This is a genomic window from Streptomyces sp. NPDC059851, from assembly GCF_042732005.1.
Lineage (GTDB): Bacteria > Actinomycetota > Actinomycetes > Streptomycetales > Streptomycetaceae > Streptomyces.
Genome location: NZ_JBHWJJ010000065.1, coordinates 1 through 41492, shown reverse-complemented (window position 1 = coordinate 41492; position 41492 = coordinate 1). Strand labels below are relative to the sequence as shown.

Here is a 41492-nt window from a genome sequence, read left to right as displayed (position 1 = left end):
GCCGCCCCGGGCCCCACCCCCCCACCCCACACCCCCCGAGACCCCCGAAGCCCCCGCTCAGGCCACCGCCGGCGCGTAGGCGTAGGGATCGCTTCGCAGCCCCCGCGCCACCACGACCACCGTGAAGGCGCCCGCCGCACCCTCCGGAAGCGGTGCCGTCAGTGTCTCCGGACCCGCCTCGTAGCGCGTCGGCAGGACCTCCCCGTCCACCTCCACCCGCGCGTCGGCGCCGAAGCCCCCGCCCCGGACGACCGCGGCCCCGCCCGCGACCGACACCCCGGTGACCACCGGGTTCGGCCTGGTGGCCAGCTTGTTCACCAGGTAGGCGCCGGCCGGCGCCCCCGTGAGCGCCCAGATCTGCCCGGGCAGGTCCGGCAGCCCGCTGCTCACGTCCGAGAGGAAGAACAGCACGACGTACAGCATCGTGACCACGCTGAGCGCGACGTACTGGAGGTCGATGAGGTCGGTGCGGCCGCTGTCGTTGGCGATCAGCTCCCGCAGCGGCCGCCGCCCGGATCCCGTCGGCCGGGCTGCCGGCTTGGCGAGGGTGCCGTTCTCCAGCCGGATCCCGACGACCGCCTTGGCCGCGACCAGAGCCACGTAGGGGCCGCCGAGCAGCGGCAGGTAGACGGTGGTCAGGGAGGACAGCGGGCCGGGCTCGCCGGTGAAGTAGCGGGTGCCGCCGCCTTGGGTGAGCCCGTAGGCGAGGACCGTCAGCAGGAGCCAGACGAGGATGACCGTCCAGGCGAGTGCGAGGGCGGTCGAGGTGGAGAGGCGGCCGTCGCGGCCGGTGATGAGGGCGGGGCGGCGGCGGAGCCGCCAGCCGACCGGTCCGGCGACGGCGGCCAGTAAGGCCAGTGCGAACAGTGCGGAAGCCATCTCGTCCCCCCGAGCGGTGATGCGGATCTCCGGTCCCAGAGGTGTACTCCGCCAACAGGGTGCATGACAAGCGCGGGCGGGTCCTACCCCTCCCGCTGCTCCGGCAGCACCGGGAACCGTCGCGGCGCAGCCAGCAGCAGTACCAGCAGTGCCGCCGCGGCCGCGGCGGCCGCGCCGAGGAAGACGTGGTCGACGGCGGCGGCCACGGCCTCCCGCAGCCGGTCGGCGGCGGCCTGCGGCAGCAGTTCCGGCCGGGCGAGGGCTTCGGACACCTCGTCGAGGCCGCCCGGCATCCCCCGCATGCCCGGGACGGCATCCGCACCGGCGAGCCGGGCGCCGAGCGTGGCGTTGGCGACGGCCCCGAACAGGGCGGCTCCGAGGCTCTGTCCGACCTGGCGGCAGAAGAGGACGGAGGCGGTGGTGGTGCCGCGCTCCGCCCAGTCCACGGTGGACTGGACGCCGATGATCAGCGGCAGCTGGAAGAGGCCGAGGGCGCCGCCGAGCAGCAGCAGGACCAGCGTGGGCTGCCAGGGCCGGCCGGGCTGGGGGAGCAGGGTGAAGGACAGGAGGACGGCGGCGGCGAGCGCGATGCCGAGGGCGGCGGTGTCACGGAAGCCGATGCGCCGGTAGACGTGCTGGCTGAGGGCGGCGGACAGCGGCCAGCTGAGCGTCATGGCGGACAGGACGAGCCCGGCGCTGACGGGGTCGAGGCCGAGGACCGCCTGTGCGTACGTCGGCACGAACACCATGGGGGCGACCATCAGGAGGCCGAGTGCGCCCAGGGCGAGGTTGACGGCGGCGATGGTGCGCCGGCGCCACACCCAGCCGGGCAGGATCGGTGCGGCGGCCCGGCGTTCGATGGCGACGACGGCGGCGGCGAGGGCGGCGCCGGCTGCCAGCAGGCCGAGCGACGGGGCGGAGAGCCAGGGCCAGGCGACGCCGCCCTGGACGAGGACGAAGAGGAGGACCGCCCCGCAGGCGAAGACGGCGAGGGCGCCCGCCCAGTCGACGGGGCCGCGGCGGCCGGGGGACCGTACGGGTTCGACGAGGTGGCGGTGGATCAGCCAGAGGGCGAGGGCGGCCGGCGGGAGGGTGGCGAGGAAGATCCACCGCCAGTCGGCGTGGGCGGCGAGGAGCCCGCCGAGGGCGGGGCCGACGAGGGCGGAGGCGGCCCATACGGAGGACATCCGGGCCTGGATCTTGGGGCGGTCCCGCAGCGGGTAGAGGTCGGCGGCCAGGGTCTGGACGGTGCTCTGGAGGGCCCCGCCGCCCAGGCCTTGGACGATGCGGAACGCGATGAGTGCGGCCATGTTCCAGGCGAGGGTGCACAGCAGGGATCCGGCGAGGAACACGGCGATGCCGAAGAGGAGGACGGGTTTGCGGCCGAGGGTGTCGGAGAGGCGGCCGTAGACGGGGAGGGTGACGGTGACGGCGAGGAGGTAGCCGGCGAAGAGCCAGGAGAAGACGGAGAAGCCGCCGAGGTCGCCGACGATCTGGGGGACGGCGGTGGCGACGACGGAGCTTTCGAGGGCGACGAGGGCCATGCTGAGCATCAGGGCGGCGACGACGGCGGTGCGCGGTCGCCCCCGGTCCGCGGTGCCCGCCTTGCCCGCCGCATCCGTGGCGCCCGTGCTCTTCGCGCCGTCCGTGCCGCCTGCTGCGCCGCCTACCGTGCCCGCGCCGCCCGCGTCCTGCGCGGTGTCCGTGGCGGCCGGGCCGGTGTGGGCGCAGGACCCGTCGGTGGGTATGCCGTCGCCGCTGTCCTCCCGGGCCTTCCCGGGATGCTCTCCGGTGCTCTCCTCCGTACCCACCAAGATCCTTTCACTGTGCACGTACCTGCCGGAAACACCTTCTCACCGGGGTGCGGCCGGGCGGTATCCCTCACCCGGCCTCCATCGAGGGGCGCAGTTCCCCTAGGGGTTGCTCCCCACGGGGAGCCCGGGGGCCGTTCGTTCCGGCGGAGGAGGACCGCTGTTCCGCGGTGTCCTTAACTGATGCATACGAGCGGGGGTGGGGTTAACCCCCCGGTGGATACGGCGAGCGGCACCAGGGCGCCGGACCCCCTCCGCGGCACACACTTCGAACCGGCGGCCCGCGCGCAGCCGCACACCCACACCCACACCCGCACGAACGAGGGGAATCACCGTGACAACGGCCATCACCAAGACCAGGCACGGGGGAAGCGGAGGCCACGCAGCCGTCGCTGCCCGGGCGCGTCGGGTCGTCAAGGCCTACGGTTCCGGCGAGACGCGCGTGGTGGCCCTCGACGCCGTGGACGTGGACATCGCGCGCGGGCAGTTCACTGCGATCATGGGCCCGTCGGGGTCCGGCAAGTCCACGCTGATGCACTGCCTCGCCGGCCTCGACACGGTGACGAGCGGGCAGATCTTCCTGGACGACACCGAGATCACCGGCCTGAAGGACAAGAAGCTCACCCAGCTGCGCCGGGACCGGATCGGGTTCATCTTCCAGGCGTTCAACCTGCTGCCGACGTTGAACGCCCTGGAGAACATCACGCTGCCCATGGACATAGCCGGGCGCAAGCCCGACCAGGAGTGGCTGCACCGCGTGGTGGAAACGGTCGGGTTGGCGGGCCGGCTGAAGCACCGTCCGACCCAGCTGTCCGGCGGCCAGCAGCAGCGCGTGGCGGTCGCCCGTGCCCTCGCGGCCCGCCCCCAGATCATCTTCGGCGACGAGCCGACCGGGAACTTGGACTCCCGGGCGGGCGCCGAGGTCCTCGGCTTCCTGCGCCGTTCGGTGGACGAGCTGGGCCAGACGATCGTCATGGTCACGCACGACCCGGTGGCCGCCTCGTACGCGGACCGGGTCGTCTTCCTCGCCGACGGCCGGATCGTGGACGAGATGCACGCTCCCACCGCTGACCAGGTCCTGGACCGGATGAAGGACTTCGACGCCCGGGGGCGGACGTCGTGACCGTCCTGAAGACCTCGCTGCGCAACTTCCTCGCTCACAAGGGGCGGATGGCGCTGTCGGCGGTCGCCGTGCTGCTCTCCGTCGCCTTCGTCTGCGGCACCCTGGTGTTCACCGACACCATGAACACCACCTTCGACAAGCTGTTCTCCAGCACCGCCGCCGACGTCACCGTCGGCGCCCGCGAACCGGAGAAGGGCGGCGGGTCCGAGGGCGACGAGGGGATCCCGGCCAACGGCCGCCCACAGTCCATTCCCGCGGACACGGTCGAGAAGGTCACCCGCGTCGAGGGCGTCCGGTCCGCGCAGGGTGTCGTCGTGTCCGTGGCCGTGACCGTCGTGGACGCCGACAACAAGAACATCGGCCCCACCTCCGGCGCCCCGACGGTCGCCGCGAGCTGGAACGACAACGAGCTGAAGGCGATGGAGGTGACCTCCGGTCACCCGCCGCGCGGTCCGACCGAGGTGATGGTCGACGCCGACACCGCCGAGAAGCACGGGCTGAAGCTCGGCGACGAGCTGCGCGCCATCACCGTCACCGGCGACTTCCGGGCGCGGATCAGCGGCATCGCCACCTTCAAGGCGACCAACCCCGGCGCGACCGTCGTCTACTACGACACCGCCACCGCCCAGCGTGAACTCCTCGGCCGCACCGACCGGTTCACCAACGTCTACGTGACCGCCGGGGACGGCGTCAGCGACGACCGGCTCAAGGCGAACCTGTCCGCCGCCCTCGGCGCGGACACCTTCAAGCTGCAGACCGCCAAGGAGGCCGCCGACGCCGGCCGCAAGGACGTGGGCGCCTTCCTCGACATCATGAAGTACGTGATGCTGGGCTTCGCGGCCGTCGCGTTCCTCGTCGGCATCTTCCTCATCTTCAACACCTTCTCGATGCTGGTCGCCCAGCGCACCCGCGAGATCGGCCTGATGCGTGCCGTCGGTGCCGGCCGGGAGCAGGTCAACCGGTCGGTCCTGTTCGAGGCCCTGCTGCTGGGCGTCGTCGGTTCCCTCCTCGGCGTCGGGGCGGGCGTGGGCCTGGCCGTCGGGTTGATGGAGATCATGGGCGGCGTGGGCATGAAGCTGTCCACCGACGACCTGACCGTCCTGTGGACGACCCCGGTCATCGGCCTCGTCCTCGGCGTCGTCGTCACCGTCGTCTCCGCCTACGTCCCGGCCCGCCGTGCGGGGAAGGTCTCCCCGATGGCCGCCCTGCGCGAGGCGGGCACCCCCGGCGACGTCAAGGCCGGCGCCGTACGCGCCGTGATCGGACTGGTCCTCACCGGCCTCGGCGTGGGCGGGCTGCTCCTCGCCGCGGGTGCCGACGAGGCCGCCGCCGGCTCGCTGTGGCTGGCCGCCGGCGTCGTCCTCACCCTCATCGGCTTCATCGTGATCGGCCCGCTGCTCGCGGGAGGCGTGGTGCGGGTGCTGTCCGGGGCGGTGCTGAAGCCCTTCGGATCCGTGGGCCGGCTCGCCGAGCGCAACGCGCTGCGCAACCCGCGCCGTACGGGCGCCACCGCCGCCGCGCTGATGATCGGCCTGGCGCTGGTCGCCTGCCTGTCCGTGGTCGGCTCGTCGATGGTGGCCTCCGCCACCGAGGAGCTCGACAAGTCGGTCGGCGCCGACTACATCGTCCAGTCGCAGAACGGCCAGCCCCTGGTCCCGCAGGCGGAGAAGGCGATGCGCGGCAGCGCGGGCCTGGACCACGTCACCGCCTACCGGGGGGTCGGCGCCAAGGTGACCGCCCCGGACGGCTCCACCGTCGAGGAGAGCATCAGCGTCACCGACCCGTCGTACGCGGACGACGTCCGCCGCAAGATGAAGGCGGGGCGGCACGCGGACGCGTACGGGCCGGGCGTGATGTCGGTCGGCTCCCTGTACGCGGAGGAGCACGGGGTCGAGGTGGGTGACGAGCTGACGGTCGCCTTCACCGGGGGCTCCACCGCGAAGCTGAAGGTCGCCGCCGTCACCGACGACGACGGCAACCTCGACAAGGGGGTCATGTACATCGCCACGGCCACCGTCGAGGCGTACGTGCCGGCCGAGCAGATGCCCCGCCCGTTCATGCTGCTGGCCAAGGCCGTCGACGGACAGGAGGCCACGGCCTACACGGCCCTCAAGGACAGCATGGCCGCGTACCCGCAGTACAAGGTCCTCAACCAGACCGACTACAAGCAGGTCCTCAAGGACCAGGTCGGCACCCTGCTGAACATGGTGTACGGGCTGCTGGCCCTCGCGATCATCGTCGCGGTGCTCGGTGTCGTGAACACCCTGGCCCTCTCGGTGGTCGAGCGGACCCGCGAGATCGGCCTGATGCGCGCCATCGGCCTCTCCCGCCGCCAGCTGCGCCGCATGATCCGCTTGGAGTCGGTGGTCATCGCCCTCTTCGGGGCGCTGCTGGGCCTGGGCCTGGGCATGGGCTGGGGGATCGCCGCGCAGAAGCTGCTCGCCCTCCAGGGCCTGCGGGTGCTGGAGGTCCCGTGGCCGACGATCATCGGGGTCTTCGTCGGATCGGCCTTCGTGGGCCTGTTCGCCGCGCTGGTCCCGGCCTTCCGGGCGGGGCGGATGAACGTACTGAACGCGATCGCCAGCGAGTAGGGCCGGGCCCGGGCGCACGGGCGGTCGTCACGGGGGTGCGCAGGCCCCGGCAACCCGAAAGGGTGGCCGGGGCCTGCGCCGTGCCCCGCCCGCCGGGAGGATCCCGGGAGCCCGCGGGCCGGGACTTCGGGAGGCCGGCCCGCGCCGTCCGCCGTCCGCCGTCCGTTGCCGTTGCGGGAGGTCCGGGCGGGGCGGCGGGCGTAGGGTGGGAACCCCCGGCCCGCACGCGTGTCGGGCCCTTCGCGTTGCCCCTCAACCGGACGGAAAGCCTCCTTCATGAGCCTGCACGGACTGCTCGACGCCGTCACCAGGGACCCCGCCATCGCCGAGGCGGTCACCGCGGCCGGGGACGGCAACCGCATGCACGTGGACCTCGTCGGCCCGCCCGCCGCCCGGCCCTTCGCGATCGCCGCGCTGGCCGCGCGTACCGGCCGGACCGTGCTCGCGGTCACCGCCACCGGGCGGGAAGCCGAGGACCTGGCCGCCGCGCTGAGGTCGTTCCTGCCGCCCGAGGAAGTGGCGGAGTTCCCGTCCTGGGAAACGCTGCCCCACGAGCGGCTCTCCCCGCGCAGCGACACCGTGGGCCGGCGCCTGGCCGTGCTGCGCCGGCTGGTGCACCCGAGCAAGGACGACCCGGCGGCCGGGCCGGTGTCTGTCGTGGTCGCGCCGATCCGCTCCGTGCTCCAGCCGCAGGTCAAGGGACTCGCCGACCTGGTGCCCGTCAGTCTGCGGCAGGGCGGGAGCGCCGACCTCGGCGAGGTCACCGAAGCCCTCGCGGCAGCCGCGTACGCCCGTGTCGAGCTGGTGGAGAAGCGCGGCGAGTTCGCCGTCCGCGGCGGCATCCTCGACGTGTTCCCGCCCACCGAGGAGCACCCGCTCCGCATCGAGTTCTGGGGCGACGAGGTCGAGGAGATCCGCTACTTCAAGGTCGCCGACCAGCGGTCCCTGGAGGTCGCCGAGCACGGCCTGTGGGCCCCGCCCTGCCGCGAGCTGCTGCTGACCGAGGAGGTGCGCGAGCGCGCCGCCGCCCTCGCCGAGGACCACCCCGAGCTGGGCGAACTCCTGAACAAGATCGCCGAGGGGATCGCCGTGGAGGGCATGGAGTCCCTCGCCCCCGTCCTCGTCGACGAGATGGAGCTGCTCGTCGACGTCCTGCCCGCCGGGTCCATGGCCGTGGTGTGCGACCCGGAGCGGGTGCGGACCCGGGCCGCCGACCTGGTCGCCACCAGCCAGGAGTTCCTCATGGCGTCCTGGGCGGCCACCGCCGGCGGCGGCGACGCCCCCATCGACGTCGGCGCGGCCTCGCTGCGCGGGATCGCGGACGTCCGCGACCGGGCCCGCGAGCTCGGCATGATGTGGTGGTCGGTCTCCCCGTTCGCCGCCGACGCCGACGAAGTCGCCGCCGACACGCTGAAGCTGGGCATGCACGCTCCCGAGACCTACCGCGGGGACACCGCCCGGGCCCTCGCCGACACCAAGGCCTGGCTCGCCGACGGCTGGCGCACCGTGTACCTCACCGAGGGCCACGGCCCGGCCGCCCGCACCGTCGAGGTCCTCGGCGGGGAGGGCCTCCCGGCCCGACTGGAGGCCGACCTCGCCGCCCTGGAACCGCACCTCGTCCACGTGGCCTGCGGCTCGCTGGCCACCGGCTTCGTCGACCCGGCGCTGCGCCTGGCCGTCCTCACCGAGACCGACCTGACCGGCCAGCGGACCGCCACCAAGGACCTGGGCCGGATGCCGACCCGGCGCCGCAAGTCCATCGACCCCCTGACCCTGGAGGTCGGCGACTACATCGTCCACGAGCAGCACGGCGTGGGCCGCTACCTGGAGATGGTGCAGCGCACCGTGCAGGGCGCCACCCGCGAGTACCTCCTCGTCGAGTACGCCCCCGCCAAGCGCGGCCAGCCCGGCGACCGCCTGTACATCCCCACCGACCAGCTGGAGCAGGTCACCAAGTACGTCGGCGGCGAGGCCCCCACCCTGCACCGGCTCGGCGGCGCCGACTGGACCAAGACCAAGGCGCGCGCCAAGAAGGCGGTCAAGGAGATCGCCGCCGACCTGATCAAGCTGTACAGCGCGCGGATGGCGGCCCCCGGCCACACCTTCGGCGCGGACACCCCCTGGCAGCGGGAGCTGGAGGACGCCTTCCCGTACGCGGAGACCCCGGACCAGTTGACCACCATCGCCGAGGTGAAGGAGGACATGGAGAAGTCCGTCCCCATGGACCGACTGATCTGCGGCGACGTCGGCTACGGGAAGACCGAGATCGCGGTGCGGGCGGCGTTCAAGGCCGTCCAGGACGGCAAGCAGGTCGCCGTCCTCGTCCCGACGACGCTGCTGGTGCAGCAGCACTACGGGACCTTCTCCGAGCGCTACAGCCAGTTCCCGGTCAACGTGAAGGCGCTGTCCCGGTTCCAGAGCGACACCGAGGCCAAGGCCACCCTGGAAGGCCTGAAGGAGGGCGCGGTGGACGTGGTCATCGGCACCCACCGCCTCTTCTCGCAGGAGACGAAGTTCAAGGACCTGGGCCTGGTCATCGTCGACGAGGAGCAGCGCTTCGGCGTCGAGCACAAGGAGCAGCTGAAGAAGCTGCGGGCCAACGTGGACGTGCTGACGATGTCCGCGACGCCGATCCCGCGCACCCTGGAGATGGCGGTGACCGGCATCCGCGAGATGTCGACGATCACCACCCCGCCGGAGGAGCGGCACCCGGTGCTCACCTTCGTCGGCCCGTACGAGGAGAAGCAGATCGGCGCGGCGATCCGGCGCGAGCTGCTGCGCGAGGGCCAGGTCTTCTACATCCACAACCGGGTGGAGTCGATCGACCGGGCCGCGGCCCGGCTGCGCGAGATCGTGCCCGAGGCGCGGATCGCGACCGCCCACGGCCAGATGTCCGAACAGGCCCTGGAGCAGGTCGTGGTGGACTTCTGGGAGAAGAAGTTCGACGTGCTCGTCTCGACGACGATCGTCGAGTCCGGCATCGACATCTCCAACGCCAACACCCTGATCGTCGAGCGGGGCGACACCTTCGGCCTCTCCCAACTGCACCAGCTCCGCGGCCGCGTCGGCCGTGGCCGCGAGCGCGGGTACGCGTACTTCCTGTACCCGCCGGAGCGGCCGCTGACCGAGACGGCGCACGAGCGGCTCGCGACGATCGCCCAGCACACCGAGATGGGCGCGGGCATGTACGTGGCGATGAAGGACCTGGAGATCCGCGGCGCCGGAAACCTGCTCGGCGGCGAGCAGTCCGGCCACATCGCGGGCGTCGGGTTCGACCTGTACATCCGGATGGTCGGTGAGGCCGTGGCCGACTACCGGGCCGCCGTCGAGGGGCAGGCGGAGGAGGAGCCGCCGCTGGAGGTCAAGATCGAGCTGCCGGTCGACGCACACGTCCCGCACGACTACGCACCCGGCGAGCGGCTGCGCCTGCAGGCCTACCGGTCGATCGCGTCGGCCAACTCGGAGGAGGACATCAAGGCCGTCCGCGAGGAACTCACCGACCGCTACGGCAAGCTGCCCGAGCCGGTGGAGAACCTGCTGCTGGTCGCCGGGCTGCGGATGCTGGCGCGGGCCTGCGGGGTCGGGGACATCACCCTCCAGGGCGGCAACATCCGCTTCTCGCCGGTGGAGCTGCGCGAATCGCAGGAGCTCCGCCTCAAGCGCCTCTACCCGGGCACGGTCGTCAAGGCGGCCGCCTCGCAGGTGCTGGTGCCGCGGCCGAAGACCGCGCGGGTGGGCGGCAAGCCGCTGGTCGGCCGGGAGCTGCTGGCCTGGACGGGCGAGTTCCTCACCACGGTCCTCGGCTCGTGAGCTCGTGAGCTCGTGAGCAGGTGAGGGCCCGGCCGGGGACGGTTGCTTCCGGTTGGGCCACCGCCTGCTTCGCGGCGTCGGCGGACCCGGTCCTCGAAGCCCGCGCCGGGAGCGCGGGGGTTCCGGGCGCCGCCGCGGGGGTGCGTGCGGCAAGCCTGCAACGGTTGCGCGTATCCCCTCGATGGCGACTGGAAACGCTGTATACCCTCGAACCCTGAACTTCGTCGACACGGTCCGTCAGGAGCAGCGATGCACGGCCCCGGCCTCCAGCCGCAGCAAGGCCCCCAGCCCAGTTCCGGGGGTGTGGTGGCACTGCGCGTGCTGTTCGCCCTGATCCCTGTCCTGAGCTGCGGCTTCTTCGGGTGGGCCACGATGGTGCGGCTGGCGATCCTCACCCGCCGGACCGTGGACTGGGTCCTGCTGGTCGTCAACTTCGCGCTCACCGTGGCCTGGGTGATGCTCATCGACGCCGATCCCACGCCCAACACCGACGGCTGGCAGGGCAACACCGGCGCCTTCGGCACCATCCTGACCGGTATCGCCACCTGCATCTACTTCCTCGTGGCCGACATCCGCCATTACGACCGCCTGGCCGCGGCCCGTGCCGCCGCCTGGTACCCGGCGCAGCCCGCCCCGTACGTGCCGCCGCAGCAGACCCAGCCGTCGCAGGCCGGGTACGGCTACCCCCAGGCGCAGACCCAGCCGATGCAGCCCCGCCTCCAGGCCCAGCCGATGCCGCAGCCGCAACCGCAGGCGCCGGCTCCGGGCCCCGTGACGCCGCCGCGCATCGGCCAGGTCCGGGCCGAACTCGACGAGCTGAGCGAGCTGCTGCGCAAGCAGACCCCGCCGCCCACCCCGCCCCGTACCGAGGGTGAGGGCCCGGCCCGGTGACGGACGACAACCGGATCATCGGCGAGCGCTACCGGCTGGCTTCCCTCCTGGGCCAGGGCGGCATGGGCCAGGTGTGGACGGCGTACGACCAGCGCCTGGACCGGCGCGTCGCCGTCAAGCTGTTGCGCCCGGACAAGGTGGCCGGGCCCGGCTCGGTCGCCGACGAGCTGCGCCGCCGCTTCGTGCGCGAGTGCCGGGTCACCGCGCAGGTGGACCACCCGGGCCTGGTCACGGTCCACGACGCGGGCAGCGACGGCGACGAGCTGTTCCTCGTGATGGGGTACGTCGAGGGTGACAACCTGGCCGACCACCTCGCCGCCCGCGACCCCTACCCGTGGCAGTGGGCCGTGGCCGTCGTCGCGCAGCTGTGCGGGGTGCTGTCCGCCGTGCACGCGGTGCCGATCGTGCACCGCGACCTCAAGCCGCGCAACGTGATGGTCCGTCCCGACGGCACCGTCCTGGTCCTCGACCTCGGTGTCGCCTCGGTGATGGACACCGACACCACCCGCCTCACCAGCACCGGCACCCCGATCGGTAGCCCCGCGTACATGGCGCCCGAGCAGGCGATGGGCGGCGCGGTGGGCCCGTACACCGACCTGTACGCCCTGGGCGTCCTGCTGTACGAACTCCTCAGCGGGAACGTTCCGTTCGCCGGGTCCACCGCTCTCGGCGTGCTGCACCGGCACCTGTACGAGCCGCCGGCCCCGGTGCGCCGCACCCGCCCGGAGGTCCCGCACCAGCTGGAGGCGGTCCTGCTGCACCTGCTGGCCAAGGACCCGCAGGACCGGCCCGCGTCCGCGCAGCAGGTGTACGAGGCCCTCGCGCCGCTGCTGCCGCAGCAGGGCACCCCGGCCGCGACCCTGGACCCCACCCGCCCCTTCCTGCGCCCGCACGCCCCCTGGCCGGACCGGGCCGCGGCGATCCCGCCGCAGCCGACCGCGCCGCCGGCCCGGCCGGACATCCCGGCGGCCGTCGACGAGGCCCGCAGCCTCCTCGACCAGGGCCGCCTGACCCAGGCCGTGGACATCCTCGGTGGGATCCTGCCGGCGGCGGCCGCCGAGCACGGCGAGCACTCGCCGGTGGTCCGGAGCCTGCGCAAGCAGTACGCGGCCACACTCATGGACGACGGCCAGTACCGGCGGGCCCTGCCCGAACTGCGCCGCCTCGCCGAGGATTTCCCGGCCGGCGACGCCCAGGCCCTGCGGTTCCGCTACGACGCCGCCCAGTGCCTGGAGCAGCTCGGGGAGCCGGCCGCGGCGCTGGCGGAGTACCGATCGTTGCTGCCGCTGTTCGAGAACCACTACGCGAACCCGGACCCGGGTCTGCCGCTGGAGGTCCGCCGCCGGATAGCGCACCTGCTGCTGTCGATGGGCGACCGGCCGGCCGCCCACGACACCCTGGCCCGGTTGCTGTTCGACGCGGAGCGGGTGCACGGTCCCGGGCACCCGTTCTCCGCCGAGGTCCGCCGCACCCTTCAGTGGCTGGGCCGGGTCCGCTGACGCCACCGCCGCACCGCCAGGCCGGCCACCACCAGCAGGGCGGCCGCGGCGGCCGCCGCTCCCGGTAGCAGGCCCGGCGGCCGGAACCTGCAGTCCACGGCGGCGGTTCCGGCGGCCACGGGCACGGCGACGAGGCCCAGGTGGGCTTCTGCCGGGCGGCCGTTGCAGGTCCAACCGGCGATCGCGGGTGCGGCCAGCACCGCCGTGCCCCTGGAACCGGCGGGCAGGCTGGCGCGGACGCCCGCCGGCCCGACCCGCACCGATTCGGCGGCCCGCGCCCGCAGCCCGGCCACGGCCGCGTCCAGCCGTCCGCGGTCCAGGCAGGACAGCGTCCAGCGGGGTGGCGCCGGGGCGTCGAAGACCAGCGCGGAGGAGCCGCCGTGCGAGGGGCCGAGGGGCTGGAGGGCCGCCCGGTTGCGCGGCGGGTTGCCGTTCAGACGGAAGGCGGGCCCGTCGGCGAGGCGGGCCGTCGCGTTGTACTCGGGGGCCCACAGGAAGGCCTCGGTGCCCGCGCGGCACACGCCCGGTGCGACCGGGTCCTCGTACACCCGGGCGCCCAGGAGGAGTTCCTGGTTGGTGAAGGGCGACTCCCCGTAGGCGGGGGCGGGGCCGGGCGGGCGGAGCGTGACCAGCGGGAGCGCCGCGGTGCGGGCGACCGTGCCGTCCGGCCGGAGCCGGGCGCCGACCGCGAACAGGGCGTCGGTCACCGGGTTGTCGATGCTCTGTACGTTGCGGCCCCGTGAGGTCCAGCCGGCGCCGAGGGCCGCCATGGTGCGGGTGAACACGTCCGGGGTGTGGCTGCTGTAGTAGGCGCCGCCCTCCCCGCCCAGCAGCAGCGGGTCGTTGCCCGACAGGGCCGGCCGGCTCGGGTCGGTGCGGTACGCGGGCCAGCCGCCGGCCGCCGCCAGGGCGGCGGCCCGCGCGGTGTGGACGCGGCCCCAGGAGGGGTAGTCGTCGAGGCCGCCGAGTTTGCCCCGGTGGCCGAACGCCGTGGTCGCCGCGGCCTGCCCGGCCAGGACGGCGGCCAGCACGGCCACCGCCGGCCAGGCGAGCCGACGCCGCGCGGATGGCAACGGCCGGCCGGGCGGGGACGCCGGGCCGGGCGGGTTCGGGCCGGCGAGTGCGGGCCGCAGGAGCCACCAGGCCGCCGCGGCCAGGGCCAGCCCGCAGCAGAACAGTGCGAGCCCCCAGCCCGTGGCCAGCGGGCTGCCGGTGGCTGCGAGGGCCGCCGCGCCCAGCACCCCCGCACCCGCCGTGAGCGCCCGCAGCCCCGGCAGCCCGCCCGCGAGGGCCGCCCAGGCTGCGATCACGGCGATCCCCGCGAGCACGAAGGTCTGCCGGTACGGGCTGCCGTTCGGGGTGGCGAAAACGTGCCAGGCCAGGTGCGTCGGCATCCACTGGAACGAGAGCAGCACCGCAGCGGCCAGCCCCGTCCACCACAGCCGGGAGCGCAGCGGCACTTCCCGGTGGAACGGCAGGGCGGCCACCAGCAGCAGCGTGCCCGTCCCGATGAACAGCGCGGGGGAGGAGAACGAATAGGTGCCGGGCAGCAGGCGGGCGAAGACGTCCGCCCACGGCACCGGCCGGAACTGCCGGCTCCAGCCGGGGTAGGCCTGGCGCGAGCTCAGGAAGAGCGGCACCAGCACCGGGGCGGACACGGCGACGCCCAGCACGGTGGCCGCCGCCGCCCGGCCCACCACGGACAGCCGCTCCCGCACCCCCGGACGCGTGAGCACCACCCGCACCAGGAGCACCAGTGCGGCCCCCAGGGTGGCCATGTAGGCGGTGTAGAAGTTCGCCGTCCAGCACACCGCGGCCACGAGCACCGCGGCGGTGAACCGGCGCCCTCGCAGCGCCCATTCGCCGGTCAGGCACAGCAGCGGGAACGCGATCAGCCCGTCCAGCCACATCGGGTTGTACGCGGCTTCGACCACCGACCAGCCGCACAGTGCGTACGAGGCCCCCAGCAGGCCCGCCGCCCACCACGGGCCGCGGGCCTGCGTGCGCAGCAGCCAGGCCATCGCGGCCGCGGCGGCCGCCGTCTTCGAGACGGTGACGGCGTACACCGCGAGGTCGATGTCCTGCCGCGGGAACAGGGCGACGAGCGGGGCGAACGGGCTGGCCAGGTAGGTGCCGAAGTCGGGCAGGAAGCTCGTGCCGTAGCCGGACTGCCAGTTGAGCAGCAGCCCGCCGCGGGCCCGCCCGTGCAGCAGGTCCCACAGGTGGGCGTGGAAGGGGACGAACTGGTTGCCGAGGTCGTTGACGCTGCGGTGGCGGTGCCCGTACGGGAAGACGCGGGCGGCCGCGTCCCCGGCGCAGACGGCCACCGTCGTCAGCAGGGCGGCGAGCGCCGAGCCCGCCAGGCTCGGTCGGCGCGGGGAGCGGCGCGCGGATCCCGGCCGGGACCGGACCGGCGGCCGGAGCTGTGGGCGGAGCGGCGGGCGGAGCGGTGTCGACATGGTGGGCCGACCCTGCCATCCGCGGGGGACCCCGGGGTGGCCGCAGGATGGCCCGGACACCAACCCTGGACACCAACCCCGGACACCACGCGCGTACCGCGACACCCCGGGAATCGTTGGTCGAACCAGTGGCTCGGGCCACCCGGACTGCATACCATCGATCACCGCACGGCCTTTGTGCACCGACGCACAATCTCCCGGCCCTGGAGGCTCCTTTGCACCGTCGCACTGCGCTCTCCGTATCCGCCGCCCTGCTCGCGGCGACCCCCCTGCTGTCCGCCTGCTCGGGCGAGGCACGCCCCGGAACAGCGGCCGTCGTCGGCGGCGAACGGATCACCACCTCAGCGCTCCAGGCCCAGGTGAACGACGTCCGCGCCGCGCAGAACCGGGCCGGCGAGGCCGCGGCCGGGCTCATCCAGTCCACGCCGGGCCTGGAGCGGGTCAAGCTCAACAGGATGCTCCAGACGGCCGTCCTGGAGCGCGCCGCGAAGGACGCGGGCATCAGCGTCAGCCAGCGGGAGCTGGAGGAGTTCCGGGACGGCCAGCTCCAGAAGGCGGGCAGCGCCGAGAGGCTGGAGGCCTCCGCCCTGGAGCAGGCCCAACTGGCCCCCGGCCAGCTGGACGCGGACCTCCGCTTCAGGCTGCTGCGGGACCGGCTCTTCGCCCACTACGGCAGCGAGGAGAAGGCCCTGGAGCAACTCGGCGCGGCCGCGAAGGCCCTGCACATCCAGGTGAACCCGCGCTACGGGGCCTGGGACGCGCAGCAGATCGTCATCGGCGACCAGGTCACCCCCTGGATCACCCAGCGGACCCGGCCCGGGCAGCCCCCCGCCGGAGCTTGAGCCCCGGGGGCCGGGGCCCCCGGCGGGGGGCCGCGGGAGCGAGGTAGGTTCGAAGGGTGAACCCCCACGCCGCCGAACCCGCCCCCGATCCGGCCGACGCGCCGGCCGACGAGACCGCCGCCGGCCGGATCGTCCTGCTCACCGCCAGCCACCGGGTCGCCCCCGGCCTGCTGTCCTGGCCGGCCTGGCAGACCCTGCACGCCGCGGACCAGGTGCTGTGCACCGACCCGGAGCACCCGCAGCTGCCGTACCTGCGGGAGGCGGGCGTCGACGTCGCCATCGACAGCCCGGACGCGCAGAACCTGGTCGAGGCCTGCGCCGGCGGGCGCACGGTCGTGCTGATCCCGGCAGGCGAGGGCGACCGCCGGCTCACCGACGGCCTGGCCCGGCTGGCCGGCTCCGGCCGGGTCGCGATGCCCGACCTGGAGTTGCTGCCCGGCTCGTACGACCTGCCCGGCGCGCGGCTGCTCGACCTGGTCCAGGTGATGGACCGGGTCCGCAGGGAGTGCCCGTGGACCTCGCGCCAGACCCACGAGGGCCTGGTGAAGTACGCGATGGAGGAGGCGTACGAGCTGGTCGAGGCCATCGAGGACGGGGACCGGCAGGAGCTGCGCGAGGAGCTCGGCGACGTCCTGCTCCAGGTGGTCTTCCACGCGCGGATCGCCGAGGAGCACCCGGACGAGCCGTTCTCCGTGGACGACGTGGCCGGCAGCCTCGTCGAGAAGCTGATCCACCGGCACCCGCACGTCTTCGGCGACGCCGAAGCGCGGACCGCGGAGGACAGCGGTGCGCACTGGCAGCGCACCAAGGCGGCGGAGAAGCAGCGGGAGTCGGTCACCGACGGGGTCCCGCTGGGTCAGCCGGGCCTGGCCCTCGCGGCCAAGCTGGCGGGCCGGGTCCGGGCGGGCGGCGTGGCGGTGGAGCTGCCGGACGGCGAGGGGATCGGGTACGAGCTGCTGCGGATGGCGGCGCGGGCCGAGGCGGCGGGCATCGACCCCGAGACGGCGCTCCGCGCGGCGGCCCGCACCTACCGGGACGCGATCCGCGCCGCGGAGGGCGTCGGCGCGTAGCCACCGGCGGCCGCCGCCGGGGCCTGCCGCGGCGGCTGCCGCCGGGGCCGGGCAGAGGGGTCAGGCGTTGCGCGGTGCGCGCCGCGACGGGTCCAGCCAGTGCGGGGCGGGGCGGTGCAGGAACCACTCGCCGAAGCCCAGCGGACGTCCGGCCGGGCCGTGGCCGGCGCCGGCGGCGGGCAGCGTGTCGTGGAAGATGCGGCCGGGGCGGACGCCGAGACTCCGCAGCAGTTGCACGGTCTCGTCGACGAACACGGGCGGGCCGCTGAGGTAGACGTCCTGGTCAGGCCAGAGCCCGCGGTGGCCCAGTGCGGTCGCCAGCCGGGCGGTGGCCTCGTTGCGGTGCCGGCCGGGCGCGGGAGTGATGTAGGTGACGCCGAGCCAGCGGAAGGCGGCGGCGTACGCCTCGATGAGCGGGCGGTCGTAGAGGTGCGCGGCGTCCCGGGCGACGACGAAGAGCCGTACGTCCTGCTCGGGGGGATGCGCGGCGAGCTCCTCCAGGAGGGCCCGGACCGGTGCCCAGCCGGTCCCGGCGGCGATCAGGCTGACCGGGCGGTCGGCGCGGCGGAAGGTCAGTTCCCCGCCGGCCGAGCCGAGCCGCAGCATCTCGCCGGGGGCCGCCTCGCGGACCAGGGCGGTGCTGAGCCGGCCCTGCTCGATCCGGCTGACGTGCAGGTCGAGGGTGCCGTCGGGGCGCGGGGCGTTGCCGATGGAGTACGCGCGCCAGGTCCGCGGGACGCGCTCGCTGGACACGCTCGCGTACTGGCCGGGCCGGTAGGGGAAGGGGGCTTCGGGGCGGAGGGTCAGCACCCCTACGTCGGTGCCGTAGGTGAGGTGGCGCACGATCTCGGCGTTCCACCAGGGCCGGTCCTCGCCGGTGGCGGCGCCCGCGGTCATCGCGTCGGCGACCACCTGGTAGGCCTCGGCCCAGGCCTTCTCCACGCTCGGGGTCCAGGCCGCCCCGGAGGTCTCGGCGAGCGCGGCGAGCAGGCTGGCGCCGACGGCCGCGTAGTGCTCGGGGCGGGTGAGGAACTTGCGGTGGTCGCGGCCGAGGTCGTGGAGGTAGCCGCGCAGGCTCTCGTGTTCGAGGTGCGCGATGACGTGGGTCAGGGCGGCGAAGAGCCGGTCGCGTTGGCGCTGCATGTCGTGGGAGGCGGACGGGAAGAGCTCACGGATCGCGGGGTTGTGCCAGAAGAGGTGGGAGTAGAAGTACTTCACGGCGTGCTCGGCCCGTCTCTCCACCACCGCGAAGCTGCTCTTCAAGATCCTCACATCCACAGGTCCGACAGTAGGAACGGCCGGCGAGGCGGCGTCAAGCGTCGGCCGATCTGCGGACAGCCGCGGCGAACGCCCCATATGGGGCGGCGTCCGGCGGTCGGGATACCGTCGACGGGTGCACGAGCCGACCTCCGCAGCCCCCGAAGACCCCGCTCCCGCCCAGGGCCCGACCCTGTTCGACTGGGAGTTCGCGACCGACCCCTATCCCGCGTACGCCTGGCTGCGCGAGCACTCCCCGGTGCACCGCACGAGGCTGCCCAGCGGGGTGGAGGCCTGGCTGGTGACGCGGTACGCCGACGCCCGTCAGGCCCTCGCCGACCAGCGGCTCAGCAAGAACCCGGCGCACCACGCGGAGCCGGCGCACGCCAAGGGCAAGACCGGGATCCCGGGGGAGCGCAAGGCGGAGCTGATGACGCATCTGCTGAACATCGACCCGCCGGACCACACCCGGCTGCGGCGCCTGGTGTCGAAGGCGTTCACGCCGCGCAGGGTGGCGGAGTTCACACCCCGGGTGCAGGAGCTGACCGATCAACTCATCGACGCCTTCGCCGGGCGGGGTGAGGCGGATCTCATCCACGAGTTCGCCTTCCCGCTGCCCATTTACGCCATTTGCGAGATGCTCGGCGTACCGCGCGAGGACCAGGACGATTTCCGTGACTGGGCGGGGATGATGATCCGGCACGGCGGCGGTCCGCGGGGCGGAGTGGCCCGTTCCGTGAAGCAGATGCGGACCTATCTCGGGGAACTCATCCACCGTAAAAGGGATGACCTGGGCAATGACCTCATCTCCGATCTGATCCGGGCGAGCGACCACGGGGACCACCTGACGGAGGCCGAGGCCACCGCCATGGCCTTCATCCTCCTGTTCGCGGGTTTCGAGACCACGGTGAACCTCATCGGCAACGGGATCCACTCCCTCTTCATGAACCCCGGCCAGCGCGCCCGCCTCCAGGAGTCCCTCGCCGCCGGCGAGCGCGACCTGCTCCAGACCGGGGTCGAGGAACTGCTCCGCTACGACGGTCCCGTGGAGCTGGCCACTTGGCGGTTCGCCACCCGGCCGCTGACCCTCGGGGGGCAGGACATCGCCGTCGGTGACCCTGTGCTCGTCGTGCTCGCCGCCGCCGACCGGGACCCCGCGCGGTTCGCCGAGCCGGACACCCTGGACCTCTCCCGCGTCGACAACCAGCACCTGGGGTACGGGCACGGGATCCACTACTGCCTGGGCGCCCCGCTCGCGCGACTTGAGGGACAGACGGCGCTTGCGACTTTGCTGACGCGTCTGCCGGATCTGGAACTGGCTGTTCCGTCAACTGACCTTCGATGGCGGGGCGGTCTGATCATGCGTGGCCTGCGCACCCTTCCTGTCCGATTCACACCCCGAAACATCTGATTTCTTCCTGAGGGAAAGTCAGGTTCTTGCTCAACTTGTGACAATCGTTCGAAGGCCGCTAGGTTCTGCCGTTACCCAGCCGTTATGCGAAAGGTGCTGCACATGCGTTCCGGGAACGGCCGCCACAGACGCCCCCGCCAGGTACCCGCGATTGTCGTCACCGCCGGGGTCACCGGCTCCGCACTGGCCATGCCGCTGCTCGCGGCCACTGGTGCGAGCGCGGCAGAAGCCGCCACCTGGGACAAGGTCGCCGAGTGCGAGAGCGGCGGAACCTGGAGCGCCAACACCGGAAGCGGCGCCTACGGCGGGCTCCAGTTCACCCAGGAGGAGTGGAAGAACGCGGGCGGCGAGGAGTTCGCCGACCGGGCCGACCTGGCGAGCCGGTCCCAGCAGATCGCCGTCGCCGAGCGCGTGCTCGGCTCCCAGGGCCCCGAGGCCTGGCAGAACTGCGCGGCCCAGGCCGGCCTGACCAAGGACGCGCCCGCCGCGGACGTGGACCCCGGTGCGAAGGGCCAGTACCGGGCCGTCGGCCAGTCCCAGAGCCGCCCGGACGAGGCGGTGCCCTCGACCGGCTCCGGCAACCGGGCCACGGACTACGGCGCCCCGACCCCCGCGCCGAACTACACGCTGCCGCCCGCTCCGACCGGCCCCTCCAGCGGACTGCCCGTCATGCCCGCTCCGGACGGTACGACCACGGCCCCGACGCTGCCGCCGGTGTTCCCCGGAGACCCGACCGCGAACCCGGTCACCCCCACCCCGACCCCGCCGGGCACCCCCGGGACCCCGGGCGCCCCGGGCGCCACCCCGGGCAACCCGGACGGCTCCGCGCCCGGCACGCCGGGGGCCCCCACCCCGGGCGGCGATCCCACCGCCCCGGTCAACTCCTCCGCCCCTGCGGCGCCGGGCACGCCGGAGGCACCCGGCGCCTCCACCGACCCGGGCGCCGTCCCGAGCACCCTGGGCACCGGCAAGCACCGCGGTGCGCCCGCCGTCGAGGCGTCGCCGGCCTCGTACACCGTCAAGGAGGGCGACAGCCTGGCGACCATCGCGGACGCCAACGGCGTCACGGGGGGCTGGGGCGCGCTGTACGAGGCCAACGAGCAGGTCATCGGCGGTGACGCCAACCTGATCAAGCCCGGCCAGAATCTGGATCTAAAGAAGAAATAGGGCAGTTCGGGCGCCCGGAAGGTGCTGGATGTCCGGTTCGTTCAAATGAGACATGCGTCTCTTCCGGTCAACTGGCGTGTCCCGCCCGCAAGCTCGGGCAAACCCCGCCCCCACCTGCGCAAACACCATGAAAAGCAGCGCAAGTAGGGGCCTTCCCTCCCCGGTGTTCCTCGTTGAACATCGGGGAGGGACATGTCTACGGTCTGAACCGCTCGCCACCGCGGGCCCCTTCGACCGCATCGCCGAATCCTGCCGGCGGACGGAGGGAACACTCGTCGCGTCAAGCGCCGAAGGCAGGAGCGGGGGAACCAACGAAGGCGCCGGCAAAGGCCGTTGAAAGACGGTCACGCACCGGCTTGGGGTGAAGCCGCGCGACACACCGCGCGGCCGGGCAACTCATCTGCCCGAACCCGACAGCTCACCTCGCAGGCGTCGGTGAGGAGAACTCCATGCTGCTTTCGGGCAAGGGCAAGCACCGTCGCGCCACCGCCATCGAGCGGACCACCCGCATCGTGACGCTCGCCGGCGTCGCCGGTGTCGCCGTGGCCGCGCCCCTGATGACCGCGGGCACCGCCTCCGCCGCCACGGCCTCGGAGTGGGACCGCGTCGCCCAGTGCGAGTCCGGCGGCAACTGGTCCATCAACACCGGCAACGGCTACTACGGCGGCCTGCAGTTCTCGGCCTCCACCTGGGCCGGGTACGGCGGCAAGGCGTACGCCCCGCAGGCCCACCAGGCCTCCAAGGCGCAGCAGATAGCCATCGCGGAGAAGGTCCTCAAGGGCCAGGGCAAGGGCGCCTGGCCGCACTGCGGCAAGGGTCTGTCCAACTCCGCCTACACCGGCGGCGGTTCGACCACCACCAACAGCACCACCACCAAGTCGACCCCGAAGACCGAGACCAAGAAGACCCAGCCGAAGAAGACCGAGACCAAGAAGGAGACCCCGCGCACCGCCGGGGCCCCCACGACCCGGTCCGAGCGTTCCGAGGCCCCCGCCCCGAAGACCGGCAACGGCTCCTACGAGGTCAAGGCCGGCGACACGCTCGGCTCCATCGCCGACGCCAACAACGTCAAGGGCGGCTGGGAGAAGCTCTTCGAGCTCAACAAGGACATCGTCTCCGACGCCGACCTGATCTTCCCGGGCCAGAAGCTGAAGCTCGGCTGAACATCCCGCTAAGCCCCGCGTGCGCAACCGCGCGGACTGAAGCGAACGGTCACCGCACGTGTGAACCCCACCGCCCGGCGCGTATCCCCCCACGCGCCGGGCGGTGGCGCGTGCGCCCCCGACAGCGGTCGGAGGCAGGCCCATCGAGGTCCGTATGTCCCGGAAGCGGGGTATTCGGGCCCTTTTTCGTCCCAGGACCCGGGCGGTCGGCGGGCCGACCCCCCGGCTGCGGTTAGGCTCTAGGCGGCAGGGCCGGTCCCTCGGCCCGACACGCCACCGCACACCCAGCGTCACATCCCAGAAGGAGATGCTCGTGCCGTCCATCGACGTCGTCGTAGCCCGGGAAATCCTGGACTCCCGAGGCAACCCCACGGTCGAGGTCGAGGTGGGCCTCGACGACGGCAGCACCGGCCGTGCTGCCGTTCCGTCCGGCGCCTCCACCGGTGCCTTCGAGGCCATCGAGCTCCGCGACGGCGACCCCAACCGCTACATGGGCAAGGGCGTGGAGAAGGCCGTCCTCGCGGTCATCGAGCAGATCGGCCCGGAGCTCGTCGGCTACGACGCCACCGAGCAGCGCCTGATCGACCAGGCCATGTTCGACCTGGACGCCACCGACAACAAGGGCTCGCTCGGCGCCAACGCCATCCTCGGCGTCTCCCTCGCCGTCGCGCACGCCGCGTCCGAGGCCTCCGACCTCCCGCTGTTCCGCTACCTCGGCGGCCCGAACGCGCACCTGCTGCCCGTTCCGATGATGAACATCCTGAACGGCGGCTCGCACGCCGACTCCAACGTGGACATCCAGGAGTTCATGATCGCGCCGATCGGCGCCGAGTCCTTCTCCGAGGCCCTGCGCTGGGGCACCGAGGTCTACCACACCCTCAAGTCCGTGCTGAAGGGCAAGGGCCTGTCCACCGGCCTCGGCGACGAGGGCGGCTTCGCCCCGAACCTGGGCTCCAACCGCGAGGCCCTCGACCTCATCCTCGAAGCCATCAAGCAGGCCGGCTACACCCCCGGCAAGGACATCGCCCTCGCGCTCGACGTCGCCGCCTCCGAGTTCTACAAGGACGGCAAGTACCACTTCGAGGGCCAGGCCCGCTCCGCCGCCGAGATGACCGACTACTACGCGGAGCTCGTCTCGGCGTACCCGCTCGTCTCCATCGAGGACCCGCTGTTCGAGGACGACTGGGCCGGCTGGAAGACCATCACCGAGAAGCTCGGCGCCAAGGTCCAGCTCGTCGGCGACGACCTCTTCGTCACCAACCCCGAGCGCCTCGCCCGCGGCATCGAGGAGGGCACCGCCAACGCCCTGCTCGTCAAGGTCAACCAGATCGGCTCGCTGACCGAGACCCTCGACGCCGTCGAGCTCGCCCAGCGCAACGGCTTCAAGTGCATGATGTCGCACCGCTCCGGTGAGACCGAGGACGTCACCATCGCCGACCTCGCCGTCGCCACCAACTGCGGCCAGATCAAGACCGGCGCCCCGGCCCGCTCCGAGCGCGTCGCCAAGTACAACCAGCTGCTGCGCATCGAGGAGATCCTCGACGACGCCGCGGTGTACGCGGGCCGCTCCGCGTTCCCGCGCTTCAAGGGCTGACGGGCCCCTGAGCCTCCGTACGTCCCCGCACCCGGTCCCGTACCGTGTGCGGGGACGTAGTGCGTAGCGCGTAGTGCGAACTGAGCGGTGAGCAGTGCGCAATGAGCAGTGTGAAGGCCGAGGGCGCGCGTCGGCGCGCGGACAACCAGGGGAGGCGGACCAATGGCCGGGAACCGCGATCGGTTCTCCACCTTCTCCACCGCAACCAGGCTCAAGCAGCTCGGCGAGCGGACCGCCGCCCACGTGTACCGCTCCCAGAGCCGCCGCCAGGTCCGCCGCAGCCGGCTGACCGGGCGGGCCGCCCTCCTGGCGCTGGTCCTCTGTACGCTGGTCGTCGCCCTGGCGTACCCGATGCGCCAGTACGTCTCCCAGCGCTCGGAGATCGCCGAGCAGCAGCGGGCGGCCGCGGCCGCCGGCAAACGCCTCGAACGGCTGCGCGACGAGAAGGCCCGCTGGCAGGACGACGCGTATGCGGAGCAGCAGGCCCGCAAACACCTGCACTTCGTGCGCCCGGGCGAGATCAGCTACATCATGAACGACCCGGCGGCCGAGGCGGCGGAGCACCGGCGCACCGGACAGGCGGGGGCCGACCGCCCCTGGTACTCGAACGTCTGGGACGGCGTGGACAAGGCCGACCGCCCCGGCGACTGACGGCCACCACCGGCCGGCAGCAGCACCAGCAGCACGACCCATTCCCGAGAACGACGAGAACGAAGAGACTCCCTCCAGGCATGCAGACGCCCCCGCCCCAGACCGACCGGACCGAGCCGACCGACGCGGACATCGAGGCGTTCGAGCAGCAGCTCGGACGCCCGCCGCGCGGGCTGCGGGCCATCGCCCACCGCTGCCCCTGCGGCCGGCCCGACGTGGTGGAGACCGCGCCGCGGCTGCCCGACGGCACGCCCTTCCCCACGCTGTACTACCTCACCTGCCCGCGCGCGGCCTCCGCGATCGGCACGCTGGAGGCCAACGGCGTGATGAAGGAGATGCAGGCCCGCCTCGCCGAGGACCCCGAGCTCGCCGCCGCCTACCGGGCCGCGCACGAGGACTACATCCGGCGCCGCGACGCCATCGAGGTGCTCCAGGGCTTCCCGAGCGCCGGCGGGATGCCGGACCGGGTGAAGTGCCTGCACGTGCTCGTCGGCCACTCGCTGGCCGCGGGCCCCGGGGTGAACCCGTTCGGCGACGAGGCCCTCGCCATGCTGCCGGAGTGGTGGGCGAAGGGCCCGTGCGTCACCCCGTGCGGCGGCGGGAAGGCCGCGGACGCGGAGCAGAAGGAGTCGCAGGCGTGACCCGGGTCGCCGGCATCGACTGCGGTACCAACTCCATCCGCCTGCTGGTGGCGGACTGTGACCCTGCCACCGGCGAGCTGGTGGAGCTGGACCGGCGGATGACGATCGTCCGGCTCGGCCAGGGCGTGGACAAGACCGGCCGGCTGGCCCCCGAGGCCCTGGAGCGCACCTTCGCGGCCTGCCGCGAGTACGCCCAGGTGATCAAGGACCTCGGTGCCGAGCGGCTGCGCTTCGTGGCGACCTCGGCCTCCCGCGACGCCGAGAACCGCGAGGACTTCGTCCGCGGGGTCGTGGAGATCCTGGGCGTCGAGCCCGAGGTGATCTCCGGCGACCAGGAGGCGGAGTTCTCCTTCACCGGCGCCACCAAGGAACTCGCCGGCACGGACCACATGGACAAGCCGTTCCTGGTCGTGGACATCGGCGGCGGATCCACCGAGTTCGTCGTCGGCGAGGAGCACGTCCGGGTGGCCCGCTCCGTCGACGTGGGCTGCGTACGGATGACCGAGCGCCACCTGGTGGTCGACGGCACGGTCACCGACCCGCCGACCGCGGAGCAGGTCGCCGCCATACGGGCCGACGTCGAGGCGGCGCTGGACCTGGCCGAGGAGACGGTCCCGCTGCGCGAGGCCCGCACCCTGGTGGGTCTGGCCGGCTCGGTGACCACGGTCGCCGGGATCGCCCTCGGACTGCCGGAGTACCTCTCCTCCGAGATCCACCACGCCCGCATCCCGTACGGGACGGTCCGGGAGATCACCGAGCGGATGCTGACCACGACCCACGCCGAGCGGGCCGCCATCCCGGTCATGCACCCGGGCCGGGTCGACGTGATCGGCGCCGGGGCCCTGGTCCTCCTGGCGGTCATGGAGCGCATCGGCGCCACGGAGGTCGTCGTCTCGGAACACGACATCCTGGACGGCATCGCCTGGTCGATCGCCTGACCCCGCAGGAGCGCCCCCGTCCCGGGGGCGCTCCGCTTTTCCGCTGGGTCCAGAGGGAGCGGGGGGTCGTCGGGCCGGTCGCCGATCGCCGCGTGGCCGGCGTACCGGGCAGAGGAATGTAAGGGGCTCAAGGGGCCGGAGGGGCCTTTATGAGGGTCTTAGGGCCCTCTCTCCGAAGAAAGTTCGTGAAGTTCTTCACAAGGAAATTGGCCCTGTCGGGTCAAGTGGAGGGTTCTTCGGGGGGTTTGCAGGAGCCGCGGGTCCCTTTTGTGTGCACGTTCGTGTGAACCGAGGAACGCGGCACGCGTGGCCGGTGCGTATCCACGAACCCGGTGGTCTACTCCGCCCACGGGCCTGGAGGCCAGTTCAGGGCGGGTGCACAACGAATCCCGTTACACCTTGGTTCCCGTTCCGCACCATGACCTGGGTCACGTGGGCCGCGCAGTGTAGCAGAGCCCCTGTCGGTTCTTGTGAAGGGGCTCACGAGCATCACCCCTTGGGGTGCTGGATACTCGTTCCATGAGCACCACGGAGCGTCCCAGGATCCTCGTTGTAGGAGGTGGGTACGTAGGCCTGTACGCGGCCAAGCGCATCATGAAGAAGATGCGCTACGGCGAGGCGACCGTCACGGTCGTCGACCCCCGGTCCTACATGACCTACCAGCCCTTCCTCCCCGAAGTGGCCGCAGGCAGCATCTCGCCTCGGCACGTCGTCGTCCCGCTGCGACGCGTGCTGCCCAAGGCTGAGGTTCTCACCGGCCGGGTCACCACCATCGACCAGGACCGCAAGGTCGCCGTCGTCACGCCGCTCGTCGGCGAGGCGTACGAGCTGCCCTTCGACTACCTGGTGATCGCGCTCGGCGCCATCTCCCGCACCTTCCCGATCCCCGGCCTCGCCGAGCAGGGCATCGGCATGAAGGGCGTCGAGGAGGGCATCGGCCTGCGCAACCACGTCCTCGAACAGCTCGACAAGGCCGAGTCCACGACGGACGAGAACGTCCGCCACAAGGCCCTCACCTTCGTCTTCATCGGCGGCGGCTTCGCCGGCGCCGAGACGATCGGCGAGGTCGAGGACATGGCCCGCGACGCCGCCAAGTACTACTCCACGATCAAGCGCGAGGACATGCGCTTCATCCTGGTGGACGCGGCCGACAAGATCCTCCCCGAGGTCGGGCCCAAGCTCGGCACCTGGGGCAAGGAGCACCTCGAGTCCCGCGGCATCGAGATCTACCTCGGTACCTCGATGGACTCCTGCGTCGACGGCCACGTCGTGCTGAAGAACGGCCTCGAGGTCGACTCCAACACGATCGTGTGGACCGCGGGCGTCAAGCCCAACCCGGCGCTGGCCCGCTTCGGCCTGCCGCTCGGCCCGCGCGGCCACGTCGACACCGCCCCGACCCTCCAGGTCCAGGGCACCGACTACATCTGGGCCGCCGGCGACAACGCCCAGGTCCCGGACGTCGCGGCCCGCAAGGCCGGTGTCGAGAACGCCTGGTGCCCGCCGAACGCCCAGCACGCGCTGCGCCAGGCCAAGGTCCTCGGCGACAACGTGGTGGCCGGCATGCGCGGCTTCCCGCAGAAGGAGTACGAGCACTCCAACAAGGGTGCGGTGGCCGGTCTCGGCGTCCACAAGGGCGTTGCGATGATCGTCATGGGCAAGATGAAGATCAAGCTCAAGGGCCGTCTCGCCTGGTACATGCACCGCGGCTACCACGGCATGGCCATGCCGACCTGGAACCGCAAGATCCGCGTCTTCGCGGACTGGACCCTCGGCATGTTCCTCAAGCGCGAGGTCGTCTCCCTCGGTGCTCTGGAGACCCCGCGCGAGGAGTTCTACGAGGCCGCCAAGCCCGCTCCGGCCCCGGCCGCCGCGGCTGCCGCGCCCGCCGAGAAGGCCAAGGCCTCCTGACCCGGCCCTGACCTGACCGGCCGTACGTCCCGTACGTACGAACCGCACGTCCCCGAAGGGGCCGCCCGCCATCCGTGGTGCGGGCGGCCCCTCCGGCGTTCCCGGAACCGGCCCGGCCCCCGCGCCCGTTGGGCGTTTCCCGCGCCGGCGTTACGGCCTCCGGGGGCCCCGGCGGGCGGTACCGCATGCCGTCGGCGGAAATGGGTAAGCCGTTTCGTCGGATGGTTTGGAGGTGCCGCCGATGACCGACGCCGCGCCGCGGTTGGCCGCTGTCACCGAGACCCTGTTGGGTGCCCCGCTGCCCGTCCGGATCCGGGCCTGGGACGGGAGCGAGGCCGGACCGCCGTCCGGGCCGGTCCTGGTCCTGACCCGCCGCGCCCTGCGCCGGATCCTGTGGCGGCCCGGCGAACTGGGCCTGGCCCGCGCCTGGGTGGCCGGGGACATCACCGTCGACGGGGACCTGTACGAGCTGCTGGACAAGGTGGCCGGCCTGCTCTGGGAGAGGGAGCCCGCCGCACCGGCCCCCTCCGCCGACACCCCGGCCGCGGTGGTCCCGGTGGCGGGCGCGGTCCCCGGGATGCGGCCGCCGGCCCGCCGCACCGGCCTGGCCGGGCTCACCGCCCGCCGACCTGGTCTGCCGGGTCTGCCGGCTCTGCCCGGTCTCCAGAGCCTGCCGGGTCTGCCGGGCCTGCGGAGGCGGTCCGGGGGCGCCGCCTCCGGCGGGCCGGCCGGCCCCGCGGCGATGCTCCGTGACCCCGCTGTCCGGGACGCCGTGCGCGACCTGGTGGCCCTGGCCCGCCCCTGGCCGGCGCCCGCGCCGCCGCCCGAGGAGTCCGTCCGCCGCGGCGGGCAGGCGCACAGCAAGGACCGCGACCAGCAGGCCGTCAGCCACCACTACGACGTGGGCAACGAGTTCTACGAGCGGGTCCTCGGCCCCTCCATGGTGTACTCCTGCGCCTACTGGACCGCGGGCTCCACCCTGGAGCAGGCCCAGCACGACAAACTCGACCTCGTCTGCCGCAAACTCGGCCTCCGCCCCGGCGACCGGCTGCTCGACGTCGGCTGCGGTTGGGGCTCCTTGGCGCTGCACGCGGCCCGCGCGTACGACGTCCGCGTCACCGGCATCACGCTCTCCCGCGAACAGGCCCTGTACGCCCGCAAGCGGGTCGCGGAGGAGGGGCTGGTCGACCGGGTGGAGATCCGGGTGCAGGACTACCGGGACGTCAAGGACGGCCCGTACCACGCGGTTTGCTCCATCGGCATGGCCGAGCACGTGGGCGCCGACCGCTACCGCGAGTACGCCCACACCCTGTACGACCTCCTCGCCCCCGGCGGCCGGCTGCTGAACCACCAGATCGCGCGCCGGCCCGAGCCGGACGAAAGCGCCTACCGCATCAACGGGTTCATCGACGCGTACGTCTTCCCCGACGGGGAGCTCTCGCCGCTCGGCACGACCGTCGGCGAACTGGAGCGGGCCGGCTTCGAGGTCCGGGACGTGGAGGCCCTGCGCGAGCACTACGGGCTCACCCTGCGGGCCTGGGTCACCCGCCTGCAGGAGCACTGGGAGGTGGCCGTGCGGCTGACGTCGCCCGGCCGGGCCCGGGTGTGGCTGCTGTACATGGCGGCCTCGGCGCTGGGCTTCGAACGGGGCCGCCTGGGCGTCAACCAGGTGCTGGCCGTGCGCCCGGTGGACGGCGGGGCGTCGGGGCTGCCGCTGCGGCTGCGCACCTGGGGGGCGTAGGTCCCGTGCGGCCCTGCCCCGGCCGGCTCACGGTCCCCGGTACGGGGACGGGCCCCGGGGCGGGTGCCCCGGGGCCCGTCCGGGTCCCTGCGCGCGGCGGCGGCCCGGGCGGCCGCCGACTGCCGCTACTCGGTCTTGATCGCCGTGAGCATGTTCAGCTTCGCCGCGCTGCGCGCCGGCCACATGGCGGCCAGGACGCCGACCACGGCGGCCAGCAGCAGGAAGACGCCGATCCGGTCGAACGGTACGACCAGTTCGTAGTTCGGGATCGAGGACTTGAAGGTGCGGCCCAGCGCCCAGGCGAGGAAGGTGCCGAGGCCGACGCCGAGCACCGCGCCGAAGAGGGAGATGACCACGGCCTCCAGGCGGATCATGTTCTTGACCCGGCCCTGGTTGAGGCCCACCGCCCGCAGCATGCCGATCTCCTGGGTCCGCTCGAAGACCGACATCGCCAGGGTATTGACGACGCCGAGGACCGAGATGATCAGCGCCATGCCGAGCAGGCCGTACATCAGGTTCAGCATCATGTTGATGATGCCGCCCATTTCGTTGCGGATGTCCTGCTTGTCCGCGATCTTGATGGCGGGGTTGTCGCCGAGGGCGTCGATGACCTTCTGCTCGTTGGCCTTGGACTCGCCGCCGGCCATCTTCACGAAGACCTGGCGGATCTGCGGCTTCTCGCCCTCCGCGACGGGGACCTGCTTGACGTCCAGGACGTACGGGGAGACGAGCTCGCTCTCCTCGTAGATCGCGGCGACCTTCAGGGTCTTCTTGGCCCCGGCGCCGTCGAAGGCGGCCTCGAAGGTGCTGCCGACCGTCAGGCCGGCCTTCTTGGCGGTCTTGTCCGCGACGGCGACCTGGCCCTGGGCCAGGCCGGACACGGAGCCGCTGACCACCTTGAAGTTGACGAGCTTCTCGATGGCGGCCGGGTTGACGCCGGAGGCGGCGTGGAAGCGGCCGTCGGAGCCCTTGAAGTACGCGGACTGCTGGCCGGAGACGGCCGAGACGCCCTGCGTCTTCTCCAGCGCCGTCAGGACCGAGGGGTCCAGGTCGCCGCCGCTGGCCATGGTGAGCATGTAGTCGGCGCGGATCTGGTCCGTGGTGGAGCGGTCGACGGCCTTGCCGACGGTCACGCCGAGCACGGTCAGGCCGGTGACCAGGGTCAGGCCGATGGTCAGCATGCCGGCGGTGACACCGGTGCGGCGCGGGTTGCGGACCGCGTTGCGGGCGGCCAGGTTGCCGGCGACGCCGAAGATCCGGTTCAGCAGCGGGCGGACGACGGCGATCAGCGGCCGCGACAGCATCGGGATCAGCACCGCGACGCCGACGAGGGTGAAGAAGGCACCGCCGCCGATGATCCAGCGGCCGGTCTCGCCGCCCTTCGAGGAGCCCCACAGGATCAGCGCGAAGCCGATGCCGGTCAGGACGCCGCCGATGCTGTTGAGGACGACCAGGCCCTTGGCGCTCTGCGGCAGGTGGGCGCTGCCCATGGCCGCGACCGGCGGGATCTTGGCGGTGCGGCGGGCGGGCAGCCAGGCGGCGAGCACGGTGACCTTCACGCCGACGAGGATCGCGGTGATGACGGCGGTCGAGGAGATGACGAGCGGGCCGGCCGGGATCTTGGCGCCGAAGCCCTCCATGCCGGCGCGCAGTCCGACGGCCAGGCCCACGCCGAGGGCGAGGCCGAGGGCGGAGGCGAGGACGCCGACCAGCACGGCCTCGCTCAGCACGGACCGGCGGACCTGGCTGCGGGTGGCGCCGACGGCGCGCAGCAGGGCCAGCTCCTTGGTGCGCTGGGCGACCAGCATGGTGAAGGTGTTGTAGATGAGGAAGACGCTGACGAAGAGGGCGATGAAGCCGAAGGCGAGCAGGCCCGTCTTCATGCCGCTCATGCCCTTTTCGATGTCCTTGGCGTTGCGCTCGGCGAGGGCGGCGCCGGTCTCGGCCTTGGCGTCCTTGCCGACGACGGGGGTCACCTCGGCGAGCAGCTTGCCGGCGTCGGCGCCGGGCTTGGCCGCGACGGCGAGCTCGGAGTAGTAGCCGGGGGCCAGGTAGAGCTCCTGGGCGACCTTGTTCTCGAAGAGCACCAGCGAGCCGCCGGCGTTGACGGCCCCGTCCTCGGTGGTGAACACGCCGGAGAGGGTGTACTCCTTCACCGGGCCGTTGGTGGCCACGCGGACCTTGTCGCCGACGGAGTAGCGGCCGGCCTTCGCGGAGGCCCGGTCGAGGGCGACCTCCTCGGCCTTCGCCGGGCCGTGGCCGTCGGTGAAGGCGTAGCGGGGGTCCTTGCCGTCCTTGACGGGGGCGAAGTTGGCGCCCTGGTTGGCCCAGCCGGTGCCGATCAGCTTGCCGTTCGGGTCGGCGACGCCGGCGAAGCCGGAGACCCGGCCGGCGACGGAGTCGACGCCGCCCAGCTTGGCGAGCTTGTCGAGGGTCTGCTGGCTGATGCCGGGCTCGCCCTCCTCCTTGGTCCCGTCCTCGGCGCGGCCGGGTCCGTAGTGGGTGACGGAGACGGCGACCCCGTCGTAGCTCTTGCGGGACTGGTCGGACATCGCCTTGCTGACGGTGTCGGTGAACACGAACGTGCCGGAGACGAAGGCGACGCCGAGCATGACGGCGAGCACCGTCATCAGCAGGCGGGCCTTGTGCGCGAGCACGTTGCGCAGGGCGGTACGGAACATGGGGAATCCAGGAGTCGTGGTGGTCCGCCGGGAGGGCGGGCAGGAGGCGCGGCGGGGCGGCGCGGGACGGCGCGGGACGGCGCGGGGCGGCGCGGGACGTTCGCGTGGGGAACGGCGCGTGCGGGAGGGCGGGAGGCCGGGAGGGCCGGGCCGTCAGCTGGTGCGGCCCTTCGCGTCGAAGGCCTTCATGCGGTCGAGGACCCCGTCGGCGGTGGGGTGGACCATCTCGTCGACGATGGAGCCGTCGGCGAGGAAGATGACGCGGTCGGCGTAGGAGGCGGCGACGGGGTCGTGCGTGACCATGACGACGGTCTGGCCCAGTTCGCGCACCGAGTTGCGCAGGAAGCCGAGGACCTCGGCGCCGGAGCGGGAGTCGAGGTTCCCGGTGGGCTCGTCGCCGAAGATGATCTCGGGGCGGGAGGCGAGGGCGCGGGCGACCGCGACGCGCTGCTGCTGGCCGCCGGAGAGCTGGGTGGGACGGTGGCCGAGGCGGCCGGAGAGGCCCACCATGTCGATGACGGTGTCGAGCCACTGCTGGTCGGGCTTGCGGCCGGCGATGTCCATCGGGAGGGTGATGTTCTCCAGCGCGGTCAGGGTGGGCAGCAGGTTGAACGCCTGGAAGATGAAGCCGATCTTGTCCCGGCGCAGCTGCGTCAGCTGCTTGTCCTTGAGGCTGCCGAGTTCGGTGTCGCCGATGCGGACGGAGCCGGAGGAGAAGGTGTCGAGTCCGGCGACGCAGTGCATCAGGGTCGACTTGCCGGAGCCGGAGGGGCCCATGATCGCGGTGAACTGGCCCTGGCCGAAGTCCACGGACACGTTGTTGAGGGCGACCACCTGGGTTTCCCCCTGGCCGTAGACCTTGGAGAGGCCGGTGGCCCGGGCCGCCACGGCGAGGGCGGTGTGCGGGGCGGCGTAGTTCATGGCGGTCACGGCAAGAGACTCCTCGGGCGGCGGACCGGACGGCGGTCCGCGGGGACGGCGGGACCCTTCCATCGTCACCGCGGGCACCCGGTGGGGAATCAGCCGAGGTGCCCGTTCGACGGCCCACTGGAGTCTGATCGCGGGAGGGCCAGCCTCCTCCTTTGGTATGACGGCGCCCCTGACGCGGGCCGTTCGGAGGCGGGGTGGCCCGGGGTGGCGAAAAGGGCGGAGCGCGCCATCGAAATCCCGTCATTCCCGTATTGCAGGTGATCGCCCCCGGTGACGGGCCGACCGCGTCTTCTCGGCCCTGACGAACACTCAAGCGCCAATAAAATCAGACAACATCGGCGGAAGAGCCCGTTCTCGACCAGGGCGTTCCCGATAGGCTCGGCACAGCGTCCAGTTCTTCGCGCGGACCCGCAGCATCCTGCCCGGATGGTGGAATGCAGACACGGCGAGCTTAAACCTCGCTGGCCTTGAGGTCGTGCCGGTTCAAGTCCGGCTCCGGGCACTACGCACCACGGCCGATCTGCCGGTGGCCACCGGGAGTTCGGCCTTTTTCATGCCCCGGTACCGGTGGGCGCGCGCCCGCGCCGGGAGTCGCGCACCCCGGCGGGCACCGCAGGCCCCGTACGCGCCCCTCCGCACCGGCGTACGCCCTCGCCCCCTGGCGGGCAACGGCCTTGACCCCGAGCGCGCTCCAGTTCCTACCGTCGGTGGTCGCAGCCGCCCCGGACGGACGAAGGGCACGCCCGGGCCGCCGGCGCGGACGCCGACGGGGGCAAGCCCCGAGAGGAGGTCTCCCGCATCCTGCGGGACCACCTCGACACCGGCCGGGAGGCCTGGAGGCGGAGATCGACGCGACCGTCGCCCAGGGGTGGACCACCGAGGACGTCGCCGGGGTCCTGCGCCTCACCGAGGACGGCAGGGCCTTCCGCGCGAAGGCCGCCGCGCTCCGGCGACGCGAGCCGTGGGCGGAGCGGCACGAGGGCGTGTCCGACGAGGAGTACCCGATCACCCTGAGGCGCTCCAGCGGTTCATCCTCGACACCGGGGGCGGGCCCGGCACCACTGGTGCGCGCCCCGCAATTACCCCCTGCGGTCGGCCGCGGCTTCTCCTAAGATCCTCCTCCAGCAGTAGAGTCATTTATTTGCTAACGCATTACTCTTGATGCAAGGCCGCGCACGGTGGCCATGGAGGAGTGAGATGAGGAGCAGTAACCCGGTCTTCTCGCGACGGGGGTTCAGCCGCGACAACGGTGCCTACGCCGGCTTTGAGGCGCAGTACCAGCAGGCCGGGACCAACCCGTACGCGACGAATCCTTACGCCACCGACCCGACCACCGGGATGCCGCAGGCTCCGGCCCGCGCGAACGTGATGACGATGGACGACGTCGTGAGCCGTACGGCCATGACGCTCGGCACGGTCATCCTGACGGCGACCCTCGCCTGGGTCGCGCTGCCCGTCGACCCGGCGAACCTGGGCAAGTCCTACGGCATCGCCATCGGCGCTGCGCTCGTCGCGATGGTCCTGGCGCTCGTCCAGACCTTCAAGCGCAAGGCCTCTCCGGCGGTCATCATCGGCTACGCGGCCTTCGAGGGCGTTTTCCTCGGCGTCATCAGCGCGGCCACCAGCACCTACATCGGCGCCGGCGTCGTCATCCAGGCCGTGCTCGGCACCATGTGCGTCTTCGCCGCGGTGCTGTTCGCGTACAAGATGCGCTGGATCCGCGTCACCCGCCGTTTCTACGGTTTCGTGATGGCCGCGGCCATGGGCTTCATGCTGCTCATGGTCACCAACCTGCTGTTCTCGGTCTTCGCGGGCGGTGACGGCCTCGGCTTCCGCAGCGGCGGCCTCGGCATCCTGTTCGGCATCCTCGGCGTCGTCCTCGGCGCCTGCTTCCTCGCCCTGGACTTCAAGCAGGTCGAGGACGGCATCACCTACGGTGCCCCGCGCGAAGAGGCCTGGATGGCCGCCTTCGGTCTGACCATGACGCTGGTGTGGATCTACCTGGAGCTGCTGCGCCTGTTCCAGATCCTCTCCGGCGACGACTGACCGGACCGGAAACTCCGTACGGCACGACATGGGGAAGGCCCCGCGAGCATCCGCTCGCGGGGCCTTCCCGCGTCGTGGAGGGAGAGGATCGGCGGGGGTCGGGGGCCGGACGGGGGATCAGGGGCGTGCCGGAACGGGCTCAGCCGAACCTGCGGGCGGCCCTGCGCAGGTCGTACTCGTGGATGATCGCCTTGGCCTGGCCGTACGACAGCTCGTGCGCGCCGCGCAGCCAGCTGACCTTCTCCTCGAACCGGATGAGGGAGGGGCCGTCCTCAACGGTCCTCAGCCATTCGGCGAGGTCGCGGCCGGTGGTCCGGGGGATTCTGTCGATCATGTTGCGGTGCGTCTGCTCGGAGAACTCTACGGACATGGGCGCCTCCGGAAGGTGTGCCGTGCTGTTCTCTTCACGTCACCGTGCCGGAGAGTTCGCCCGTTGGCAATGGTGCCGGGGCGGCGCGTAAGGTCGGCCGCGTGCTGGATACCTCACCCCTGACCGCCGCCGTGGAACGCTTCGCAGACCGGCTGCGGGCCCTGCCCCAGAGCCGCCTGCAGCAGGGAGCCGCCGCCGAGGCCCTCCGGCTGGCCCGGGAGCTCTCCGCGCGGGCCCAGCGGCTGGAGGAGCCCCACCGGGAGGCTCCGGCGCGCGAGATTCCGGATGCGGGCGTCTTCGTGGTCGGGGACCAGGTCGCGGTCGCCGGACTGGACCTGGCGGAGGCGCTGCGCGCCGCGGACGCCGAAGCCCCTGCGGGTGTTGACGAGCCCCGGGGAACGGCGACGGCCCCGTCCGGGATGCTGGACGAGGCCGTGCGGCTGGTGGAGCAGGCGGAAGTCAGAGCGACGCGATGACCCGGTCCGCGAGGATGTAGACGTTGTTGTCCGGATCCTGTGCGTCGCCGCCGCAGGAGAAGGTCAGCGCATAGGCGCCGGAGATGCCCGAGCCGCCCAGCAGCACCGGCGCGGTGCCGGAGCGCAGCGCCTCGGCGAGCCGCTCCGCCGTCTCCCGGTGGCCCGGGGTCATGCACAGCGTGGTGCCGTCGGTGAACACGTACACGTCGAGCGTGCCCAGCGGGCCCGGACGGACGTCCGCGAGGGCCGTACGGGCCTCCGCGAGCTCCTCCAGTCGGCTGACCGTCCGCTCGTGGTCGACGCCGGCGGCCGGAGGCTGGACGGGTACGAAGTCCGGGTGCGAGGGGTGGCGTCGGCGGGCGGCCGCCAGCTCGGGGGAGTCCTCGGGGTACTCGCCCGCGGCCTCCGGCTGGGAGGCGCCCCCGGCGAGCTCCTCGCCGAGTACGGGCTCCAGGCCCACCAGGTCCGCCTGACGGGGCAGGAAGACGGCCGGGGCGTCGTCCCCGAGCCCGGGCATACCGCCCAGCAGCGAGGGCGCGTCCGCGGCGTCGCGGGCCTCCTGCGCCGCCCAGAAGGCCCGCGCCTCGGCGAGCTCGCGCTCGCGCTCCTCGGCCAGGGCCTCGGCCACGGCGGCCCGTATCTCGGCGGCAGGGGACTCCACAGCGTGGCGGGCGTGCGGGACGCTCGCACCGCGCGACTGTGCCGGAACGGCCAGCTCGCCGCGCAGGGCCGTGACCTGCTTGCGCAAGCCGTGGACAGCGTGCAGCGCAGCAGCGCCCACGGCCGCAGCAACGGCCGTGGTCAGCAGCAGGGCAAGAGACATGGCGCTCACTGACTAACTCCTGAGGTGACTCGATCCCCCGACTTCCTACATCAGAGTGTCCTGACATGGGAATGGCGTGCAGTGCATTACGTCACGAAATGGACAGGGCTTTCGTCACACCAGCTGTAGCCCTCCCTGCCCTGACCTGCGGAAACACCAAACCCCCAGGACGAAGGTCACATCCTGGGGGAATTTCGGTCACGGGTCGGCCGCGAGGGGATTGGAACCGGGCGCCGCAGGCCGCAAGGGATCAAGCAGACCCCTTGCGGCACCCGGCCCGGCTCAGCTCAGCCGCTCGATGACCATGGCCATGCCCTGGCCGCCGCCCACGCACATCGTCTCCAGGCCGAACTGCTTGTCGTGGAACTGGAGGCTGTTGATCAGGGTGCCGGTGATGCGGGCGCCGGTCATGCCGAACGGGTGGCCGACGGCGATGGCACCGCCGTTGACGTTCAGCTTCTCCAGCGGGATCTCCAGGTCCCGGTACGACGGGATGACCTGGGCCGCGAAGGCCTCGTTGATCTCGAACAGGTCGATGTCGCCCACCGTCAGGCCGGCCCGCTTCAGGGCCTGCTTCGACGCCTCGACCGGGCCCAGGCCCATGATCTCGGGGGAGAGCGCGGTGACACCGGTCGAGACGATCCGGGCCAGCGGGGTCAGGCCCAGCTCCCGGGCCTTGGTGTCGCTCATGATGACCAGCGCCGCGGCGCCGTCGTTGAGCGGGCAGCAGTTGCCGGCCGTGACCAGGCCGTCGGGGCGGAAGACCGGCTTCAGGCCCTCCACGCCCTCCAGGGAGACCCCGGCGCGCGGGCCGTCGTCCTTGCTGACCACGGTGCCGTCGGGGGTGGTGATCGGGGTGATCTCCCGCTCCCAGAAGCCCTTCTTGATGGCTTCCTCGGCCAGGTTCTGCGAGCGCACGCCGAACTCGTCCATGTCCCGGCGGGTCACGCCCTTGAGGCGGGCCAGGTTCTCCGCGGTCTGGCCCATCGCGATGTACGCGTCCGGGACCAGACCGTCCTCGCGCGGGTCGTGCCAGGTGGAACCCTCGGACTGGGCGACCTCGGCGGTGCGGGCCTCCGCGTCGGCGAACACCGGGTTGTGGGTCTCCGGCAGGCCGTCGGAGGTGCCCTTGACCGAGCGGGAAACCGTCTCCACGCCCGCGGAGATGAACACGTCGCCCTCGCCCGCCTTGATGGCGTGCAGGGCCATGCGGGAGGTCTGCAGGGAGGACGAGCAGTAGCGGGTGATGGTGGTGCCCGGCAGGTAGTCCATGCCCATCTGCACCGCGACGATGCGGGCGAGGTTGTGGCCCTGCTCGCCGCCCGGCAGGCCGCAGCCGAGCATCAGGTCGTCGATCTCCCGCGGGTCCAGCTCGGGGATCTTGGCGAGGGCGGCCTGGATGATCGTCGCGGTCAGGTCGTCCGGGCGGACGTCCTTGAGGGACCCCTTGAAGGCACGTCCGATCGGGGACCGGGCGGCGGAAACGATGACTGCTTCGGGCATCGGGGCTCCAAGGGGTGAGTTGCGGCTCATTGCGGACCGGATGCGAAGTTACCGGCCCGTACGGTCGAGGTCACCGGGTGGCCGGTGTGATGCCGGTCGCTCCGCGGGTGGCGGTGGCTCGGTGCCGCCGGCGCCCCCGCCCCCAGCATGCCCTTCCCCGGCTGGGGCATCCGCCGAGGGGGTCGCGTTCGGCTGTGGGCCGTGCCCGGTCGTTCGCGCAGTTCCCCGCGCCCCTGGGGTGGTTGGGGTGGTGTGTTCGGCTGTGGGCCGTGCCCGGTCGTTCGCGCAGTTCCCCGCGCCCCTGGGGTGGTGGCTGTGTGAGGGCGTCTGCCCGCACGTGCAGGGCCGCTGCCTCGGGGGACGCCTCAGGGGCGCGGGGAACTGCGCGATCAGTTGGCGGCGGCCCGCAGCCGCGTGGACGTCCGCGGTGGGGGCGCCCCGCAGGGCCGCGCTGTGCGCATGCTGCTGCGGGGGCATGCCCCAGGGGCGCGGGGAACTGCGCGATCAGTTGGCGGCGGGGGCAGCCCCCGGTCGGCCGGGTCGGGCGGGATGCGGCCAGGGGCGCGGGGAACTGCGCGGCCGTGGCGGCGGCCCGCATGCCGGCATGGGGCGGCGATCGGGGGCGTCAGGCTTCGGCGGGGGTCGGGGCCGGCGATTCCGCGGGGACCCGGCGGCGGCGCCGGTGCTTCAGCAGCGCCCAGGGCCCGCGGGCAGGGGTGACTTCGGTGCCCGCCTGCCCGGCGGCGGCCGACGCGGCCTTGGCCACCGGCAGCATGTCCTCGTTGCGGGCGACGTCGAGCCGGTCGGACTCCGGCCACAGCGCCAGCGCCGCGCACACCGTGGGCAGGATGGCCATGGCCGCCGTGGCGTACCCCTCGGCCGAGGGGTGGTAGGAGTCGGGGCCGAACATCTCGCGCGGGTTCGCCGCGAACTCTGGGCCGAGCAGGTCGCCCATGGAGATCGTACGGGCGCCCAGTGCGACGACCCCTATGGTCTGGGCGGCGGCCAGCTGCCGGGAGACCCGCCGGGCCAGCCACCGCAGCGGTTGGTAGACCGGCTCGATCGTGCCGAGGTCGGGGCAGGTGCCGACCACCACCTCGCAGCCGGCGAGCCGCAGCCTCCGTACCGCCGAGGTGAGGTGGCGGACGGACTGGGTCGGCGGCATGCGCCGGGTCACGTCGTTCGCCCCGATCATGATCACGCACACGTCGGGCGCGGGCGTCTCCCCGTCCAGCAGCACTCCGACCTGTCGGTCGAGGTCGTCGGACATGGCGCCGGACAGGGCCACGTTCCGCAGTTCCACCGGCCGCTCGGCGACCGCCGCCAGCCCGGAGGCCAGGAGGGCGGCCGGGGTCTGCCGGGCCCGGTGCACGCCGAGTCCGGCGGCCGTGGAGTCGCCGAGCATGGCCAGCCGCAGCGGGCCCGGCCCCTCGGCGCCCGGGCCGTCCGCCGGCCCGCCGAAATCGCTCCCGTACAGCCCGTCGGCGCGCGGGGGGTCCCCCAGCCCGGTCCCGACGGTCCGCTTGGCGAACTGGACCTCCGCCAGCACCAGCCCGACGGCGGCGACCCCGACCAGCCCGAGCCCGCCTCCGCCGTACGCCGCTCCCGCCGCGATCCGGCGGGCCGTCCTCGCCCTGGACACCCTGCAAGCCACCTCCTGGTCCTGTTGACCTTCCTGCCCCGTACTCCCTGTCGGCCAATCCCTTTCCGCTTACTCTGGCCATGTCTCCCGGAGAACCCGTGGAGCCCCGTCCCTGGAGAACATGGTGCATTTCCACGACTCGATGATCAGCCTCGTCGGCAACACCCCGCTGGTGAAGCTCAACCGTGTGACCGAAGGCCTTCAGGCCACCGTCCTTGCCAAGGTCGAGTACTTCAACCCCGGCGGCTCCGTGAAGGACCGGATCGCCCTCCGGATGATCGAGGCCGCCGAGGAGAGCGGTGCCCTCAAGCCCGGTGGCACCATCGTGGAGCCGACCAGCGGCAACACGGGTGTAGGACTCGCCATCGTGGCCCAGCAGAAGGGCTACAAGTGCATTTTCGTGTGCCCCGACAAGGTCTCCCTGGACAAGATCAATGTGCTGCGGGCCTACGGCGCCGAGGTGGTGGTCTGCCCGACCGCGGTCGACCCTGAGCACCCCGATTCGTACTACAACGTGTCCGACCGCCTCGTCCGCGAGACGCCGGGTGCCTGGAAGCCGGACCAGTACAGCAACCCGAACAACCCCCGCTCGCACTACGAGACGACCGGTCCCGAATTGTGGGAACAGACTGAGGGGAAGATCACGCACTTCGTGGCCGGCGTCGGCACGGGCGGCACGATCTCGGGCACCGGCAACTACCTGAAGGAGGTGTCCGGCGGCAAGGTCAAGGTCATCGGCGCCGACCCGGAGGGCTCCGTCTACTCGGGCGGCTCGGGGCGCCCGTACCTCGTCGAGGGCGTCGGCGAGGACTTCTGGCCGACCGCCTACGACCAGAACGTGGCCGACGAGATCATCGCGGTGTCCGACAAGGACTCCTTCCAGATGACCCGCCGGCTGGCGAAGGAGGAGGGCCTCCTCGTCGGCGGCTCCTGCGGCATGGCGGTCGTCGCCGCGCTGCGCGCCGCGGAGGGCCTCGGCCCGGACGACGTGGTCGTCGTCCTCCTCCCGGACAGCGGCCGCGGCTACATGAGCAAGATCTTCTCGGACGAGTGGATGGCCGGGCACGGCTTCCTGGAGGAGGCGGGCCCCGCCGCCCGCATCGGCGACGTCCTCGCCGACAAGGAGGGCGACATGCCCTCCCTGGTGCACATGCACCCCGAGGAGACCGTCGGCGAGGCGATCGAGGTGCTGCGCGAGTACGGCGTCTCGCAGATGCCGGTCGTCAAGCCCGGCGCCGGCCACCCGGACGTGATGGCCGCCGAGGTCGTCGGTTCGGTCGTGGAGAAGGAGCTGCTGGCAGCGCTGTTCGCGCAGCAGGCGGCGCTGTCCGACCCGCTGGAGAAGCACATGAGCGCGCCGCTGCCGCAGGTCGGCTCCGGCGAGCCGGTCTCCGACCTGATGGCCGCGCTCGGCCAGGCCGACGCGGCGATCGTGCTGGTCGAGGGCAAGCCGACCGGTGTGGTGAGCCGTCAGGACCTCCTGGCCTTCCTCGCCAAGAACGCCAAGTAGCGGTAGCAGCAACCGAGTAGCAGCAACCGGCGCGGCGGTCCCGGCCCGGATGACCGGGTCGGGAC

At 72.6% G+C, this 41492-nt stretch carries 29 protein-coding genes, 1 tRNA gene and 1 riboswitch; of the genes, 20 read left to right on the top strand and 10 right to left on the bottom strand.

Going from position 1 to position 41492, the window contains the following annotated elements; all coding sequences use genetic code 11:
- Positions 1-57: 57 nt before the first annotated feature.
- Both ACFV7Q_RS22025 and ACFV7Q_RS22020 read right to left on the bottom strand, forming a co-directional pair.
- Complete coding sequence (locus tag ACFV7Q_RS22025; protein ID WP_385430761.1) at positions 58-879, bottom strand: hypothetical protein; 822 nt, start codon at positions 877-879, stop codon at positions 58-60.
- Between the two features lie 83 nt (positions 880-962).
- Positions 963-2690, bottom strand: a complete 1728-nt coding sequence (locus ACFV7Q_RS22020) for an MFS transporter (RefSeq protein ID WP_385430759.1) — start codon at positions 2688-2690, stop codon at positions 963-965.
- A 334-nt stretch (positions 2691-3024) separates the two neighbouring features.
- On the opposite strand from ACFV7Q_RS22020, the gene ACFV7Q_RS22015 reads away from it, so the two are divergent.
- From ACFV7Q_RS22015 to ACFV7Q_RS21995, 5 genes are all read left to right on the top strand, one after another.
- The gene (locus ACFV7Q_RS22015) at positions 3025-3813 is read left to right on the top strand and encodes an ABC transporter ATP-binding protein (RefSeq protein WP_385430757.1); all 789 of its coding nucleotides are present in this window, start codon (positions 3025-3027) and stop codon (positions 3811-3813) included.
- The gene (locus ACFV7Q_RS22010) at positions 3810-6404 is read left to right on the top strand and encodes an ABC transporter permease (RefSeq protein ID WP_385430756.1); all 2595 of its coding nucleotides are present in this window, start codon (positions 3810-3812) and stop codon (positions 6402-6404) included. The genes ACFV7Q_RS22015 and ACFV7Q_RS22010 overlap by 4 nt, the downstream gene beginning before the upstream one ends.
- Before the next feature lie 276 nt (positions 6405-6680).
- Positions 6681-10214: a transcription-repair coupling factor gene (gene mfd, locus ACFV7Q_RS22005; RefSeq protein ID WP_385430754.1), complete on the top strand. Its 3534-nt coding sequence runs from the start codon at positions 6681-6683 to the stop codon at positions 10212-10214.
- A gap of 249 nt (positions 10215-10463) precedes the next feature.
- A complete protein-coding gene (locus tag ACFV7Q_RS22000; protein WP_385430752.1) occupies positions 10464-11105 on the top strand; it encodes a hypothetical protein in 642 nt (213 codons plus the stop codon).
- Entirely contained in the window at positions 11102-12604 is a 1503-nt protein-coding gene (locus ACFV7Q_RS21995; protein ID WP_385430751.1) for a protein kinase, read from the top strand. The genes ACFV7Q_RS22000 and ACFV7Q_RS21995 overlap by 4 nt, the downstream gene beginning before the upstream one ends.
- Here ACFV7Q_RS21995 and ACFV7Q_RS21990 read toward each other — a convergent pair.
- Positions 12580-15063 carry a YfhO family protein gene (locus ACFV7Q_RS21990; RefSeq protein WP_385430749.1) on the bottom strand — a complete coding sequence of 828 codons (2484 nt, stop codon included), beginning with the start codon at positions 15061-15063 and terminating at the stop codon, positions 12580-12582. The genes ACFV7Q_RS21995 and ACFV7Q_RS21990 overlap by 25 nt on opposite strands.
- 215 nt (positions 15064-15278) lie before the next feature.
- Between ACFV7Q_RS21990 and ACFV7Q_RS21985 the strand changes: the two genes are divergently transcribed.
- Together ACFV7Q_RS21985 and ACFV7Q_RS21980 are read left to right on the top strand one after the other, a co-directional pair.
- On the top strand, positions 15279-15905 hold the full coding sequence (locus ACFV7Q_RS21985; protein WP_385430748.1) for a SurA N-terminal domain-containing protein: 627 nt from the start codon (positions 15279-15281) through the stop codon (positions 15903-15905).
- Positions 15906-15961: 56 nt separating this feature from the next.
- Positions 15962-16975, top strand: a complete 1014-nt coding sequence (locus ACFV7Q_RS21980; RefSeq protein WP_385430746.1) for a nucleoside triphosphate pyrophosphohydrolase — start codon at positions 15962-15964, stop codon at positions 16973-16975.
- Between the two features lie 60 nt (positions 16976-17035).
- Here ACFV7Q_RS21980 and ACFV7Q_RS21975 read toward each other — a convergent pair whose 3' ends face one another.
- Positions 17036-18247: a globin domain-containing protein gene (locus ACFV7Q_RS21975; RefSeq protein WP_385430768.1), complete on the bottom strand. Its 1212-nt coding sequence runs from the start codon at positions 18245-18247 to the stop codon at positions 17036-17038.
- Between the two features lie 121 nt (positions 18248-18368).
- On the opposite strand from ACFV7Q_RS21975, the gene ACFV7Q_RS21970 reads away from it, so the two are divergent.
- The 9 genes from ACFV7Q_RS21970 (at position 18369) to ACFV7Q_RS21930 (ending at position 29446) form a co-directional block, all read left to right on the top strand.
- The gene (locus ACFV7Q_RS21970) at positions 18369-19643 is read left to right on the top strand and encodes a cytochrome P450 (protein ID WP_385430745.1); all 1275 of its coding nucleotides are present in this window, start codon (positions 18369-18371) and stop codon (positions 19641-19643) included.
- Between the two features lie 102 nt (positions 19644-19745).
- On the top strand, positions 19746-20810 hold the full coding sequence (locus tag ACFV7Q_RS21965) for a transglycosylase family protein (protein WP_385430743.1): 1065 nt from the start codon (positions 19746-19748) through the stop codon (positions 20808-20810).
- Positions 20811-21085: 275 nt separating this feature from the next.
- Positions 21086-21257, top strand: a riboswitch (cyclic di-AMP (ydaO/yuaA leader).
- A 2-nt stretch (positions 21258-21259) separates the two neighbouring features.
- The gene (locus ACFV7Q_RS21960) at positions 21260-21973 is read left to right on the top strand and encodes a transglycosylase family protein (protein ID WP_385430742.1); all 714 of its coding nucleotides are present in this window, start codon (positions 21260-21262) and stop codon (positions 21971-21973) included.
- A 307-nt stretch (positions 21974-22280) separates the two neighbouring features.
- Positions 22281-23567, top strand: a complete 1287-nt coding sequence (eno, locus tag ACFV7Q_RS21955; protein WP_385430740.1) for a phosphopyruvate hydratase — start codon at positions 22281-22283, stop codon at positions 23565-23567.
- A 162-nt stretch (positions 23568-23729) separates the two neighbouring features.
- A complete protein-coding gene (locus ACFV7Q_RS21950) occupies positions 23730-24218 on the top strand; it encodes a septum formation initiator family protein (protein ID WP_385430738.1) in 489 nt (162 codons plus the stop codon).
- An 80-nt stretch (positions 24219-24298) separates the two neighbouring features.
- Positions 24299-24859, top strand: coding sequence for a DUF501 domain-containing protein (locus tag ACFV7Q_RS21945; RefSeq protein ID WP_385430736.1), 561 nt, complete (start codon positions 24299-24301; stop codon positions 24857-24859).
- Entirely contained in the window at positions 24856-25797 is a 942-nt protein-coding gene (locus ACFV7Q_RS21940) for an exopolyphosphatase (RefSeq protein WP_385430735.1), read from the top strand. Before ACFV7Q_RS21945 ends, ACFV7Q_RS21940 begins: the two co-directional genes overlap by 4 nt.
- A 519-nt stretch (positions 25798-26316) precedes the next feature.
- Positions 26317-27705: an NAD(P)/FAD-dependent oxidoreductase gene (locus tag ACFV7Q_RS21935; protein ID WP_385430733.1), complete on the top strand. Its 1389-nt coding sequence runs from the start codon at positions 26317-26319 to the stop codon at positions 27703-27705.
- Positions 27706-27946: 241 nt separating this feature from the next.
- Complete coding sequence (locus ACFV7Q_RS21930) at positions 27947-29446, top strand: class I SAM-dependent methyltransferase (protein WP_385430732.1); 1500 nt, start codon at positions 27947-27949, stop codon at positions 29444-29446.
- 125 nt (positions 29447-29571) lie between these two features.
- Here the strand turns inward: ACFV7Q_RS21930 and ACFV7Q_RS21925 are convergent, their stop codons facing one another.
- On the bottom strand, positions 29572-32127 hold the full coding sequence (locus ACFV7Q_RS21925; RefSeq protein WP_385430730.1) for an ABC transporter permease: 2556 nt from the start codon (positions 32125-32127) through the stop codon (positions 29572-29574).
- 153 nt (positions 32128-32280) lie between these two features.
- Positions 32281-33048, bottom strand: coding sequence for an ABC transporter ATP-binding protein (locus ACFV7Q_RS21920; protein ID WP_385430766.1), 768 nt, complete (start codon positions 33046-33048; stop codon positions 32281-32283).
- Positions 33049-33477: 429 nt separating this feature from the next.
- On the opposite strand from ACFV7Q_RS21920, the gene ACFV7Q_RS21915 reads away from it, so the two are divergent.
- Both ACFV7Q_RS21915 and ACFV7Q_RS21910 read left to right on the top strand, forming a co-directional pair.
- Positions 33478-33559, top strand: a tRNA-Leu gene (locus ACFV7Q_RS21915).
- A 695-nt stretch (positions 33560-34254) separates the two neighbouring features.
- Positions 34255-35103 carry a Bax inhibitor-1/YccA family protein gene (locus tag ACFV7Q_RS21910; protein ID WP_385430728.1) on the top strand — a complete coding sequence of 283 codons (849 nt, stop codon included), beginning with the start codon at positions 34255-34257 and terminating at the stop codon, positions 35101-35103.
- A gap of 139 nt (positions 35104-35242) precedes the next feature.
- Here ACFV7Q_RS21910 and ACFV7Q_RS21905 read toward each other — a convergent pair whose 3' ends face one another.
- Positions 35243-35473 carry a DUF4287 domain-containing protein gene (locus ACFV7Q_RS21905; RefSeq protein WP_385430726.1) on the bottom strand — a complete coding sequence of 77 codons (231 nt, stop codon included), beginning with the start codon at positions 35471-35473 and terminating at the stop codon, positions 35243-35245.
- 101 nt (positions 35474-35574) lie between these two features.
- On the opposite strand from ACFV7Q_RS21905, the gene ACFV7Q_RS21900 reads away from it, so the two are divergent.
- On the top strand, positions 35575-35949 hold the full coding sequence (locus ACFV7Q_RS21900; RefSeq protein WP_385430725.1) for a hypothetical protein: 375 nt from the start codon (positions 35575-35577) through the stop codon (positions 35947-35949).
- On the opposite strand, the gene ACFV7Q_RS21895 is transcribed toward ACFV7Q_RS21900, so the two are convergent.
- The 3 genes from ACFV7Q_RS21895 to ACFV7Q_RS21885 form a co-directional block, all read right to left on the bottom strand.
- Positions 35933-36772 carry a hypothetical protein gene (locus ACFV7Q_RS21895; RefSeq protein WP_385430765.1) on the bottom strand — a complete coding sequence of 280 codons (840 nt, stop codon included), beginning with the start codon at positions 36770-36772 and terminating at the stop codon, positions 35933-35935. The genes ACFV7Q_RS21900 and ACFV7Q_RS21895 overlap by 17 nt on opposite strands.
- Before the next feature lie 282 nt (positions 36773-37054).
- Positions 37055-38275, bottom strand: coding sequence for an acetyl-CoA C-acetyltransferase (locus tag ACFV7Q_RS21890; protein ID WP_385430723.1), 1221 nt, complete (start codon positions 38273-38275; stop codon positions 37055-37057).
- 625 nt (positions 38276-38900) lie between these two features.
- Positions 38901-39917, bottom strand: coding sequence for an SGNH/GDSL hydrolase family protein (locus ACFV7Q_RS21885; protein ID WP_385430721.1), 1017 nt, complete (start codon positions 39915-39917; stop codon positions 38901-38903).
- A 124-nt stretch (positions 39918-40041) separates the two neighbouring features.
- Between ACFV7Q_RS21885 and ACFV7Q_RS21880 the strand changes: the two genes are divergently transcribed.
- Positions 40042-41427 (top strand): cystathionine beta-synthase, encoded by a 1386-nt coding sequence (locus ACFV7Q_RS21880; protein ID WP_385430763.1) that lies wholly within the window; start codon positions 40042-40044, stop codon positions 41425-41427.
- Positions 41428-41492: the final 65 nt, after the last annotated feature.

What these genes read in the sequence shown, in the direction of transcription:
- ACFV7Q_RS22025 (WP_385430761.1), bottom strand. Translation starts at nt 879, where the DNA reads ATGGCTTCCGCACTGTTCGCACTGGCCTTACTGGCCGCCGTCGCCGGA.
- mfd (WP_385430754.1), top strand. Translation starts at nt 6,681, where the DNA reads ATGAGCCTGCACGGACTGCTCGACGCCGTCACCAGGGACCCCGCCATC.
- ACFV7Q_RS22000 (WP_385430752.1), top strand. Translation starts at nt 10,464, where the DNA reads ATGCACGGCCCCGGCCTCCAGCCGCAGCAAGGCCCCCAGCCCAGTTCC.
- ACFV7Q_RS21990 (WP_385430749.1), bottom strand. Translation starts at nt 15,063, where the DNA reads ATGTCGACACCGCTCCGCCCGCCGCTCCGCCCACAGCTCCGGCCGCCG.
- ACFV7Q_RS21965 (WP_385430743.1), top strand. Translation starts at nt 19,746, where the DNA reads ATGCGTTCCGGGAACGGCCGCCACAGACGCCCCCGCCAGGTACCCGCG.
- ACFV7Q_RS21960 (WP_385430742.1), top strand. Translation starts at nt 21,260, where the DNA reads ATGCTGCTTTCGGGCAAGGGCAAGCACCGTCGCGCCACCGCCATCGAG.
- eno (WP_385430740.1), top strand. Translation starts at nt 22,281, where the DNA reads ATGCTCGTGCCGTCCATCGACGTCGTCGTAGCCCGGGAAATCCTGGAC.
- ACFV7Q_RS21950 (WP_385430738.1), top strand. Translation starts at nt 23,730, where the DNA reads ATGGCCGGGAACCGCGATCGGTTCTCCACCTTCTCCACCGCAACCAGG.
- ACFV7Q_RS21945 (WP_385430736.1), top strand. Translation starts at nt 24,299, where the DNA reads ATGCAGACGCCCCCGCCCCAGACCGACCGGACCGAGCCGACCGACGCG.
- ACFV7Q_RS21935 (WP_385430733.1), top strand. Translation starts at nt 26,317, where the DNA reads ATGAGCACCACGGAGCGTCCCAGGATCCTCGTTGTAGGAGGTGGGTAC.
- ACFV7Q_RS21930 (WP_385430732.1), top strand. Translation starts at nt 27,947, where the DNA reads ATGACCGACGCCGCGCCGCGGTTGGCCGCTGTCACCGAGACCCTGTTG.
- ACFV7Q_RS21925 (WP_385430730.1), bottom strand. Translation starts at nt 32,127, where the DNA reads ATGTTCCGTACCGCCCTGCGCAACGTGCTCGCGCACAAGGCCCGCCTG.
- ACFV7Q_RS21920 (WP_385430766.1), bottom strand. Translation starts at nt 33,048, where the DNA reads ATGAACTACGCCGCCCCGCACACCGCCCTCGCCGTGGCGGCCCGGGCC.
- ACFV7Q_RS21910 (WP_385430728.1), top strand. Translation starts at nt 34,255, where the DNA reads ATGAGGAGCAGTAACCCGGTCTTCTCGCGACGGGGGTTCAGCCGCGAC.
- ACFV7Q_RS21905 (WP_385430726.1), bottom strand. Translation starts at nt 35,473, where the DNA reads ATGTCCGTAGAGTTCTCCGAGCAGACGCACCGCAACATGATCGACAGA.
- ACFV7Q_RS21895 (WP_385430765.1), bottom strand. Translation starts at nt 36,772, where the DNA reads ATGTCTCTTGCCCTGCTGCTGACCACGGCCGTTGCTGCGGCCGTGGGC.
- ACFV7Q_RS21890 (WP_385430723.1), bottom strand. Translation starts at nt 38,275, where the DNA reads ATGCCCGAAGCAGTCATCGTTTCCGCCGCCCGGTCCCCGATCGGACGT.